The organism is Paraburkholderia sp. GAS448 (assembly GCF_050435685.1).
Taxonomy (GTDB): domain Bacteria; phylum Pseudomonadota; class Gammaproteobacteria; order Burkholderiales; family Burkholderiaceae; genus Paraburkholderia.
Map to the genome: position 1 here is coordinate 1 of NZ_JBNDKT010000009.1, position 57,671 is coordinate 57,671.

General features: G+C 62.4%; 51 protein-coding genes and 1 tRNA gene (1 of these 52 running past the window's edge). 36 read left to right on the top strand and 16 right to left on the bottom strand.

Translation table 11 applies throughout. The annotated features are described in order from the left end of the window. Positions 1–194: hypothetical protein (locus P3T23_RS18045; protein ID WP_429317518.1), on the top strand; the 194-nt coding region annotated here is incomplete at its 5' end. Between the two features lie 38 nt (positions 195–232). Here the strand turns inward: P3T23_RS18045 and P3T23_RS18050 are convergent. Further along, complete coding sequence (locus P3T23_RS18050) at positions 233–1,426, bottom strand: M20 aminoacylase family protein (protein WP_429317519.1); 1,194 nt, start codon at positions 1,424–1,426, stop codon at positions 233–235. A gap of 170 nt (positions 1,427–1,596) precedes the next feature. On the opposite strand from P3T23_RS18050, the gene P3T23_RS18055 reads away from it, so the two are divergent. Then, a complete protein-coding gene (locus P3T23_RS18055) occupies positions 1,597–3,675 on the top strand; it encodes a molybdopterin-containing oxidoreductase family protein (RefSeq protein WP_429317520.1) in 2,079 nt (692 codons plus the stop codon). 160 nt (positions 3,676–3,835) lie between these two features. Continuing rightward, positions 3,836–5,509, top strand: coding sequence for a long-chain fatty acid--CoA ligase (locus tag P3T23_RS18060; protein WP_429317521.1), 1,674 nt, complete (start codon positions 3,836–3,838; stop codon positions 5,507–5,509). A gap of 291 nt (positions 5,510–5,800) precedes the next feature. Here the strand turns inward: P3T23_RS18060 and P3T23_RS18065 are convergent, their stop codons facing one another. Further along, positions 5,801–6,985, bottom strand: coding sequence for a porin (locus P3T23_RS18065; protein ID WP_429317522.1), 1,185 nt, complete (start codon positions 6,983–6,985; stop codon positions 5,801–5,803). Positions 6,986–7,285: 300 nt separating this feature from the next. Here P3T23_RS18065 and coq7 point away from each other — a divergent pair, with 300 nt between their 5' ends. The 18 genes from coq7 (at position 7,286) to lpxC (ending at position 27,545) form a co-directional block, all read left to right on the top strand. Next, positions 7,286–7,915, top strand: coding sequence for a 2-polyprenyl-3-methyl-6-methoxy-1,4-benzoquinone monooxygenase (gene coq7, locus P3T23_RS18070; RefSeq protein ID WP_429317523.1), 630 nt, complete (start codon positions 7,286–7,288; stop codon positions 7,913–7,915). A 391-nt stretch (positions 7,916–8,306) separates the two neighbouring features. Further along, positions 8,307–8,735: a division/cell wall cluster transcriptional repressor MraZ gene (mraZ, locus tag P3T23_RS18075; protein WP_429317524.1), complete on the top strand. Its 429-nt coding sequence runs from the start codon at positions 8,307–8,309 to the stop codon at positions 8,733–8,735. A gap of 15 nt (positions 8,736–8,750) precedes the next feature. Further along, positions 8,751–9,704, top strand: a complete 954-nt coding sequence (gene rsmH / locus P3T23_RS18080) for a 16S rRNA (cytosine(1402)-N(4))-methyltransferase RsmH (protein WP_133661066.1) — start codon at positions 8,751–8,753, stop codon at positions 9,702–9,704. Continuing rightward, entirely contained in the window at positions 9,701–10,057 is a 357-nt protein-coding gene (ftsL, locus tag P3T23_RS18085) for a cell division protein FtsL (protein WP_429317525.1), read from the top strand. Before rsmH ends, ftsL begins: the two co-directional genes overlap by 4 nt. Next, complete coding sequence (locus tag P3T23_RS18090; RefSeq protein WP_429317526.1) at positions 10,054–11,916, top strand: peptidoglycan D,D-transpeptidase FtsI family protein; 1,863 nt, start codon at positions 10,054–10,056, stop codon at positions 11,914–11,916. The genes ftsL and P3T23_RS18090 overlap by 4 nt, the downstream gene beginning before the upstream one ends. Continuing rightward, positions 11,913–13,451 carry a UDP-N-acetylmuramoyl-L-alanyl-D-glutamate--2,6-diaminopimelate ligase gene (locus P3T23_RS18095; protein WP_429317527.1) on the top strand — a complete coding sequence of 513 codons (1,539 nt, stop codon included), beginning with the start codon at positions 11,913–11,915 and terminating at the stop codon, positions 13,449–13,451. Before P3T23_RS18090 ends, P3T23_RS18095 begins: the two co-directional genes overlap by 4 nt. Then, positions 13,448–14,860, top strand: a complete 1,413-nt coding sequence (locus P3T23_RS18100) for a UDP-N-acetylmuramoyl-tripeptide--D-alanyl-D-alanine ligase (RefSeq protein ID WP_429317528.1) — start codon at positions 13,448–13,450, stop codon at positions 14,858–14,860. The genes P3T23_RS18095 and P3T23_RS18100 overlap by 4 nt, the downstream gene beginning before the upstream one ends. A 17-nt stretch (positions 14,861–14,877) precedes the next feature. Beyond that, a complete protein-coding gene (gene mraY, locus P3T23_RS18105) occupies positions 14,878–16,047 on the top strand; it encodes a phospho-N-acetylmuramoyl-pentapeptide-transferase (protein ID WP_429317529.1) in 1,170 nt (389 codons plus the stop codon). Between the two features lie 31 nt (positions 16,048–16,078). After that, positions 16,079–17,593, top strand: a complete 1,515-nt coding sequence (gene murD / locus P3T23_RS18110) for a UDP-N-acetylmuramoyl-L-alanine--D-glutamate ligase (protein WP_429317530.1) — start codon at positions 16,079–16,081, stop codon at positions 17,591–17,593. Further along, on the top strand, positions 17,590–18,858 hold the full coding sequence (ftsW, locus tag P3T23_RS18115; protein ID WP_429317531.1) for a putative lipid II flippase FtsW: 1,269 nt from the start codon (positions 17,590–17,592) through the stop codon (positions 18,856–18,858). Before murD ends, ftsW begins: the two co-directional genes overlap by 4 nt. Then, the gene (murG, locus tag P3T23_RS18120) at positions 18,855–19,958 is read left to right on the top strand and encodes an undecaprenyldiphospho-muramoylpentapeptide beta-N-acetylglucosaminyltransferase (RefSeq protein ID WP_429317532.1); all 1,104 of its coding nucleotides are present in this window, start codon (positions 18,855–18,857) and stop codon (positions 19,956–19,958) included. Before ftsW ends, murG begins: the two co-directional genes overlap by 4 nt. Then, positions 19,955–21,343, top strand: coding sequence for a UDP-N-acetylmuramate--L-alanine ligase (gene murC / locus P3T23_RS18125; RefSeq protein WP_429317533.1), 1,389 nt, complete (start codon positions 19,955–19,957; stop codon positions 21,341–21,343). Before murG ends, murC begins: the two co-directional genes overlap by 4 nt. A 1-nt stretch (position 21,344) precedes the next feature. Beyond that, entirely contained in the window at positions 21,345–22,301 is a 957-nt protein-coding gene (locus P3T23_RS18130) for a D-alanine--D-alanine ligase (protein ID WP_429317534.1), read from the top strand. A gap of 9 nt (positions 22,302–22,310) precedes the next feature. Next, a complete protein-coding gene (locus tag P3T23_RS18135; RefSeq protein ID WP_429317535.1) occupies positions 22,311–23,063 on the top strand; it encodes a cell division protein FtsQ/DivIB in 753 nt (250 codons plus the stop codon). Positions 23,064–23,090: 27 nt separating this feature from the next. Next, positions 23,091–24,323: a cell division protein FtsA gene (gene ftsA, locus P3T23_RS18140; RefSeq protein WP_133661054.1), complete on the top strand. Its 1,233-nt coding sequence runs from the start codon at positions 23,091–23,093 to the stop codon at positions 24,321–24,323. 110 nt (positions 24,324–24,433) lie between these two features. Beyond that, positions 24,434–25,633, top strand: a complete 1,200-nt coding sequence (gene ftsZ, locus P3T23_RS18145; RefSeq protein ID WP_429317536.1) for a cell division protein FtsZ — start codon at positions 24,434–24,436, stop codon at positions 25,631–25,633. 225 nt (positions 25,634–25,858) lie between these two features. Beyond that, a complete protein-coding gene (locus P3T23_RS18150) occupies positions 25,859–26,368 on the top strand; it encodes a peroxiredoxin (RefSeq protein ID WP_429317537.1) in 510 nt (169 codons plus the stop codon). A gap of 259 nt (positions 26,369–26,627) precedes the next feature. Beyond that, positions 26,628–27,545, top strand: coding sequence for a UDP-3-O-acyl-N-acetylglucosamine deacetylase (gene lpxC / locus P3T23_RS18155; RefSeq protein ID WP_429317538.1), 918 nt, complete (start codon positions 26,628–26,630; stop codon positions 27,543–27,545). A 63-nt stretch (positions 27,546–27,608) separates the two neighbouring features. On the opposite strand, the gene P3T23_RS18160 is transcribed toward lpxC, so the two are convergent. Further along, positions 27,609–28,106 (bottom strand): DciA family protein, encoded by a 498-nt coding sequence (locus P3T23_RS18160; RefSeq protein WP_429317539.1) that lies wholly within the window; start codon positions 28,104–28,106, stop codon positions 27,609–27,611. Between the two features lie 267 nt (positions 28,107–28,373). On the opposite strand from P3T23_RS18160, the gene secA reads away from it, so the two are divergent. The 4 genes from secA (at position 28,374) to P3T23_RS18180 (ending at position 33,916) form a co-directional block, all read left to right on the top strand. After that, a complete protein-coding gene (gene secA / locus P3T23_RS18165; RefSeq protein WP_429317540.1) occupies positions 28,374–31,187 on the top strand; it encodes a preprotein translocase subunit SecA in 2,814 nt (937 codons plus the stop codon). 159 nt (positions 31,188–31,346) lie between these two features. Beyond that, the gene (gene argJ / locus P3T23_RS18170; protein WP_429317541.1) at positions 31,347–32,588 is read left to right on the top strand and encodes a bifunctional glutamate N-acetyltransferase/amino-acid acetyltransferase ArgJ; all 1,242 of its coding nucleotides are present in this window, start codon (positions 31,347–31,349) and stop codon (positions 32,586–32,588) included. A gap of 24 nt (positions 32,589–32,612) precedes the next feature. Further along, on the top strand, positions 32,613–33,500 hold the full coding sequence (locus tag P3T23_RS18175; RefSeq protein WP_429317542.1) for an ATP-binding protein: 888 nt from the start codon (positions 32,613–32,615) through the stop codon (positions 33,498–33,500). Next, positions 33,497–33,916: an NUDIX domain-containing protein gene (locus P3T23_RS18180; protein ID WP_429317543.1), complete on the top strand. Its 420-nt coding sequence runs from the start codon at positions 33,497–33,499 to the stop codon at positions 33,914–33,916. The genes P3T23_RS18175 and P3T23_RS18180 overlap by 4 nt, the downstream gene beginning before the upstream one ends. A 39-nt stretch (positions 33,917–33,955) precedes the next feature. On the opposite strand, the gene yacG is transcribed toward P3T23_RS18180, so the two are convergent. The 9 genes from yacG to P3T23_RS18225 all read right to left on the bottom strand — a co-directional run bounded on the left by yacG (position 33,956) and on the right by P3T23_RS18225 (position 42,066). After that, a complete protein-coding gene (yacG, locus tag P3T23_RS18185) occupies positions 33,956–34,153 on the bottom strand; it encodes a DNA gyrase inhibitor YacG (protein WP_133661046.1) in 198 nt (65 codons plus the stop codon). 99 nt (positions 34,154–34,252) lie between these two features. Continuing rightward, complete coding sequence (gene zapD, locus P3T23_RS18190) at positions 34,253–35,008, bottom strand: cell division protein ZapD (RefSeq protein WP_429317544.1); 756 nt, start codon at positions 35,006–35,008, stop codon at positions 34,253–34,255. A 270-nt stretch (positions 35,009–35,278) separates the two neighbouring features. Continuing rightward, complete coding sequence (coaE, locus tag P3T23_RS18195) at positions 35,279–35,884, bottom strand: dephospho-CoA kinase (protein WP_429317545.1); 606 nt, start codon at positions 35,882–35,884, stop codon at positions 35,279–35,281. A gap of 3 nt (positions 35,885–35,887) precedes the next feature. After that, a complete protein-coding gene (locus tag P3T23_RS18200; protein WP_429317546.1) occupies positions 35,888–36,814 on the bottom strand; it encodes a prepilin peptidase in 927 nt (308 codons plus the stop codon). 28 nt (positions 36,815–36,842) lie between these two features. Next, positions 36,843–38,075 carry a type II secretion system F family protein gene (locus P3T23_RS18205; RefSeq protein WP_429317547.1) on the bottom strand — a complete coding sequence of 411 codons (1,233 nt, stop codon included), beginning with the start codon at positions 38,073–38,075 and terminating at the stop codon, positions 36,843–36,845. Continuing rightward, entirely contained in the window at positions 38,072–39,421 is a 1,350-nt protein-coding gene (locus P3T23_RS18210) for a GspE/PulE family protein (protein ID WP_429317548.1), read from the bottom strand. The genes P3T23_RS18205 and P3T23_RS18210 overlap by 4 nt, the downstream gene beginning before the upstream one ends. 83 nt (positions 39,422–39,504) lie before the next feature. After that, positions 39,505–40,809, bottom strand: a complete 1,305-nt coding sequence (locus tag P3T23_RS18215; protein ID WP_429317549.1) for an HlyC/CorC family transporter — start codon at positions 40,807–40,809, stop codon at positions 39,505–39,507. 148 nt (positions 40,810–40,957) lie between these two features. Further along, positions 40,958–41,034 (bottom strand) — tRNA-Pro (locus P3T23_RS18220). 39 nt (positions 41,035–41,073) lie between these two features. Next, the gene (locus P3T23_RS18225; protein WP_429317550.1) at positions 41,074–42,066 is read right to left on the bottom strand and encodes a polyprenyl synthetase family protein; all 993 of its coding nucleotides are present in this window, start codon (positions 42,064–42,066) and stop codon (positions 41,074–41,076) included. A 214-nt stretch (positions 42,067–42,280) separates the two neighbouring features. On the opposite strand from P3T23_RS18225, the gene rplU reads away from it, so the two are divergent. The 4 genes from rplU (at position 42,281) to proB (ending at position 45,356) form a co-directional block, all read left to right on the top strand. Beyond that, entirely contained in the window at positions 42,281–42,592 is a 312-nt protein-coding gene (rplU, locus tag P3T23_RS18230; RefSeq protein ID WP_007180329.1) for a 50S ribosomal protein L21, read from the top strand. Positions 42,593–42,616: 24 nt separating this feature from the next. Next, positions 42,617–42,880: a 50S ribosomal protein L27 gene (rpmA, locus tag P3T23_RS18235; protein ID WP_090538089.1), complete on the top strand. Its 264-nt coding sequence runs from the start codon at positions 42,617–42,619 to the stop codon at positions 42,878–42,880. 157 nt (positions 42,881–43,037) lie between these two features. Then, entirely contained in the window at positions 43,038–44,144 is a 1,107-nt protein-coding gene (gene cgtA / locus P3T23_RS18240) for an Obg family GTPase CgtA (RefSeq protein ID WP_429317551.1), read from the top strand. Positions 44,145–44,237: 93 nt separating this feature from the next. Further along, positions 44,238–45,356, top strand: a complete 1,119-nt coding sequence (gene proB, locus P3T23_RS18245; RefSeq protein ID WP_429317552.1) for a glutamate 5-kinase — start codon at positions 44,238–44,240, stop codon at positions 45,354–45,356. A gap of 179 nt (positions 45,357–45,535) precedes the next feature. Here proB and P3T23_RS18250 read toward each other — a convergent pair whose 3' ends face one another. Next, positions 45,536–46,093 carry a CNP1-like family protein gene (locus tag P3T23_RS18250; protein ID WP_429317553.1) on the bottom strand — a complete coding sequence of 186 codons (558 nt, stop codon included), beginning with the start codon at positions 46,091–46,093 and terminating at the stop codon, positions 45,536–45,538. A 79-nt stretch (positions 46,094–46,172) separates the two neighbouring features. Next, on the bottom strand, positions 46,173–46,838 hold the full coding sequence (locus P3T23_RS18255; protein ID WP_429317747.1) for an RNA pyrophosphohydrolase: 666 nt from the start codon (positions 46,836–46,838) through the stop codon (positions 46,173–46,175). A 248-nt stretch (positions 46,839–47,086) separates the two neighbouring features. Between P3T23_RS18255 and P3T23_RS18260 the strand changes: the two genes are divergently transcribed. Both P3T23_RS18260 and P3T23_RS18265 read left to right on the top strand, forming a co-directional pair. Next, the gene (locus P3T23_RS18260) at positions 47,087–48,823 is read left to right on the top strand and encodes a proline--tRNA ligase (protein WP_429317554.1); all 1,737 of its coding nucleotides are present in this window, start codon (positions 47,087–47,089) and stop codon (positions 48,821–48,823) included. Between the two features lie 12 nt (positions 48,824–48,835). After that, positions 48,836–49,435 (top strand): MarC family protein, encoded by a 600-nt coding sequence (locus P3T23_RS18265; protein ID WP_429317555.1) that lies wholly within the window; start codon positions 48,836–48,838, stop codon positions 49,433–49,435. An 85-nt stretch (positions 49,436–49,520) separates the two neighbouring features. Here P3T23_RS18265 and P3T23_RS18270 read toward each other — a convergent pair whose 3' ends face one another. Both P3T23_RS18270 and ffh read right to left on the bottom strand, forming a co-directional pair. Beyond that, a complete protein-coding gene (locus P3T23_RS18270; RefSeq protein ID WP_429317556.1) occupies positions 49,521–50,072 on the bottom strand; it encodes a hypoxanthine-guanine phosphoribosyltransferase in 552 nt (183 codons plus the stop codon). A 155-nt stretch (positions 50,073–50,227) separates the two neighbouring features. Further along, positions 50,228–51,595: a signal recognition particle protein gene (gene ffh / locus P3T23_RS18275; protein WP_429317557.1), complete on the bottom strand. Its 1,368-nt coding sequence runs from the start codon at positions 51,593–51,595 to the stop codon at positions 50,228–50,230. Between the two features lie 79 nt (positions 51,596–51,674). On the opposite strand from ffh, the gene P3T23_RS18280 reads away from it, so the two are divergent. The 5 genes from P3T23_RS18280 to P3T23_RS18300 form a co-directional block, all read left to right on the top strand. Then, the gene (locus P3T23_RS18280) at positions 51,675–52,592 is read left to right on the top strand and encodes a cytochrome C assembly family protein (RefSeq protein ID WP_429317558.1); all 918 of its coding nucleotides are present in this window, start codon (positions 51,675–51,677) and stop codon (positions 52,590–52,592) included. A gap of 8 nt (positions 52,593–52,600) precedes the next feature. Next, entirely contained in the window at positions 52,601–52,924 is a 324-nt protein-coding gene (locus P3T23_RS18285) for a PP0621 family protein (protein ID WP_429317559.1), read from the top strand. Next, complete coding sequence (ampD, locus tag P3T23_RS18290) at positions 52,921–53,517, top strand: 1,6-anhydro-N-acetylmuramyl-L-alanine amidase AmpD (protein WP_429317560.1); 597 nt, start codon at positions 52,921–52,923, stop codon at positions 53,515–53,517. Before P3T23_RS18285 ends, ampD begins: the two co-directional genes overlap by 4 nt. Before the next feature lie 480 nt (positions 53,518–53,997). After that, complete coding sequence (locus P3T23_RS18295; protein ID WP_429317561.1) at positions 53,998–57,012, top strand: ribonucleoside-diphosphate reductase subunit alpha; 3,015 nt, start codon at positions 53,998–54,000, stop codon at positions 57,010–57,012. Between the two features lie 599 nt (positions 57,013–57,611). Continuing rightward, on the top strand, positions 57,612–57,671 hold the 5' portion of the coding sequence (locus tag P3T23_RS18300; RefSeq protein ID WP_429317562.1) for a ribonucleotide-diphosphate reductase subunit beta. 1,188 nt of this gene lie beyond the right edge of the window; 60 of the gene's 1,248 nt are visible here — the first part of the coding sequence; the start codon lies at positions 57,612–57,614; its stop codon lies beyond the right edge, outside the window.

The window sequence follows — 57,671 nt, forward strand, 5'->3', positions numbered from 1 at the left end:
CCCGTGTGAAAGTAGGTAATCGTCAGGCTCCCCTGCAGCATCGGAAACCCCACCCCCAAAAGGTGGGGTTTCTGCGTTTACGCCGCTTCCCAGGCAGCGATGCTTGCAGCGTCGCGGCCGCTGTATCCGGCTCCGTCTGCTTCAGCGCGTATGCGATCTGTTCGTCCGCGAATCCGCTCTTCTTCACGGCATGACCTCACCGCAGCAGTGACCTCTTCACGCACCGTCAAGCTCACTTCTTGAGCAGATACGTCTGCGTCAGCCTCACCCAGTACGTCGACCCTACCGACAGCAAATCATCGTTGAAATCGTAGCTCGCGTTGTGCAGCATGCAGGGACCGGCACCGTGGCCAGCATCCCGATGTCCGCCCTCTCCATTGCCTAGAAACGCGTAGCACCCCGGCTTGGCGAGCAGCATGAAGGAGAAGTCCTCTGCGCCCATCGTGGGTTCGACAGCGTCATCGACGTTTTCTGCTCCGACGACATCCCTCATTACCTCCGCCGCAAATTGCGTTTCCTCGCTGCTGTTGATTGTCGGCGGATAGTTACGATGAAAGCTGATGTTCACCGAGCAGTCGTAAGCCTCAGCCGTACTCTTCGCGATCTTGCGCAAGCGTGTTTCGATCAGGTCCAGCGTCTCAGCCGTGAATGTACGAACCGTGCCCGCAATCCATGCCTCGTCGGGAACGACATTCACCGCGTCTCCAGCGTGAATCTGTGTAATTGAGAGTACTGCCGTATCGAGCGGCTTCTTGTTGCGGGTGATAATGCCCTGCAGGCCATTCGCCACCTGAACTGCCGTAAAGACGGGGTCGCGGCCGTTATGTGGCAACGCCGCATGTGACCCCACTCCTTTGATCTCAATGCGAAATTCGTTGCTCGACGCCATAATCGGGCCTTCAGTCACACCAAAGTGACCGGCAGGCATTCCTGGCCAATTGTGAATGCCAAATACCGCGTCGACGGGAAACTTCGTGAATAGGCCGTCGTCGATCATCGCCTGTGCGCCGGCACCACCCTCTTCGGCGGGCTGAAATATAAACACCACTGTGCCGTCGAAGTCGTCGTGTCTGGCTAGATGTCGCGCAGCACCCAGCAGCATCGCCGTGTGGCCGTCGTGACCGCACGCATGCATTTTGCCTTCGTTGCGCGAACGGTGTTCGAACGTGTTGAGCTCGTGAATCGGGAGCGCATCCATGTCCGCACGCAGACCAATCGACCGGGGACTGCTGCCGCGTTTCAGAATCCCGACAACGCCCGTCTTGCCCAACCCTCGATGCACCTCGATGCCCCATGCGGCAAGGTTTTTGGCGACCAGATCCGAGGTGTGTGTTTCTTCGTAACGAAGCTCGGGGTGAGCGTGGATCGTTCGTCGCAGTGCCTGAATCTCGCCGTGGGCGGCTTCAATTTCCGGAATCAGTTTCATGGTGCGTTAGGCTTCATTGTGCGTGATATCGCTCGAGACTTGATCGTTCGAGCCCGGGAAAATCAATTCTACGCCGAACGGTATTTTTGGCGACACGGAACGACTGCCGCCGCGCTCACGTAATAAAATTACGGCACACACGCTCCTCGCCCCCTCTGACGGATCACCCAATGAATGCTCCTGCCGACTTTGCCCGTGCTGTTTGCCCGCACGACTGCCCGGATACCTGCGCAATGCGCGTAACCGTCGAAAATGGGCGGGCGATCAAGGTGACGGGCGACCCCGATCATCCACCGACACAAGGGGTCCTGTGCACGAAGGTGAGTCGCTATGCGGAACGCGTTCATCATCCGAGGCGCCTCACGACGCCGATGAAGCGCGTCGGCCGAAAAGGGGAAGGGCGTTTTGAGCCGATAAGCTGGGACGAAGCATTCGGGTTGGCCGCAGCGCGTCTGACTGAAATCGCCCGACGTGAACCCGAGGCGATCATGCCCTACAGCTATGCCGGCACGATGGGACTCGTGCAAGGCGACAGCATCGCACAGCGCTTCTTCCACAAACTGGGCGCATCGCAACTTGACCGGACGATCTGCGCCGCCGCAGGCGCGGCGGGTCTCAAGTACACGTATGGCGCGAGCGTCGGCATGCTTACTGAGTTCTTCGAAGAAAGCGAACTCATCCTGATCTGGGGCTCGAACCCGATTGCGTCAAACCTGCACTTCTGGACAAGAGCGCAGGAGGCCAAACGGCGGGGTGCGCGTCTGATTGCAATCGACCCATACCGCTCGCTAACTGCGGAAAAGTGCCATCAGCACATTGCGCTCAAGCCAGGCACCGATGGCGCGCTGGCCCTTGGCATGATGCATGTACTGATCACTGAGGACCTGATCGACCACGCTTACGTCACGGACCACACGCTCGGCTTCAGTGAACTGAAAGCGCGTGCAATGACCTATCCGCCATCACGCGTCGCGCAGATTTGCGGAATCGAGGAACAGGTGATCGTCGACCTTGCCCGGCTATACGGCCGCACGAACAGGGCTGCGATCAGGCTGAACTATGGCATGCAGCGTGTTCGCGGCGGGGGTAACGCGGTACGGGCGATCGCCTGTTTGCCGTCGCTGACCGGCGCCTGGCGCGATCGGGCGGGCGGTTTGCTGTTGTCGTCGTCTGGTTGGGCCCCGGTCGACTCGCACGCGCTCGAGCGCCCTGATCTGATGCCGGGCTGGCCGGCGAAACAGCCGCGCGTGATCAATATGAACGGCATCGGCGATGCGCTGCTGCATGCCGGCGACACAACGTTCGGGCCGAAGGTCGAGGCGATCATCGTCTACAACTCGAACCCGGTTGCCGTCGCGCCGGACTCGGAGCGCGTCGCAGCCGGATTTGCGCGGGAGGATCTGTTCACGATCGTGCTCGAACATTTCCAGACAGATACCGCCGATTATGCCGATCTGCTCCTCCCCGCGACAACGCAGCTCGAGCATCTGGATGTACACAAGTCGTACGGCCACACCCATGTAATGGTGAATCTGCCGGCGATTCCGCCTGTCGGCGACGCGCGCCCGAACACCGAAATCTTTCGCGGCATCGCTCGCAGTATGGGGCTACAGGAGCAGGCGCTTTATGACAGCGACGAAGCGGTTGCATCAGGCGCGTTCCACTGGAGCGACCCGGTGCTCAAGGGATTCGACTGGGAAACGCTGAAAAAAACTGGCTGGACCAGGCTGAATCTCCCCGATGCGCCGTTCGCTGATGGCGCGTTTCGTACACCGTCGGGCAAATGCGAGTTCTATAGCGCGAGACTGGCCAGCGAAGGGTGCGATCCGTTGCCTGACTATCTGCCCCCCTATGAATCCGCTGACGGGGCGCCTGAACTGGCCGCCCGGTATCCGCTGGCGATGATCTCGCCCCCATCCCGCAACTTCCTGAATAGCACGTTCGTCAATGTCGAAAGCCTACGCTCGACGGAAGGGGAGCCTCACCTCGACATTCATCCCGCCGACGCCCTCCATCGTGGCGTCAATGACGGCGATCTGGTGCTTATCTTCAACGATCGTGGTTCGATGCAGGCACGCGCCCGCGTCACTGAGCGGGCCCGTGAGGGCCTCGTTGTCGGCCTGTCGATCTGGTGGAAAAAGCTTGCACCGGATGGTCGGAACGCCAATCAGGTCACCAGCCAGGCATTGACGGACCTCGGTGGCTCGGCGACTTTTTACGATTGTCTGGTGGAAGTCGAGCGCGCCTGATTGCGGCTCAAGCGACAGCGGCGCTCAAGGCTGCAGATAGCGGCCAATGCGGTTCGAGGGTGGCGTCTAACCCGGTGATTTTCCGCGAATATCGCCGTGACGCGCATGCTACGATGCGTTTTTAGCACGACCATTCGAAAATATAAGGAGGAGACGCCGCATGGAAAAAATCTGGCTGAAATCGTATCCACCCGGCGTTCCAGCAGAAATTGATCCGACGCGGTACACGTCGGTTACCGCCCTGCTTGAAGAAAGTTTTCGCGAACACCGGGCCAAGCCGGCTTTTGCCTGCATGGGCAAGCAGATCACCTATGGCGAGCTCGACGCGCTGTCGCGCAAGCTCGGAGCCTGGTTTCAGTCGAAAGGGATTCCGCGCGGTGCTCGCATCGCGATCATGATGCCGAACGTGCTTCAGTACCCGGTCGCGATTGCCGCGATTCTGCGCGCAGGCTACGTCGTTGTGAACGTGAACCCCCTGTACACGCCGCGCGAACTGGAACACCAGCTTAAGGACAGCGGTGCCGAAGCCATCATCATTCTTGAGAATTTCGCAGTCACGCTGCAGACGATCGTAGGCAAAACGTCCGTCAAGCATGTCGTTGTCGCGACAATGGGCGATCTGATGGGCGCGAAAGGGCTCATCGTAAACTTCGTCGTGCGCAAGGTAAAAAAGATGGTGCCGGCATGGAGCCTGCCGGGTCACATCAGATTCAATGACGCCGTAGCCGAAGGCGCACGTCAGACGTTCAAGCCCGTCCAGCAAGGCCCCGACGACGTCGCCTTTCTGCAGTACACGGGAGGCACGACGGGCGTCTCGAAAGGCGCGACGCTCCTGCATCGCAACCTCGTCTCCAATGTGTTGCAGTCACAGGTGTGGCTGGATCCGGCGCGGGCAAACCGGTCGGATATCGACCAGTTTGTCACGGTCGTAGCGCTGCCGCTCTATCACGTGTTCGCGTTGACCGTCTGCGGACTGCTCACCATCCGTACCGGTGGTCTGGGCGTGCTGATCCCGAATCCACGCGACATCAGCGGCATGATCAGGGCGCTGCGTGGTTACGCGATTACAACGATTCCCGCAGTGAACACTCTTTACAACGCGCTGCTGAACAGCCCGGAGTTTTCGCAACTCGATTTCTCGAAGCTGCTTGTCGCGAACGGCGGCGGCATGGCCGTGCAGGAAGCGGTGGCGAAGCGTTGGTACGAAAGAACTCACACACCGATCATCGAAGGTTACGGTCTGTCGGAAACGTCGCCGTGCGTGACATGCAATCCGGCAACCGTGACCGAATACAGCGGGACGATCGGCCTGCCCCTGCCTTCGACGGAAGTGTCCATTCGCGATGACGAGGGCAATGAAGTGCCCCTCGGCCAGCCGGGCGAGATCTGTATTCGCGGACCACAGGTGATGGCCGGCTACTGGAACCGTCCGGACGAAACTGCGAAGGTGATGACCCCGGACGGCTTCTTCAAATCGGGCGACGTCGGCGTCATGAATGACAAAGGGTACGTGAAGATCGTCGATCGCAAGAAGGACATGATTCTTGTGTCTGGGTTCAACGTCTACCCGAACGAGATCGAGGACGTTGTGGCGAAGCATCCGGGCGTATTCGAGGTCGCGGCCGTTGGGGTGCCGGACGAGCGTTCGGGTGAAGCAGTGAAGCTTTTCATTGTCAAAAAGGACCCCGCGCTCACTGACGACGACCTGTTCTCATTCTGCAAAACGCAACTGACGGGATACAAGCGTCCGAAGCTGATCGAGTTTCGCACGGAGTTGCCGAAGAGCAATGTCGGCAAGATCCTGCGGCGGGAGTTGCGCGACGGACGGGCGTAAGGCCCGGTTTTTCGACGCTCGCGATACAACTTTCAAGCTGGCTGGCGGTTAGCGGGTTTCTGGCAGCCCACGCCGACGCGTGAGAACGCCAAAGCGTAGCGTGACCGGTAGATTCGAGAAGGCGGCCTGACGGATTGAACCCGTTGGGCCGTTTCTTTTGCGACGGAGGTTTCGTCACACGACTGGTCGGCATCGCCGCCGCCCAACCAACCTGTAAGAGAGCCAATCCTCAAGAACATAAAAAAAGGCGCCCGAAGGCGCCTTTGAGGTAAACCGCTTTATTACGACTTATTAGAACTTGTGACGGATACCGACGCGAGCCGTGAACTGACGGTTGTTCGACGATGCGGTCAGGTTGTTGATTGAAGCGACTGCGGAATTGCCGGTCGAGTCCGTTCCCGAAGCTTGCTGGAACACGCCTACCATGTAGACATCGGTGCGCTTCGACAGGAAGTAGTCGACACCCAATGCGCCCTGGTAGTAATCGGCGTGCTCGGTCGGCGCGCCGTTTGTGCGGTTCACGGCGGTGCCGCGCGTGTAGTCGAACGCTGCACCGACCAGCAGCGCCGGGGTCAACTGGTACTTGAAGTTGACTTCGCCATTGTTGAACGTAGCAGTCGAGCCGCGGTTGAAGATTGTTGCGAATGTCGTGCCGAGTCCGTAGAACTGGACGTTCGAGTACGTCAGGCCAATCGTCGCTGCGCCGAACGTGTAAGCACCGCCCAAACCGGCTACCTGGTATGTGTTCGCCGACGCGTAGCCGGCGTAAACCGGGGCAGTCGCAAACGACACAGCCGACGCGGCCGGAACGGTCGTGCTAGCGGTGTTGAACATACCGCCCGGAGCTGCCGGCGTGCGCGCATTCAGGTAACCCGCGCCGAGCACGACAGGACCGTTCGAGTAGCCAACACCCAACGACCAGATCTGGTTGGCAGAGAAATTGCCAGCTTGGCCGCCGAAGCTGTACGTGCCGCCGAACGTTAGGCCGTTGTAGTTCGCGCTCGTGTACTTGACCGTGTTATTGGTGCGGAACGCATTGTTGAAGTTGTCGAGGTCGTCTGGGTGCGCCGCGATGTAGCCGCCCCACTGGTCGCCTGCTTCGAGCGGACCGACGTAGTCGACGACGGAGTCGTATTGGCGACCCAGCGTCACGGTGCCGAACTGGCTCGACAGACCAACGTAAGCTTGACGACCGAACAACAGGCCACCTTGACCCAGCTTGCCGTTGTTCACATCAAAGCCGTTTTCCAGCACGAAGATCGCCTTCAGACCGCCGCCCAGATCTTCCGTGCCGCGCAGACCGAAACGGCTACCCTGCAGAACGCCGCTCGACAGGTTGTACAGATGCTTGCCGCCCGAGTTCGTATTGAGGTTGAAGCCTTCATCAATAATACCGTACAGGGTCACGCTGCTCTGCGCATGGGCGACGCCAGCAAACGCGCCCAGTGCCGCGAGAGCGAGAAGCGACTTTTTCATCGAATGATCTCCAAGGAATTGCGAATTTTTTTAACAAGGCGAATAGTTGTCTTGCGTCGCTGCCTTGCTTAACTTCGCGAGAAGTTGCACGTAATGTAACAAAACGCCTAATGTGCTCAAAGTAAAAGCAGACCGTGGTGTAACGCGCTGTTTCGTTTACGCAACATGGTCTAGAATCGCAGTTTGGCCAGCGATTCCGGGTCAGATGAGGAGCCGGTATGCGCCAGTTTTGGTCACTGAATACAGAGGCTTGCGGGGGCTGGCGCGCGTGGATGAGACGTCGAATTGAGGGAGGCCTGGATGACGCTCGATGAATTGATTACCGAGTTGGATCGGGGTTTACGCTCAATGACAGGTGTCTCGCGGATGTCCAGGCCGATGCCGGTGCCGCCACCCTCTGTCGGAGCAGTCGAAATGTCGCCGGAAGAGCGTTCGCACGCCGCAGGTCTGATGCGCGTGAATCATGTTGGAGAGGTGTGCGCGCAGGCGCTTTATCAGGCCCAGAAACTCGCCACGCGCTCGCCCACCCTGAAAGAAGCATTCGAGCACGCAGCCCGTGAGGAAGAAGATCACCTCGCGTGGACCGCGCGTCGCCTCGAAGCGCTCGATTCCCGGCCGAGCCTGCTTAATCCGCTCTGGTATACCGGCGCGCTGGCTATTGGACTTGTCGCGGGTCGTTTCGGCGATCGCGTGAGTCTTGGCTTCATGGCCGAAACAGAGCGACAGGTGGAACACCATCTGGATGGCCATCTGGACAAGCTGCCGGAAGCGGACGTCGAATCACGGGCGATCGTCGAGCAGATGCGCGTCGACGAAGCGGTGCATGGCAAGGCCGCCATCGATGCCGGCGGCATCGAACTGCCGTTTCCCGCCCGGGCGCTCATGCGCGCCGCGTCGAAGATCATGACCCGTACTGCCTACTACGTTTAGTCACTTGTTCAGGTGGGACAGCACCCAAGGCTGCATCGCACCCATCCCACCGACAATCGTCCGCCGATCTGCCTTCTTCTCCTTCTCAGTTCGCTTACGCGCCACGCGTTTCCCCCGCACTTTTCACGTATCACCTTCACAAGTTGCACTAGTCCTTTCATTTATAACGATTTTCCATTTTAAGCGTGACGTGAACTAGTGGCGCTAAGTCCTTGTTCTAGCAAACAAAATTCGCCGAAAAAGCACGTATCTCCCTTGACCCGTGTTTAGCGTTCCTCTAAAGTGGGAGACAGTGTGAGAAAGTGTATTTTTGTGTGATTCACCGGGCCTTTTCGGGTAAATTTTTAAGAACAGGCGGACGACCTTCAGCGTCCGGCAGGGGAGAGCGGAAGTGTTCCAAGGGGCGTCGGCGCTGACGCTCGATGCGAAAGGACGGATGTCGATTCCGTCGCGCTATCGGGATGCGCTGCAAGGACAGGCAGAAGGCCGGGTGACGATTACCAAGCACCCGGACGGCTGCCTGTTGCTCTTTCCGCGCCCGGAATGGGAGGTCTTTCGCACGAAGATCGCCGCGCTGCCCATGGACGCTCACTGGTGGCGGCGGATTTTCCTCGGTAATGCATCGGACGTCGACCTGGATGGTGCGGGTCGCATCCTCGTTTCGCCGGAACTGCGGATGGCTGCAATGCTGGAAAAGGAAGTGATGCTGCTCGGTATGGGTAGCCACTTCGAGTTGTGGGATGCGCAAACCTACGCCGCCAAGGAACAGGCGGCCATGGCGCAGGGCATGCCCGATGCGCTGAAGAATTTCACGTTCTGATCGCGGTTTACATATATGGCACCTGCGATGGGAAACGAGTTGCAGCATCGCACGGTGCTGCTGGAAGAAGCGGTCGATGCGCTGGTTACGCGCACGGACGGCGTCTATGTGGACGGCACGTTCGGGCGCGGCGGTCATAGTCGGGCGGTGTTGGGCAAACTGGGCGAGGCAGGTCGTTTGATTGCATTCGACAAGGACCCGCTTGCCATCGCGACGGCCCGGCAGATTGCCGATCCGCGCTTCGAAATCGTGCATGAGAGTTTTGCTTCGCTGCGCGACGCGGTTGCGGAGCGCGGGGTAGGGCGTGTGTCGGGAGTGTTGCTGGATCTGGGTGTGTCGTCGCCGCAAGTCGACGATCCGGAGCGGGGTTTCAGTTTCCGCGCCGATGGCCCGCTCGACATGCGGATGGACCCGACGCGCGGCGAGTCTGCCGCTGACTGGCTGGCGCGGGCCACGGTGCAGGAACTGACGGAGGTGATACGAGATTATGGGGAAGAACGGTTTGCTTTTCAGATTGCAAAGGCGCTTGTTGCTCGCCGGGCAGAGTCCGACCGTCTTGGGCCTCTCGTCAGCACGGGCGAGCTTGCCCAAATCGTGGCTAACGTCGTCAAAACCCGTGAGAAGGGCAAGGATCCGGCAACCCGCACCTTTCAGGCTATACGGATTCACGTCAATCAAGAGCTTGCGGAGCTGCAAGTCGTTTTAGAAGCAGCATTGTCGTTGCTGGAGCAAGGGGGGCGGCTGGTGGTCATCAGCTTTCATTCGCTCGAAGACCGGATCGTCAAGCGATTCATGCAGGCGCACGCCAGTGCGCCTGCGGTCGATCGCCGCCTGCCGATCCGTGCCGTCGATCTGCCCAGCCCCCCGCTCAGGATCATTGGCCGCGTGTTCGCGAGTGACGCCGAAGTCGCCGCGAACCCGCGCGCCCGTTCGGCCGTGATGCGTGTCGCGGAGCGTATCGCGCCATGAGCCGCCTCAATATCTTCCTGCTGATCGTCGTGATGGGATGTGCGCTTTCCGTCGTCAACGCGACCAACCAGCAGCGTCAGTTTTTCATCCAGTTGCAGCGCGCCCAGTCGCAGGAGCGTCAGTTGCAGCAGGACTACGCACAGCTTCAATATCAGCAGAGCTCGCTGTCGAAAACTTCGCGCATCGAGCAGATCGCCACGACTTCGCTGAAGATGCAGTCCGCCACGACCGGGCGCACTCAATATCTGACGCTCGACCCGGGAGCCGCCAGAGCCGAAGATGCGCCGGTGCCGACGTCGGCGCCTGATTCCGCGCCGGCTGCTGCCGCCACGCGCCGCGGAGGTGTGCGATGAAAAAGTCGACGACCCGCAAGAGCGTCGCGTTTTCTGCCAATCCGATTCTGTCCGTGCGCCTGCCGATGTGGCGCTCGCGGCTCGTCGTGTTCCTGCTGTTCATGGCGTTCGTCGCGCTCGCCGGGCGCGCGTTCTGGATCCAGGGCCCGGGCAACGCGTTCTATCAGAAGCAGGGCGAGAGCCGCTATCAGCGCACACTCGAACTGCCGGCCACGCGCGGCAAGATTCTCGATCGTAACGGGCTGGTGCTCGCGACCAGCCTGCCGGTGCGCGCCATCTGGGCGATTCCTGAATCGGTACCGGACGATCTCGGCGCGGACAAGCTCGCCGCGCTCGGCAAACTGCTCGACATGACGCAGAAGGAACTGCGCGCGAAGCTGTCCGAAGACAAGACGTTCGTCTACGTGAAGCGCCAGGTGCCCGTCGACGTCGCCGCGAAGGTTGCCGAGCTCGACATTCCCGGTATCTATCAGCGTGCAGAATACAAACGCTTCTATCCGGAAGGCGAGATCACCGCTCACCTGATCGGCTTCACCAACGTCGAAGACGAAGGCCAGGAAGGCGTCGAACTGGGCGACCAGAAGATGCTCGCCGGCACCTCCGGCATCCGCCGCGTGATCAAGGACCGGATGGGGCGCGTCATCGAGGACGTCGACGAGCAGGTCGTGCCGCACAACGGCGCCGATGTCGACCTGTCGATCGACAGCAAGATCCAGTACATCGCGTACACGAACCTGAAGGCCGCGGTCGAGAAATTCAAGGCGAAGGCCGGCACGGCGATGGTCATCGACGTCCGCACGGGCGAAGTGCTCGCCCTCGTCAATTATCCGACCTATAACCCGAACGACCGCTCGCACCTGACCGGCGAACAGCTGCGCAACCGCATGCTGACCGACGTGTTCGAGCCGGGCTCGATCATGAAGCCGTTCACGATCTCGCTGGCGCTCGATCTGCACCGCGTCTCGCCGACTACACTGGTAGACACGGGTCCGGGCCGCTTCGTCCTCGACGGCGCGCAGATCACGGATGACAGCGCGTTCGGCGTGCTGACGGTCGGCGGCGTGATCCAGAAGTCGAGCAACATCGGTGCGACCAAGATCGCGATGACGCTCAAGCCGGAAGAGATGTGGAATATGTATACGAGCATCGGTCTCGGTCAGGCGCCGAAGGTCGGCTTCCCCGGCGCGGCGGCGGGACGTCTGCGTCCGTGGCGCAGCTGGCGGCGGATCGAACAGGCGACGATGTCATACGGCTACGGCCTGTCGGCTTCGCTGTTCCAGCTCGCGCGCGCGTACACCGCGATCGCCCACGACGGCCAGATCCTGCCGGTGTCGATCTTCCGCACGCCGGGCGACCAGCCGGTGACCGGCCCGCAGATCTTCTCGCCGACCACCGCGCGTGAGGTCCGCGCAATGCTCGAAACCGTGACTGCGCCAGGCGGCACGTCGCCGGATGCAGCGGTGCCGGGTTACCGGGTCGGCGGCAAGAGCGGCACGGCGTACAAACACGGCGCCCACGGCTACGACAAATCCAAGTACCGCGCATCGTTCGTCGGCATGGCGCCGATGCCGAATCCGCGCATCGTCGTCGCCGTTTCGGTCGACGAACCAACGGCAGGCAGCCACTTCGGCGGTCAGGTGTCGGGTCCGGTGTTCTCGTCGATCGTCGGAGACACGCTGCGCACGCTGAATGTGCCGCCGGATATGCCGGTCAAGCAGATGGTCGTGTCCGACGATACGGCGCCACCGCCCACGCCCGCTGCGCCTGCCCCCGCGGCCAGGAAACTCGCCACCGGTGGCGCGGCGAAGAAGCTGACGATCGCCGATAGCGCAAAGAACCGTCCTGGAGTGGTCAGATGAGCGCACTGCGTTCGGGGCATCCCGCGCACCGGCAGATCGCCGACGCGCTCAACTGGCTGCACGCCCGCGTGCAGCCAGCGGCGCATCTGCATGCCGACACGCGTCCACTGGCTGCGGGCGACGTCTTTCTCGCGTACGCCGTCGAGGGCGCCGACAACCGGCCGTTCATCGACAACGCGATTGAGCGCGGCGCGGCAGCCGTGCTCGTTCAGCCCGAAAACTTCACCGGCGCCATCGATCCGGCAACGACGCTCGCCGTGCCGGCCCTGAATGAACTGGCCGGTTCGATCGCGAGCGGCTGGTATGGAGATCCGAGTGACGCGATGCTGGTGGTCGGCGTCACGGGCACAAACGGCAAGACGTCGTGTAGCCAGTGGATCGCCGCGGCGTTGACGGCGGTCGGCAAGCGCTGCGCGATCATCGGCACGCTCGGCAGCGGGATGCCGGGCCAGCTTGTGCACACGGGTTTCACGACGCCCGACGCGCCGCAACTGCAGCGCAGCCTCGCGCAGTTGCGCGACGCCGGCGCGCGGGCGATCGCGATGGAAGTGTCGTCGCATGCCCTGCATCAGGGGCGCGTGAACGGCACCTCGTTCGATATCGCCGTCTTCACGAACCTCACCCAGGATCACCTCGATTACCACGGTACGTTCGCTGCGTACGAGGCGGCGAAGGTGCGTCTGTTCGACTGGCCGGGTCTGCGCTGCGCGGTGATCAATCGCGACGATGAAGCCGGACGCCGCCTGATCGCGAATGTGAAAGGCAAGGTTCGCACAATCGCCTATGGCCTCGAAGCTCGCGAAGACGCGCCCGCAGACTCGGTGCTGCTGGCCTCGAACGTCCGCGCGACGGCAACCGGCACCGCATTTCATCTGACTTCGGACTGGGGTAATGCCGACGTCGAAGTCGCGACGCTCGGCGCGTTCAACGTCAGCAACCTGCTCGGCGTGCTGGGCGCGCTGCTCGCGGCCGACGTGCCGTTCGAAGCCGCACTTGCCGAATTGCAGAAGCTCGAACCGGTGAACGGCCGCATGCAGCGTCTTGGCGGACGACTGCAGAACGACGAGCCGCTCGTCGTGATCGATTACGCGCACACGCCGGACGCGCTCGAAAAAACGCTCGAAGCGTTGCGCCCGATGGCGCAGGCGCGCGGCGGCGAACTCGTCTGCATGTTCGGCTGCGGCGGCGATCGCGACGCGACCAAACGCCCGCTGATGGGCGCGATTGCACAAAAGCTCGCGGACGGCGTGATCGTCACGAGCGATAACCCGCGCAGTGAAGAGCCGGCCGCGATCATCGACCAGATCGTGGCAGGCATGCAGGACACGTCGAAGGTGCGCCGTATCGAGGATCGCGCCAGCGCAATCCTGCAGGCGATCCGTCACGCGGCACGCGAAGACGTGATCGTGCTGGCCGGCAAAGGGCACGAAGCGACACAGGAAATCATGGGCAAGAAGCGCGCTTTCTCCGATCAGGATCACGCACGCCTCGCGCTCGCCGCGCGTGCGACGCAGGCTCGCGGAGGTGACGAATGACGATGTTCTCCCTGCGCGAAGCCGCAGCGCTGATTCCGGGCGCGACCGTCCTTGGCGACGAGTCGGCCACATTTGATCGCGTGTCGACCGACAGCCGTACCGCAGGTCCGGGCGACCTGTTCGTGGCGCTGAAGGGCGACCGCTTCGACGCGCACGACTTCCTGCCGGAAGTCGCAACGCGTCACGTAAGCGCTGCGCTCGTCAGCCGGAGCCCGGGCGACTGGCGCGTGCCGGCATTGCGCGTCGCCGACACGCGCGTTGCGTTGGGCGCGCTTGCGCGCGGCTGGCGCCGCCACTTCTCGATGCCGCTTGTCGCGGTGACGGGCAGCAACGGCAAGACGACGGTCAAGGAAATGATCTCGTCGATTTTCGCGGCCGCCGTGGGCCTGGAAGCACGCCTCGCGACCGCGGGCAATTTCAACAACGACATCGGTTTGCCTCTGACGCTTTTCCGGCTGACGGAAGCACACAAGCTTGCGGTCGTCGAACTCGGGATGAATCATCCGGGCGAGACCGATCTGCTTGCGAAAATCACTGAACCGACTGTCGCCGTCGTGAACAATGCGCAGCGCGAGCATCAGGAGTTCATGGCGACCGTCGAAGCGGTCGCGCTCGAACACGCCAGCGTGATTCACGCGCTGAAGCCCGACGGCGTCGCAGTGTTTCCCGCCGATGACGCATACGCCAGCATCTGGCGCGTCGCGGCAACCGGCAACCCGATCATCGACTTCGCGCTCAACAACGCGGAGCGCACGACCGACGCCGCGGTGACCGGTACGTTCGCCGGCAACCGTTTGACGGTCGATACGCCACAAGGCCGCGTCGAGGTCACGCTGCAGGTGCTCGGCGATCACAACGCCCGCAATGCACTTGCAGCAACGGCGGCCGCGCTCGCAGCGGACGTGTCGCTCGATGCGATCCGTCGCGGTCTCGAGGCCTTCGGTGCGGTGAAGGGCCGCCTGCAGGTCAAGCGTGCGGCGCTCGGCGCACTGGCCGGCGCAACCGTCATCGACGACACCTACAACGCGAACCCTGACTCGATGCGCGCCGCGATCGACGTTCTTGCTTCGCAACCGTCGCCGCGCGTACTCGTCATGGGCGATATGGGCGAAGTGGGTGATAACGGTCCGGAATTTCATCGCGAAGTCGGCGCGTACGCGAAAGAACGCGGCATCGATGCGCTGTTCGCCATGGGCGAAGCATCGCGCGATGCATGCAGCGCTTTCGGCGGGGAGGCCCGTCACTTCGACGGCGTTCCCGCGCTGGTTGCGCATTTACTGCAGGCTGGCTTCGGATCGGCTGCAACGATTCTCGTGAAAGGCTCGCGCTTCATGCAGATGGAGCGCGTGGTGGACGCCGTAACGAGTCCACAACCCAACGCAGCGGGCGAAGCGCCCGCTGCACACTGAAATAGAAGGACCGAGGCATGCTACTGGCGCTGGCGCAATGGCTGCAGAATGACGCAAGCTTCTTGCGCGTGTTCAGTTATCTGACGTTTCGTGCGGTGATGGCGACCATCACCGCACTGTTGATCGGGCTCGTCTGTGGCCCGGCGGTGATTCGCAAGCTGACCGCGATGAAGGTCGGCCAGGCCGTGCGCAAGGACGGTCCGCAGACGCATCTGGTGAAATCCGGCACGCCGACGATGGGGGGCGTGCTGATCCTGCTCGGCATCGCCGTATCGACGCTGCTGTGGGGCGATCTCACGAACCGCTTCATCTGGATCGTGATGCTCGTCACGTTCGGCTTCGGCGTGATCGGCTGGGTCGACGACTATCGGAAGGTCGTCTACAAGGATCCGCGCGGCATGTCGTCGCGCGAAAAGTATTTCTGGCAGTCGGTGATCGGCCTCTTCGCCGCGGTGTATCTCGCCTTCAGCGTATCGGAAGCGAGCAATGTGCGGGTGTTCGACCTGTTCATGGCATGGGTGAAGAGCGGCCTGTCGATGGGGCTGCCCGCGCGCGCCGACCTGCTGCTGCCGTTCGTCAAGTCGATCTCCTATCCGCTCGGCGTGTGGGGCTTCATCGTGCTGACGTATCTCGTGATCGTCGGCGCGAGCAACGCGGTGAACCTCACCGACGGTCTCGATGGCCTCGTGATCATGCCGGTCGTGCTGGTCGGCGCGTCGCTCGGCGTGTTCGCGTATGTGATGGGCAGCTCGGTCTACTCGAAATACCTGCTGTTTCCGCACATTGCCGGCGCGGGTGAACTGCTGATCTTCTGTTCCGCGATGGGCGGCGCCGGGCTTGCGTTTCTCTGGTACAACACGCACCCCGCGCAGATGTTCATGGGCGACGTCGGCGCACTGGCGCTGGGCGGCGCGCTCGGCACGGTCGCGGTGATCGTGCGTCAGGAGATCGTGCTTTTCATCATGGGCGGCATCTTCGTCGCGGAGACGCTTTCGGTGATGCTGCAGGTCACGTGGTTCAAGTACACCAAGCGCCGTTTCGGCGAAGGGCGGCGCCTCTTCAAGATGGCGCCGTTGCATCACCACTTCGAATTGTCGGGATGGAAGGAGACGCAGGTGGTCGTGCGTTTCTGGATCATCACGCTGATGTTGTGTCTGTTCGGTTTGTCCACGCTCAAGTTGCGTTAAGCAGTCGAAGGAACGAAAGGGAAAGGAAGCGATGTTTGGCGAGAAGTTTCGGGATCGGCAAAAGCCGATGGTGCTCGTGCTGGGACTCGGTGAATCGGGTCTCGCGATGGCGCGCTGGTGCGCGCGGCACGGGTGTCGGCTGCGCGTTGCCGATACGCGCGAAGTGCCGCCGAACCTGTCCGGGCTCGAAGCGCACGGCATCGATGCCGACTTTGTCGGCGGCCCGTTTTCGTCCGTGCTGCTGGAAGGGGTGGAACTGGTTGCGATCAGCCCAGGGCTCTCGCCGCTCGCGGCCGACCTCCTGCCGCTGATTACCGAGGCACGTGAGCGCGATATCCCCGTGTGGGGCGAACTCGAATTTTTCGCGCAGGCGCTGAAGACGCTCGGTGAAAGCGGCTACGCGCCGAAGGTGATTGCGATCACCGGCACGAACGGCAAGACCACGACGACGAGTCTCACGGGATTGCTGTGCGAACGCGCCGGCAGGAAGGTCGCGGTGGCGGGGAACATCAGCCCGGCCGCGCTCGACAAGCTGACCGAAGCAATCGACAACACGGCGCTTCCCGACGTCTGGGTGCTCGAACTGTCGAGCTTCCAGCTGGAGACGGCGCACACGTTCGCGCCGGATGCCGCAGTGGTGCTCAACATCACGCAGGACCATCTCGACTGGCACGGCGGCCTCGATGCTTACGCGGCGGCGAAGGGCAAGATTTTCGGGCCGCAGACCGTGCGCGTGCTGAACCGCGACGACGCGCGCGTGATGGCGCTCGCGCCGACGGCCGCAGGTTCTGCGTCAATGGTCACGTTCGGCCTGAACGAACCGACCCGCGATGGCGACTACGGTCTGCTGCGCGATAACGGCATGGTCTGGCTCGTCGAAGCACATGACCGCGACGCTGCCGACGAACCGCAACCGGTACGCCGTCGCAAGCACGAAGTTACCGCTGCGCCGAACATCGGCCTCAAGCGCCTGATGCCCGCCGACGCGCTGCGCATCCGTGGCCTGCACAATGCGGCAAACTCGCTCGCAGCCTTTGCGCTGGCCCGCGCGATCGGCCTGCCCGGCGCGCCGCTGCTGCACGGCCTGCGCGAGTATCGCGGCGAGCCGCACCGTGTGGAACTGATTGCATCGATCGAAGGCGTCGACTATGTGGACGACAGCAAGGGTACGAACGTCGGCGCAACGGTCGCTGCACTCGACGGCCTCGCGCAGCGTGCGGTGCTGATCGCCGGCGGTGACGGCAAGGGCCAGGATTTCGAGCCGCTCGCAGCACCGGTGGCCCGCTGGTGTCGCGCAGTCATGCTGATTGGCCGCGACGCACCGCAGATCCGCGCCGCGCTGGCCGACACCGGCATCACGCTGACCGATCACGCCACGCTCGAAGACGCCACACGCGCGGCGGGCGCGCTCGCCCAGCCGGGCGACGCGGTGCTGCTGTCGCCGGCCTGCGCGAGCTTCGACATGTTCAAGGGTTACGCACATCGCGCAGCGGTGTTCCGCAGCACCGTCGAGGACATCGCGGCTGAACGGGGGACGATGATATGAGCTGGTCCGAACGCTTCGGCTCACGACTCGCAAAACAGCGCGGTTCCGCTGGCGGAGAAGCGATGGCCGGCCGCTCGACGGCGAGCGGTCTCGCGAGCGCCGTCAATGGTGTGCGTCCGCTGCGCTCCAGGATGCTCGATTACGACCACTCGCTGCTATGGGTGGCGATCGCGCTGCTCGGCCTCGGCGTGGTGATGGTGTATTCGGCGTCGATCGCGATGCCGGATTCGCCGAAGTATGCGTCGTACCGCGACTACGCCTTCCTCGTGCGCCATCTGGCGTCGCTCGCCGTGGCGATGGTGGCGGCGGTCGTCACGTTCCGGATTCCGATCTCGGTGTGGGACAAATACGCGCCGAAGTTCTTCCTGATTGCGCTCGTCGCGCTCGTGATCGTGCTGATTCCGCATATCGGCAAGGGCGTGAACGGTGCGCGTCGCTGGATTCCGCTCGGCATTACGAACATGCAGCCGTCGGAAATCATGAAGCTCGCGGTGACGATCTACGCGGCGAACTACACGGTGCGCAAACAGGAATACATGCACAGCTTCGCGAAGGGCTTCCTGCCGATGGCGTTCGCGGTCGGCGTGGTCGGCGCGCTGCTGCTCCTCGAACCGGACATGGGCGCGTTCATGGTGATCGCCGCGATCGCGATGGGCGTGCTGTTTCTCGGCGGCGTGAACGGCAAGCTGTTCGGCGGCCTGGTGGCGACGGCCGTGGGCACGTTCACCTTGCTGGTGTGGGCGTCGCCGTGGCGTCGTGAGCGGATCTTCGCTTACCTCGATCCGTGGGACGACCGTTACGCGCAGGGCAAGGCGTATCAACTGACGCACTCGCTGATCGCTTTCGGGCGCGGCGAGTGGTTTGGCGTGGGCCTCGGCGGCAGCGTCGAAAAGCTCAACTATCTGCCGGAAGCGCATACCGACTTCATCCTCGCGGTGATCGGCGAAGAACTCGGCTTTGTCGGCGTGCTGGTCGTGATCCTGCTGTTCTACTGGATCGTGCGCCGCTCGTTCGAGATCGGCCGTCAGGCGCTGGCGCTCGACCGCACGTTCGCGGGGCTGGTCGCGAAGGGCGTCGGCATCTGGTTCGGCGCGCAGACCTTCATCAACATGGGCGTGAACCTCGGCCTGCTGCCGACCAAGGGTTTGACGCTACCGCTCGTCAGCTACGGCGGGTCGGGCATCTTGCTGAACTGCGTCGCGCTGGCGGTGCTGATGCGCGTCGACTATGAAAACCGTGTGCTGATGCGCGGAGGCAAGGTATGACCGCAGCCTCGCGCACGTTGATGGTGATGGCCGGTGGCACCGGGGGACACGTGTTCCCGGGGCTCGCGGTCGCGCACCGGATGCAGGCGTTGGGCTGGCGTGTCGTGTGGCTCGGCAATCCCGCTGGAATGGAAGCGACGCTCGTCGCGAAGCACGGCATTCCGATGGAGTACGTGCGGTTTGGCGGCCTGCGCGGCAAGGGGCTGAAGACGAAGCTGATGCTGCCGGTCAACCTGCTGCGCGCGTGTGCGCAGAGCCTCTCGGTGCTGCGCCGCGTGAAACCCGACGTCGTGCTCGGCATGGGCGGCTACATCACGTTCCCCGCAGGATTGATGACGGCGCTGAGCGGCCGTCCGCTCGTGCTCCATGAACAGAATTCAATCGCCGGTCTCGCCAACAAGGTGCTCGCGAAAGTCGCGAAGCGGGTGCTCGTCGCGTTCCCGGATGCCTTGCCGCATGCCGAATGGACCGGCAATCCGATTCGTGAGGAACTTGCGCTGACATTGGCACCCAAAGCACGCTACGCGCAACGAAGTGGGCCGTTGAATGTGCTGGTTGTCGGCGGCAGTCTGGGGGCCACCGCGTTGAACGAAGTCGTGCCGCGCGCGCTGGCACTCATGTCACCGGCGCAGCGGCCGGTCATCGTGCATCAGGCGGGTGCCAAGCATATCGACGCATTGCGGGCGAACTACGCGGAAGCCGGCCTCAAGACGGACGACAACCTGCAACTCGTGCCGTTCATCGACGACATGGCGGCGGCGTACGCGAAAGCCGATCTCGTGATCTGCCGTTCCGGCGCGATGACGGTCGCTGAAATTGCGGCGGTGGGCGTGGCAGCGTTTTTCGTGCCGTTCCCGTATGCAGTAGACGATCACCAGACAACCAATGCAGCGTTTCTCGCCGACCACGGCGCGGCGCTGCTCGTGCAGCAACGCGATCTAACGGCGGAAGGTCTCGCCGCCTGGTTGCGCAGCCAGACGCGGGAGAGCCTCGCGGAGATGGCGGAGCGTTCGCGCTCGCTCGCGAAACCTGATGCCACCGAACAGGTCGCGCAGATATGCGCGACCGTGGCGGGCGCGAGCCCAGAAGGAAAGCAATGAAACACATCGTCAAACACATTCACTTTGTCGGTATCGGCGGCGCCGGGATGAGCGGCATCGCCGAGGTACTCGTGAACCTGGGTTATCAGGTAAGCGGCTCCGACCTGTCGCGCAACGGGGTGACCGATCGTCTCGCCGCGCTCGGCGCGCGCATTGCGATCGGCCATGACGCCGAAAACATCGAAGGCGCGAATGCGGTCGTCGTTTCGACGGCCGTGCGTAGCGACAACCCGGAAGTGCTGGCCGCGCGTCACCGGCGCATTCCGATCGTGCCGCGCGCGGTCATGCTTGCGGAGCTGATGCGGCTCAAGCAGGGCATCGCGATTGCCGGCACGCACGGCAAGACGACGACCACGTCGCTCGTCGCGAGCGTGCTTGCCGCGGGCGGTCTCGATCCGACCTTCGTGATTGGCGGCCGGCTGATCAGCGCGGGCGCGAATGCGCGGCTTGGCACGGGCGACTTCATCGTCGCCGAAGCCGACGAATCCGACGCATCGTTCCTGAACCTGTTCCCGGTGATCGAAGTCATCACGAACATCGACGCCGACCACATGGACACCTACGGCCACGATTTCGCGCGGCTCAAGCAGGCGTTCATCGAGTTCACGCACCGTCTGCCGTTCTACGGCATCGCCGTGCTGTGCGTCGACGATCCGAACGTGAAGGAGATCCTGCCGTTCGTGTCGAAGCCGATCATCCGCTACGGCTTTGCGGCCGATGCGCAGGTGCGCGCAGTGAACGTCGTCGCCAAAGATGGCCGCATGCATTTCACGGCGATGCGCGAAGACGCGGCGCCTGTCGACATCGTTTTGAACCTGCCGGGCACGCACAATGTCCAGAATGCTTTGGCCGCAATTGCAATTGCGACTGAACTTGAGGTGAAAGATGCCGATATCCAGCGAGCACTCGCGGATTTCAACGGTGTCGGCCGGCGCTTCCAGCGCTACGGCGAAGTGCCGACAGCGGACGGCGGCACTTACACGCTGGTCGACGACTATGGTCATCACCCGGTCGAAATGGCCGCGACGGTCGCGGCGGCGCGTGGTGCGTTTCCCGACCGGCGTCTCGTGCTGGCATTCCAGCCGCACCGCTTCACGCGCACGCGTGACTGCTTCGAAGATTTCGTGAAGGTGCTGTCTACGGTCGACGCGCTCGTCTTGACCGAAGTCTATGCAGCCGGCGAAACGCCGATTGTCGCCGCCGACGGCCGGGCGCTCGCGCGCGCGATCCGTGTGGCAGGCAAGGTCGAGCCGGTCTTTGTCGAAACGGTGGATGAAATGCCGGACGCGCTCGCGGCTGTCGTGCGTAGTGGCGATGTGGTGATCACGATGGGTGCGGGTTCGATCGGCGGCGTGCCGGGTCGTATCGCTCAGGAGAAGGTGTGAGATGAGCAGTAATGTGGATGCGAAACAACTCGCAGAACAGTTTGGCAAGGTGGCAGTGCTGCTCGGCGGTCATTCCGCCGAACGCGAAGTGTCGCTCAATTCCGGTCGCCTCGTGCTGCAAGGCCTGCGCGATGCCGGCGTCGACGCGCATCCGTTCGATCCGGCAGAGCGTCCGCTTGCCGCATTGAAGGAAGAAGGGTTCGTGCGTGCGTTCAACGCGTTGCACGGCGGCTACGGCGAGAACGGCCAGATTCAGGGCGCACTCGATTTCTACGGCATCCGTTACACGGGCAGCGGCGTGCTGGGCTCGGCGCTCGGGCTCGACAAGTTCCGCACGAAGCTCGTGTGGCAGCAGCTGGGTGTGCCGACCCCGCCGTTCGAGACCGTGCTGCGCGGCGACGACTACGCTGCACGCGCCACCGACATCATCACGAAGCTCGGCCTGCCGCTCTTCGTGAAGCCGGCAAGCGAAGGGTCGAGCGTCGCGGTAATCAAGGTGAAAAGCGCCGACGCATTGCCGGCGGCACTCGAAGAAGCCGCGAAGTTCGATCGCATCGTTGTCGTGGAAAAGAGCATCGAAGGTGGCGGCGAATACACCGCGTGTATCGCCGGCGATCTCGATCTGCCGGTGATCAGGATCGTGCCGGCGGGCGAGTTCTACGACTATCACGCGAAGTACATCGCCGACGACACGCAATACCTGATTCCGTGCGGCCTTGCGCCGGCCGAAGAAGCGCGCATGAAGACGCTTGCGCGCCGTGCCTTCGACGTGCTCGGCTGCACCGACTGGGGTCGTGCCGATTTCATGCTCGATGCGGACGGCAACCCGTATTTTCTCGAGGTGAACACCGCGCCTGGTATGACCGATCACTCGCTGCCGCCGAAAGCGGCGCGCGCGGTCGGCATCAGCTACCAGGAACTGGTGGTGAAAGTGCTGTCGCTGACCCTGAAGGACTGACCGTCAGATATGTGGAACAACGTTCGCCAGCTCAATTTCGCCGCCAACGCGCTGCATGCGTTGCTGGTGCTCGTGCTGCTGGCGGCAGGCGCTTACTGGTTGATCCAGCGCCCGAGTTTCGCGCTGCGCGAGATCCGCATCGACGGCGACACCGAGCACATCAATTCGCCGACGGTGCGAGCCGGTGTGGTCGGCCGGTTGAAGGGCAACTACTTCACCGTCGATCTGGATGCCGCTCGCCAGGCGTTCGAGCAGATGCCATGGGTGCGTCACGCGAGCGTGCGGCGCGTCTGGCCGAACGTACTGGCTGTCACGCTGGAAGAGTACAAACCGCTCGGGACGTGGGGCAGCGATCAGCTGGTCAGCGTGGACGGCGAGCTGTTCACCGCGAACCAGGGCGAGCTCGAGCAGGAGCTGCCGGCCTTCGACGGTCCGGACGGCACGGCGAAGGAAGTCGTCGCGCGCTATCAGGACTTCAGGAAGTGGTTTGCACCGCTTGGCGCGACGCCGGAAGAAGTGACGCTGTCGCCGCGTTACGCATGGACGGTGAAGCTGTCGAACGGAACGGAGGTGGAATTCGGCCGCGAGCGCAACCAGGACACGCTTCTTGATCGTTCGCGCCGGTTGACCGCTGCGTGGGCGGCGGTGACGCAACGTTGGGGGAAGGATATCGAGTATGCGGACTTGCGCTATCCGAACGGTTTCGCGATTCGTGCAGCAGGCATGCGCTTCATCAGCGAACCCGACAAGGGCAAGAAGTAAGAGAACATCACACGCAATGAGCACGCTATGAGTAAAGACTATAAAGATCTGCTGGTCTCCCTCGACATCGGGACGTCGAAGGTCGTGGCCATCGTCGCGGAGCTGAAGGGCGAAGGTCACTACGAAGTGATCGGCCTCGGCCAGAGCGAATCGAAGGGGCTCAAGAAAGGCGTCGTGGTGAACATCGAGGCCACGGTGCAGTCCATTCAGCGGGCGCTCGAAGAAGCTGAACTGATGGCGGACTGCAAGATCACAAACGTATTTACCGGGATCGCTGGCAGCCATATCCGCAGCTTCAATTCGAGCGGCATGGTGGCGATCAAGGAAAAGGAAGTGACGCAGACGGACGTCGCGCGCGTGATCGAGACGGCGAAGGCGATCAACATCCCGACCGATCAGCAGGTGCTGCACATCCTGACGCAGGAATTCATCATCGACGGCCAGGAAGACGTGCGCGAGCCGATCGGCATGAGCGGCATCCGGCTCGAAGTGAAGGTGCACATCGTGACGGGCGCAGTGAGCGCCGCGCAGAACATCGTCAAGTGCGTGCGCCGCTGCGGTCTTGAAGTGAACGATCTGATTTTGCAACCGCTGGCGTCGTCGCTGGCGGTCCTGACGGAAGACGAGAAAGAGCTGGGCGTGGTGCTGGTGGACGTCGGCGGCGGCACGACGGATATCGCGATTTTCAGCGAAGGCGCGATCCGTCATACGGCCGTGATTCCGATCGCCGGAGACCAGATCACGAGCGACATCGCGATGGCGCTGCGTACGCCGACGCCGGATGCGGAAGACATCAAGGTGGGCTACGGCATCGCGAAGCAGGCGCTTGCCGACCCGGACGAAATGATCGAAGTGCCGGGTCTCGGCGAGCGCGGCCCGCGCACGCTGTCGCGTCAGGCGCTGGCGGCGGTGGTCGAGCCGCGTGTCGAAGAACTGTTCTCGCTCGTGCAGCAGGTCGTGCGCGAGTCGGGTTACGAAGAACTGCTGAGTTCCGGCGTGGTGCTGACCGGCGGCGCGGCGATGATGCCGGGCATGGTCGAACTCGGCGAGGACATTTTCCTGAAGCCGGTGCGTATCGGCGTGCCGGAATACGCGGGCGGTCTTGCGGACGTGGTGCGCAATCCGCGCTTCTCGACGGCGATGGGCCTGCTCGTCGAAGGCCGCGCGCAACGCATGCGCGGCCGCAAGGTCGCGGTGCAGTCGGGATCGATGGGACAGGTGCTGTCGCGGATGAAGGACTGGTTCCTCGGCAACTTTTAAGTTTTCGGAAATACGCGCTGGTGCCGGCGGCTGGCGCGCGACAGGGGGTTGCCCGATCTCCTGCCGAATAACGGCCGAACGGCAATACTTTTTTTCTTGACGGAGGCAACATGGAATTCCAGATGCTGGAAACCGAAACCAACGGCACGGTTATCAAGGTCGTCGGTGTAGGTGGCGCTGGCGGCAATGCCGTACAGCACATGATCAACCGCGGCGTGCAAGGCGTCGACTTCATCGTGATGAACACGGACGCACAAGCCCTGTCGCGCTCGCGCGCCACGCATGTGATCCAGCTTGGCAATACCGGTCTTGGCGCTGGCGCCAAGCCGGAGATGGGCCGCTCGGCGGCAGAAGAAGCACGCGAGCGCATCGCTGACGCGTTGCGCGGCGCGCATATGGTGTTCATCACCGCGGGCATGGGTGGCGGCACCGGTACGGGCGCAGCACCGGTCGTCGCGCAGATCGCCAAGGAAATGGGGATTCTGACCGTTGGCGTCGTCAGCAAGCCGTTCGAATTCGAAGGCGGCAAGCGGATGCGCGTGGCAGAAGCGGGTTCGCAGCAACTGGAGGATCACGTCGACTCGCTGATCGTCGTTCTGAACGACAAGCTGTTCGAGGTGATGGGCGATGACGCCGAGATGGATAAATGCTTCCAGTGCGCAGACGATGTTCTGAACAACGCAGTCGCTGGTATCGCGGAAATCATCAATGTGGACGGTCTGGTGAACGTCGACTTTGAAGACGTGAAGACGGTGATGGGCGAACAGGGCAAGGCGATGATGGGCACGGCGACGGTTGCCGGCGTCGATCGCGCGCGTCTCGCGGCGGAACAGGCCGTGGCGAGCCCGCTGCTGGAAGGGGTGGATCTGTCGGGTGCGCGTGGCGTGCTCGTGAACATCACGTCGAGCCGTTCGCTGCGTCTGTCGGAAACGCGCGAAGTGATGAACACGATCAAGAGCTATGCTGCGGAAGATGCGACCGTGATTTTCGGTGCAGTGTACGACGATGCGATGGGCGACGCGCTGCGCGTGACGGTCGTGGCAACGGGTCTGGGCCGTGCGGCGAAGAAGCAGCAATCGGCACCGATGACGCTCTTGCGCACCGGCACCGACAACCAGCCGGTCGGCGCGCATCAGCACGCGTATGCTCCGCAACAGCATCACACGAGCGTGGCGGATTACGGTTCGCTGGATACGCCGGCCGTGTGGCGCACGTCGCGCGATACGGCGGCTTCGCACGTGCAGGCGCTGCAGGAAAAGGGCGTCGACACGTACGATATTCCGGCATTCCTGCGCAAGCAGGCGGACTAACCGCGGGCAGGCCTTCGCTGCGGCACGTTCGCGCGTGCCTGCGGGCGGATGCACAGGCGTGGCGGGTGGAACAGCTAACGAAGCTGCGTTTCAGCAGAAACGCCGCCAGGACAGGTGCCCTCTTCGTATTCGCGAAGCGGATCGGGCGACTGTCGCCGCAAGAAGGTTCCACTGCGACACGATGACGTGCGGGTTTGCACCGCATCGATGCAAAGGATCAGGGCCATGATTAAGGTGGGTGAAAAGCTGCCCGATGCGATCGTCTTTGAGTTGATCGAAGACGGGCGCGAGGGCTGCACGATCGGGCCGAACAGCTTCGACGTGCGCGAACAGACAGCGGGTAAGCGCGTGGTGATCTTCGGATTGCCGGGTGCATTCACGCCGACCTGTTCAGCCAGACATGTACCGGGTTACGTTGAGCAGGCAGACGCGTTGCGTGCGGCCGGCATTGACGAGATCTGGTGTGTGTCCGTCAACGACGCCTTCGTGATGGGTGCGTGGGCGCGCGATCAGCACACCTCGGGCAAGGTGCGCATGATGGCGGACGGCAGTGCAGCTTTTACCAGGGCGCTTGGTCTCGCGCAGGACCTGTCGGCGCGCGGCATGGGAATCCGTTCCCAGCGCTATGCAATGGTGGTCGACGACGGCGTGGTCAAGACGCTGAACGTCGAGGCACCCGGCAAGTTCGAAGTCAGCGATGCCGCGAGCATTCTTGCCACGTTGAGCCAGTCGTAAGCGGCGTTTTTCGCTGCGGGTTGCACCGCATGTTGCACGCGGACAACGGCGAAATGACGCTTTTGTGACGGGCCGTTACGCGGGCCGATGACCGGAAACGCCTCCGTTCCGGACATCGGCCCGTCACGCTTCCCGCCAGGTAATGATGAGAAACAGATTGATACGTTCGGTGAAAACCCGATGTCGAGTGGATGGAGTATAATTCGCGCTATGGAATAAAAAGTCCCGATTGGGATTTTCAATCGAATAGAAGACCATCATGTTGAAGCAGCGCACAATCAAATCGATCGTCAAGACGGTCGGCATCGGCTTGCATTCCGGCCGCAAGGTTGAGCTCACGCTCCGCCCGGCCGCACCTGATACGGGCATCGTCTTCACGCGCGTGGATCTGCCCACGCCGGTGGAGATCCCTGCGCAAGCGATGGCGATCGGTGATACGCGTCTCGCTTCCGTGCTGCAGAAGGACGGTGCGCGGGTATCGACGATTGAGCACCTGATGTCCGCCTGTGCCGGTCTCGGCATCGACAACCTTTATGTCGATGTCACCGCGGAGGAAATCCCGATCATGGACGGCAGCGCAGCGTCGTTCGTGTTCCTGATCCAGTCGGCAGGCATCGAGCAGCAAAACGCGCCGAAGAAATTCATCAAGGTGAAAAAGCCGGTTGAGATCCGCGACGGCGACAAGTTCGCGCGTCTCGACCCGTATTTCGGCTTCAAGCTGAAGTTCACGATCGATTTCCGTCATCCGGCCGTCGACAAGACCGGACAGGCGCTCGAAGTCGATTTCGCGAATACGTCGTATGTGCGGGAAATCGCACGCGCACGCACGTTCGGCTTCGCGCATGAAGTGGAAATGATGCGCGAACTCGGGCTGGCGCGTGGCGGCAGCATGGACAATGCCATCGTGCTCGACGAATACCGCATTCTGAACAACGACGGCCTGCGTTATGACGACGAATTCGTGAAGCACAAGATGCTCGACGCGATCGGCGACCTGTATGTGGTCGGTCATCCGTTGCTGGCGTCGTACACGGCGTACAAGTCGGGCCACGGGCTGAACAATGCGCTGCTGCGCGAATTGCTGGCGCACGAGGATTCGTACGAACTCGTCACTTTCGACGACACGCAGACGGCGCCGCGCGGCTTCGGCTACGAGACGCAGACCGCATTTGCGTGATTGTGCGAGGCGGCGTATCCCACGCCTTGGCAGAGAATGGAAATAAGCGGCCCACATGGGCCGCTATTTTTTTGTCCCGCTGCCGATGCGGTGGCGGGCGGCCATTCTGGCCAGCGCGGCCTGCAACGGCGAAGGTTCGAGCGCCTGACTGAGTTCGTGCAGCGCTTCGGCGCCGCGTGCGGTCATGCGGGCCTGCTTGGGCGGCGGTGGTTCTTTTATGGCTTGGGGGCGGACACGAATGCGCAACGAATCGACGGCCCACCCGCGCTGCTGGAGGTCGGACAACAGTCGTGGTTCGAGATGCCGCAAGCGTGCCGCCAGCGCGTTGTGCGCCGCGAACAGCGCAAGCACGCCGTCCTTGATGAAACCCGGTTCGACGCTCGTCGCCAGATAATCGGGGAGCAATTGGGCAAGGTCGCGTTCCAGCGCGGCGATCTGCTCGACCCCGGCGCGCAGCGCCGCAAACGCTTCGGTGCGATTGAGCACCTCCGCGACCGCCTGCGGACGGCGCCCGTTGTTCTGCTTTGAAAGCGGCCTTGAAAACGACGAAAAGCGGCTCATATTTTCCGGTGACGGTGTCGTCGCATCGCGTGCGCGACGATGTCGGGATTGTACCCTGTGACGTGCGCGCGAGGCCGGCGCCGACGTAAGCCGGATCGCGCGTCGCGCGGCCCTTTGCGATCTCGCCACTGACACAGGCGCAGCCGGGGGTGCGTGCTAAAATCCCAGATTCGAATTCACTTTTGGACCTAAGCCGCCGAGGCCCCTCCGTTCCCGGATGCACATACCGTGTGACCAGGCCGAAGCCGCGACGCAGACACCGATCCGATGACCACCGGTTTTCTACAAAAGATTTTTGGCAGCCGCAACCAGCGGCTCGTCAAGCAATATCAAAAGACCGTCACGTCGATCAATGCGCTCGAGCCGCAGATCGAGCAGTTGACGGATGATCAACTGCGCGCGAAGACCGGTGAGTTCCGTCAGCGCGTGGCGAGCGGCGAATCTCTCGACAAGCTGCTTCCGGAAGCCTTCGCGGTCTGCCGAGAGGCGAGCAAGCGCGTGCTGCATATGCGTCACTTCGACGTGCAGCTAGTGGGCGGCATGGTCCTCCACTACGGCAAGATCGCGGAAATGCGCACCGGCGAGGGCAAGACGCTCGTCGCAACGCTAGCGGCCTACCTGAACGCGCTCTCCGGGCGCGGCGTCCACGTCGTGACGGTGAACGACTACCTCGCACAGCGTGATGCCGAGTGGATGGGGCGGCTGTACAACTTCCTCGGTCTGACGGTCGGCATCAACCTGTCGCAGATGGACCACGCCGCGAAGCAGGAAGCGTACGCCGCGGACATCACCTACGGCACGAACAACGAATTCGGCTTCGACTACCTGCGCGACAACATGGTCTACGAGACCGACGCGCGCGTGCAGCGGGCCCTGAACTTCGCGGTCGTCGACGAAGTCGACTCGATCCTGATCGACGAAGCACGTACTCCGCTGATCATTTCCGGCCAGGCGGAGGATCACACCGAACTGTACGTGCGCATGAACGCATTGCCGCCGCTGCTCGAGCGTCAGATCGGCGAAGAGAAGGCCGATGGCACGGGCGTCGAAAAACCAGGCGACTACACGCTCGACGAAAAGGCGCGCCAGGTGTTCCTCACCGAATCGGGCCACGAGAAGGCCGAGCGTCTGCTCTCCGAGTGGGGTCTGATTGGCGAAGGTGAAAGCCTCTACGCACCGCAGAACATCACGCTGATGCACCACGTGTACGCCGCGTTGCGCGCACACACGCTCTTCTTCAAGGATCAGCACTACGTCGTGCAGAACAATGAAGTGGTGATCGTCGACGAATTTACCGGTCGTCTGATGTCGGGTCGTCGCTGGTCGGACGGTTTGCACCAGGCGGTCGAGGCGAAGGAACACGTCAAGATCCAGAGCGAAAACCAGACGCTCGCTTCGATCACGTTCCAGAACTACTTCCGCATGTACGCAAAGCTGTCCGGCATGACCGGCACGGCCGATACCGAAGCGTTCGAATTCAACGAGATCTACGGGCTCGAAACGGTCGTCATTCCGACGAACCGGCCGCCTAAGCGGACCGACAAACAGGATCAGATCTACAAGACGGCGAAGGAACGTTACGACGCGGTCATTCGCGATATTCGCGATTGTCATGAGCGCGGCCAGCCGGTGCTGGTCGGCACGACGTCGATCGAAAATTCCGAACTGCTCTCCGGTCTCCTGCAGAAGGCGGGTCTGCCGCACGAAGTGCTGAACGCCAAGCAGCACGCGCGGGAAGCAGCCATTGTTGCGGAAGCGGGTCGTCCGAAGCGTGTGACGATCGCGACCAACATGGCCGGCCGCGGAACCGACATCGTGCTCGGCGGCAACGTCGAGAAGCAGGCGACATTCATCGAAGCCGACGAATCGATTCACACGGACGAAAAGGCCCGCCGTATCCAGCAACTGCATGATGAATGGCAGATGCTGCACGATCAGGTGAAAGCCGCCGGCGGTCTGCACATCATCGGCACCGAGCGCCACGAATCCCGCCGGATCGACAACCAGCTGCGCGGCCGTGCGGGCCGCCAGGGCGATCCGGGTTCGTCGCGCTTTTATCTGTCGCTTGACGATCCGCTTCTGCGCATTTTTGCTGGCGACCGCGTGCGCTCGATCATGGATCGTCTGAAGATGCCGGAAGGCGAGGCGATCGAAGCGGGGATCGTCACGCGTTCGATTGAATCGGCGCAGCGCAAGGTCGAAGCGCGCAACTTCGATATTCGCAAGCAATTGCTCGAATACGACGATGTGTCGAACGATCAGCGCAAGGTCATCTACCAGCAGCGCAATGAGTTGCTCGAAGCGCACGACATCACGGAAACCATCGGCGCCATGCGTCATGGCGTGATCACCGACATCGTCCATCAGTTCGTGCCGGCGGGCAGCATCGAAGAGCAGTGGGATGTGCCTGAACTGGAAGAAGTGCTGCGCAACGAATGGCAGCTCGACCTCGCGATTCAGGAAATGATCAATGAATCGCAATCGATCAATGTCGAAGAAATCGTTGAAGCCGTGCTCGCGGCCGCGGACGAGGCCTATGAAGCGAAGGTCGAACTGGTCGGCCGTGAGTCGTTCAGCGCGTTTGAGCGCTCGATCATGCTGCAGACGCTCGATCGTAACTGGCGCGAACACCTTGCGGCGCTCGATCACCTGCGTCAGGGCATCCATCTGCGCGGTTACGCTCAGAAGAACCCGAAGCAGGAATACAAGCGCGAGGCGTTCGAACTCTTCGCCGCAATGCTCGACGCGGTGAAGCTCGAAGTCACGCGGGTGGTGATGAACGTGCAGATCCAGTCGCCGGAACAGCTGGAGCAGGCGGCCGAGCAATATGAAGAGCAGGGCAGCCATCTGGAGAACGTCGAATTCCGTCACGCCGAGTTCGCGGAAGCCGCTGAAGCAGCGGCCGCGGTTCCGGTCGCGGCCGATGCCGCTGCTGCGATGATCGGCGATGCGATGAGCCACGGCTCGCATGCGGTGTCGCCGTCGCTCGGCGACGGCGGCGTGCCGAAGGTCGGTCGCAACGACCCCTGTCCATGCGGTAGCGGCAAGAAGTACAAGCAGTGCCACGGCAAGATTGCGTAAGATCGAAGGCGGCGCGCGAATAGCGCGCCGCGTCGTTTCTGCGCGGCCTGATTCCAGGTTCTTGCCGATTCCCGGCGGTCCGGCACCTGTCCGGTCCGCTCATGTTTATCCCCGATGCCGGTTGCAAGCCGGCATTTTCAGCTCCGACAGGTCGCGAACATGGCTGTCAATTTCCCCTCGATCGATCCCGCTCAACTGCATCCCATCGCTGGCGTCACGCTAGGCTGGGCGGAGGCGAATATCCGCAAGCCGAACCGCAAGGACGTGCTCGTCATTTCCGTCGATGACGGTGCGACAGTCGCGGGCGTGTTCACGCAGAACCGCTTCTGCGCGGCGCCCGTGACGGTGTGCCGCGAGCATCTGGACCGCGTGCGCGCGGGCGGCAAGGGCATTCGCGCGCTGGTGGTGAACACCGGCAACGCGAATGCTGGCACCGGTGAGCCGGGCCTCGCGCACGCGCGCGAAACCTGCGTCGAACTCGCACGCCTGGTGGACGTTGCGCCGGAACAGATCCTGCCGTTTTCGACGGGCGTGATTCTCGAGCCGCTGCCGGTCGACCGTCTCAAGGCCGGCCTGCCCGCTGCGCTTGCGAACCGCCAGTCCGCGCACTGGTTCGACGCTGCTCAGGCGATCATGACGACCGACACGCTGCCAAAGGCGACGTCGCGCCAGGTGACGATCGACGGCCACACGGTCACACTGACCGGCATCAGCAAGGGCGCGGGCATGATCAGGCCGAATATGGCGACCATGCTCGGCTTTCTCGCATTCGACGCTGCCGTCGCGCAACCCGTGCTCGACGCGCTCGTGAAGCATGTAGCGGACCGCTCGTTTAACTGCATCACGATCGACGGCGATACATCGACCAACGACTCGTTTGTCCTGATCGCATCGGGCAAGTCGAGCCTGCCGGCCGTGACGTCGACCGATTCACCAGCCTACGCGGCGTTGCGCGATGCCGTCACAGAAGTCGCGCAGACGCTCGCTCAACTGATCGTGCGCGACGGCGAAGGCGCGACGAAGTTCATGACGGTGCAGGTCCAGGGTGGGAAGGACGGGGCCGAATGCCGCCAGATCGCCTACGCAATCGGACACTCGCCGCTGGTGAAGACCGCGTTCTACGCCTCGGATCCGAACCTGGGCCGAATCCTCGCCGCAATCGGTTATGCCGGCGTGAACGATCTCGATGTCGACAAGATCGACCTGTATCTCGACGACGTGCTGGTCGCGAAGGCCGGTGGTCGCAACCCTGACTACCGTGAGGAAGACGGCCAGCGCGTGATGAAGAAGAGCGAGATCGCGATTCGGGTCGTGCTGGGCCGAGGCGACGCACAGGCCACGATCTGGACCTGTGATCTTTCTCACGACTACGTCAGCATCAACGCCGACTACCGCTCCTGATTCCGATCCCGATACGCATAAACGATGGACAAACTCGAACAGTTCCTGACTCGCGCCGAAGCGGTACTCGGCCGTCTGGAAGCCATGCTTCCGCCAGCAGCACTCAGTATCGACTGGTCCGCGGCCGTCGCTTTCCGCTGGCGCAAGCGACAAGGCCGCGGCTATTTGCAGCCGGTGCCTGCCATCTCGACCATCACGCTCGACGACCTCAAGAACATCGAGCGGCAGAAATCGCTGATCGAACAGAACACACGCCAGTTCGTGCTGAAGCAGCCGGCCAACAACGTGCTGCTGACGGGCGCGCGCGGCACGGGCAAGTCGTCGCTGATCAAGGCCTGCCTGAACGCCTACGCGAAAGACGGGTTGCGCCTGATCGAAGTCGACAAGGACGACCTGCACGATCTCGGCGATATCGTTGATCTGATCGCACAGCGCCCGGAGCGTTTCGTCGTGTTCTGCGACGATCTTTCGTTCGAGGAAGGTGAATCGGGCTATAAGGCGCTGAAGGTGGCGCTCGATGGCTCGGTGGCCGCGCAGTCGGACAACGTGCTGATCTACGCGACGTCGAACCGACGCCATCTGATGCCCGAATACATGAGCGACAACGAGACGTACAAGCACACGTCCGATGGCGAAATTCATCCCGGCGAAGTGGTCGAAGAAAAGATTTCACTGTCCGAGCGATTCGGGCTGTGGGTGAGCTTCTATCCGTTCAAACAGGACGACTATCTGTCGATCGTTGGTCACTGGCTGCGGCATTTCGGCTGCGGCGACGCCGAAGTTGAAGCGGCACGGGGCGATGCGCTGGTGTGGGCATTGGAGCGCGGGTCGCGCTCGGGCCGCGTGGCGTGGCAGTTCGCGCGCGACTGGTCCGGCCGGAAGTCGCAAGCTTCGCCGGTGCCAGCGGCATGACCGGCGCGGCGGAGAGGTCCGGCACACGACCGGTGACGGAAGTGGCCGTCGGTGTGCTGGTGCAGCCGGACGGACGCTATCTGCTCGCGCAGCGGCCGGCCGGCAAGCCGTATGAAGGCTACTGGGAATTCCCCGGTGGCAAGCTGGAGCACGGTGAATCGGTCGAAGCCGCACTCAGCCGCGAACTGCATGAAGAACTGGGGATCGACGTCAAGACGAGCCAACGCTGGCATACGCTCGAACACGATTACCCGCATGCGTACGTGCGGCTCTATTTCTGCAAGGTGACGGACTGGAGCGGCGAGCCGCACGGACGGGAAGGCCAGGCCTTCGTCTGGCAGACGTTGCCCGCAGACGTATCGCCTCTTTTGCCGGCGACCATTCCGGTGCTGGAGTGGCTCGCGGCGGAGAAGTAGAGGATTGCCTCGCCGCCCGTCGAGACCGGTCGCCAGGTATCAATGCGGGTTATAGCCGCTCGAAGGCGTTTCGTCAGAAGGCGGTTCTTCATCCGTGCCGCCGATCTTGTACTTCTCGGCAGCCCAGGCGCCGAGGTCGATCTGCTTGCAGCGCTCGGAACAGAATGGGCGGAAGCGGTTTTCAGGTGTCCAGCGGACGTCCTTTCCGCAGGTTGGGCATTTGACGACAGTGGGCATACGGTCAGGCGATCAATCGAAAACAGGGGCAAGTCCAAATATGGGGGCGGTTTTAGCCGGTTCAAAGGGCCGGTTCTGCACGACCTGCTTCGCTTAACTTCACAGGCTGCACAGCGTCAGCTGAAAGGGCACATCAACGTCGACTGCGCGCGGCCGCAGATCCCCATCCTGAACGGTGAATCGCACCCACAGCATGTACTTGTTGGCGCTCGCTTCAGGGATCACCCGCAATTCGGGTACCACACGCACCTGCATGAGCTGATACGACCGGCCGGATAGCATTTGCTGGTAGCTTCCCTGCATCGCCATCACTTTCGACGCCTGACCGGATTCACGCGCGAGCCGCAGCACGATCGTTGCGGCGTCCCGCAGCGGCAGCAATGGCGTAACCCATTTGGCAATGTCCTGCCGGCGTTGATCGGGATGCGTCTGCTGCCATGCGTAATAAGACGGCAGATCGAACTTGCAGGTTCCGCCGGGAATGATGGCGCGGCTGCGAATGCTAGTGAGCCATTCATTGTCCGCAAGATGCTGGCCAGTCTTGCCCTGCATCTGCGTGAGTCCTGCCAGCGTCTGCTCGATCTCACCAAGGACAGCCTCGAGCGCATTTTGCTCGATGCCCGGATTGCCGCGGAACGGCGCAAGCGTCTGACGTTGCCGCTCAAGCTCTTTCATCAGATCCGACTTCAGATCCGCGCGGCCCGCGACTTCGGAGATTTCGAACAGGGTTGTCAGCGCGACGTGGTGCTCCCTGGCGTCCTCCTGGGTCAGAAAGAACGTGAAGCGCTCGAACAGGTCCTCGAGGCGCAACAGCGTACGGATTCGCTCGTTGAAGGGATACTCGTAAAGGATCAAGCGCGCTCGCCTCTGGCGTGGTCGGTGACGGGATTGCAGGACATTCTAATGCCGTGCGACTACCCTAGCAATCACACACTTTTTTCGCGGGTTCGCGCGCATTTTCTGCGCGGCATTTGCGCTTGCGGTCGATGGGTGCGGCGCAAGGCGCGCTGCCTGTGTTCTGCGCGCCTTGCGCCGCATGAGCGTTGCCCTTGCATGCCGGTGTCTTCGCTGCAGCGTGCGCACTACGGCTGCAGTCATCTGTCCTGGTCCGGTTACGTCAACGTGTCACGAACCGCCGGCAAGCGCAACATACCGGCGATGCAGTTCTTCGACTTCTTCAGCAAGTGATTCGACGGACGCACCTTCATTGACGATCACGTCGTCAGCAGCGGCGATGCGCTCGTCCCGGGTTGCCTGCCGCGAGATGATCGCGAGGACCTGTTCGCGCGTGAATGCGTTGCGGCGCATCACACGCGCAATCTGCGTTTCGACTGCACAGTCGACGACCAGCACCCTGTTCACGCGTGTCTTCCAGCGGCCCGATTCGACGAGCAGCGGTACCACGACCATCAGATACGGTCCGCGCGCCTCGTTGCGTTCGCGTTCGGTCTCGGCGCGGATCAGCGGATGCGTGATCGCTTCGAGCCGTTCCCGGGCGGTGTCGTCGCTGAAGATCAGCGCGCGCATCTTCGCGCGATCGAGCGAGCCGTCCGGCGCCACAAACGATGTGCCGAACTCGCTCGCGATCCTCTGCATCGCTGCACCGCCGGGTGCGGTAATGCGATGCGCGATCAGATCGGTGTCGATGACCGGAACGCCGCGCGCGGCGAAAAGATCCGCGACTGTCGATTTGCCGCTGCCGATTCCACCCGTCAGTCCCACAGCAAACATGTCTCAGCCTCCGAGAATCTGATAAAGCGGTGTGCCGAGAAAGAGCGTAGCAGCGCCGCCGGCGGCAAGGAACGGACCGAACGGCAGCGGCTCTTCGAAGCGCATGCGGCCGCGCCAGGTTGCGAGGAGTCCAACCACCGCGCCGGCGACGGCCGAAATCAATACGATCTGCGGCAGCGCGGCCCAGCCGAGCCACGCGCCCAAAGCGGCGAGAAGCTTGAAGTCGCCGTAGCCCATCCCTTCGATACCCCGCACGAGCTTGAACAGCCAATGCACGCACCATAGCGCAAGATATCCCGCGATCGCGCCGAGCACTGAGTCATGCAGCGTTGCGAACGTGCCATCGAAGTTGATGATCAGCCCGGCCCATAGCAGCGGCAACGTCATGGAATCCGGCAACAGGTGCGTATCGATATCGATGGCACTCATGGCGAGCAGTGCGGCGCACAGACCGAACGCGGCCAGCGCTGCGCCCGTCGCGCCGAACGTGACGAGTGCACCGGCCGCACACGCGGCGCTGACGAGTTCGATTGCCGGATAGCGGAGGCTGACCCGGGTGTGGCATTGCGAGCAACGGCCACGCAGCACCAGATAGCTCAACAACGGAATGTTTTCCCATGCCTTCAGCGTATGGCCGCAGCGCGGGCAGGCGCTGCGTGGCAGCCACAGGTTGTAGCGGCCGGGCAGACCGTCGTCAGCGGGCGGCTGTCCCGTCGTTTCGCTGACCTCGGCACGCCAGGCACGTTCGAGCATGATAGGCAGCCGATGTACAACGACGTTCAGGAAGCTGCCGACGACGAGCCCGAACATAACGGCGAACGCCATCTGTAACCCTGTGGGAAGTGTGCCGAACACCGCGCTCAGGTTGGCTGTGATCTGGCTCAACGGGTTGTTGAAAGGCGAGTCGGGCACGGATAGGGTGGCGCGCATGGCTGAATGATTGGATTTGGCAGCGATGCTACACCACGTTGCCGAGTTGAATGATGGGAAGATACATCGCGATCACCAGGCCGCCGACCAGCCCGCCCAGTACCACGATGACGAGCGGTTCGCACAGGCTCGCGAGCGTGCCGATCTTTTCGTCGACCTGACGGTCGCCAAGCGAAGCCACGTCGTTCAGCATCGCTGCCAGGGCGCCTGACTCCTCGGCAACGGCGACGGGCTGAACGATCTCTGCTGGAAAACAGCGCGTTGCGCGCATCGCGGCTGCGAGCCGTTCCCCGCGCCGCAGGCGTGCGCCAATGTCGACGGTGGCGCTGTCGAAGAAAGCATTGCCTGTGGCGTGTGTCAGTGAGTCGAATGCGTCCGTGAGCGGCGTGCCTGCGGACAGCAATGTGCCGAGGGCACGGCTCCAGCGGGCTGCGCAGAGCGTCGTCAGCAGAGCGCCTGCGATGGGCAGCCGGAGCGAAAAGCGCGCGAACGATTTACGCGCGGTGTCGGATCGCCGTAGCACGTATGCCGTCACGAGCACTGTCATCACGATGCACGCGAGCGTGGGCACGCTCCATCTCGCGACGCCCGCAGATAGCGCGATCACGAGCTGGGTAGGCACAGGGAGCTTTGCACCGAAGCCATCGAAGATCTGCTGGAACGTCGGCACAACCCAGACCAGCAGCGCAGCTGTAATGGCGAGTGCGAGCAGCAGGATCGCTGCCGGATAGGTGAGGGCGGCGCGCACCTTCGCACGCTGCGCGGCGGCGCGTTCGCGGTCGTCGGCGACGCGCGCCAACACCGTAGCCAGCGCACCCGATGCTTCACCTACTCTTATCAACTGACAATAAAGTGAATTGAACTGCGTGGGGTGCCGCGCGAGCGCGTCGGAAAAATGCAGCCCCGAGGTAATGTCGCGAGCGAGGGCACCGACGATTCGCGACATGCCGCGCCCATCGCGTCGTCCCGATGATTGCGCGAGGAGTTCAAGCGCAGGCGCGAGCGGCAAACCGGCGCGAAGAAGACTGGCGAGCTGGCGCGTGAACGAGGTGACTTCGATGGCGCGCGCTTTCGGGCGAGGCGCTTCACCACGTGCGTCGAGTTCGTACACGTACAGGCTGTCACGCCTTAGCATTGCGCGGGCGGTGCCTGCATCGGGCGCAATCACGCTGCCCGCACGTCGCAGACCGTTGGCATCAACGGCACGCCAGGAAAAGCGCAGATCGGGCGATGCCTCGAGGGATGAGCCGGAGGTTCTCATGCGATCTCGGTGGCGGCGAGCGCTTCTGCGAGACTGGTTGTGCCGTCGCGCACCCGCGCGAGGGCGGCTTCACGCAGCGTAGTGACATGCTCGGCATGTGCCTGCTTCGCGACGGCATGAGCGCCCGCGCGCGCGACGATCAGTTCGCGGGTCGCGTCGGACACCGCCATCACCTGATGGACGCCGATGCGACCGCGATAGCCGATACGGTGGCACGCGGGGCAGCCGCGCGCCGCATAGGGATGCCAGCCGGCGACCTGATCCTCAGGAAAGCCGGCTGCGCGCAGGGCGGTCGCTGACTCGTTCTCCGGTGTCCGGCACGCTTCGCAGAGCCGTCGGACGAGACGTTGTGCCGTCACCATACGCAATGCTGCCGCGAGGTTGTACGGCTCCACGCCGATGTCGATCAGGCGTGCGATGGCGGCGGGCGCATCGTTCGTATGCAGCGTCGAGAGTACGAGGTGGCCGGTCTGTGCGGCCTTCACCGCGACATCGGCCGTTTCTTCGTCGCGGATTTCGCCGACCATGATCACATCCGGATCCTGGCGGAGGAACGCCCGCAGGGCGACTGCGAATGTAAGTCCGGCTTTCTCGCGGACGCTGACCTGATTAATGCCTGCCAGCTGGATTTCGGCCGGGTCTTCGACTGAACAGATGTTGCGCGTTTCTGCGTTGAGCATCTGCAGGAAGCAATACAGCGACAGCGTTTTTCCGCTACCGGTCGGTCCGGTTACCAGCACGAGGCCGTGTGGTGCGCGGATCGCTGCGGCGACTGCTTCGCCCTGCAAAGGATCAAGTCCGAGGGCGTCGAGCGACAAAGTCGACGGCAGCGCTTCCAGACGCCGCAGGACGAGCTTTTCACCGTGCAGCGTCGGCAGTGAGTTGACGCGATAGTCCTCGATCCGGCCTGGTGCCACCGTGAGCCGCAGCCGGCCGTCCAACGGGATACGACGCTCGGCGATATCCATGCGGGCGAGCACTTTCACGCGCGTGATAAACGCATCGCGCAGATGGGAGGGCGGCCGTGCGAACTCATGCAATACGCCGTCGATCCGCAGGCGTATCCGCCAACCTTGTTCAGCGGGTTCGATGTGCAGATCCGACGCGTCGCGCCGTGCTGCTTCCAGGAGCGTATCGGTCAGGAGCTGAACGGCGGGAGTGCTGTCGGCCCCCGCAGCGAGGGACACTTCAGACACTGAAGCGCCGAAAGCGCCGTTTGCATGCGGCGCTGCTGCAGATGGCGCGTCCGGGTCCCCGCCGGCGGAGTTGGCCGGCGATCCAGCGGCAGTTGCCGGGCGAGGCCACGCAGCGTTGGAAGGCTTGAAATGAGGAGCGGAGGAGTGCATCGAAAATCGGCCAGAAGCCGCCTGTAGAACACGATGGTTCCATCATCGTGTCTCGCGTGCCGATGCACCACTCGGCCATCCGGCTAGTCTCGAAGTGTCTTTTTTACTTTTGCGCCGGCACGTGGGCCCGGACGGAATATTTTGACGGTGCGAATAGCCTGATCGTCACTACGCATGACTTCGAGCTTCACGTCGCCGATGCGCACGCAGACGTCGCCTTCGGGAATCTCTTCGAGGATCTCGAGAATGAGGCCGTTGAGCGTCTTCGGGCCGTCGGTGGGCAGTGTGAGGTGCAGCCAGCGGTTCAACTCGCGCAACGGCATGCTGCCGGCCACGATACATTCGCCGTTCTCATCCCAGCCACCGCGTGAACTTGCGCTACGTGGGATCGACGTGGTGAACTCACCGATCAGTTCCTCGATGATGTCTTCCGGTGTCACCAGACCTTGCAGTTCGCCGTATTCATTCACGACGAGCGCGGTGCGCTGACGGCTTTCCTGAAAATACTGGAGTTGCTGGAACACCGGCGTACCAGTCGGTACGAAATAAGGCTCGGCCAGCAGCTCACGCAACGTTTCGCGCTCCAGCTCCTGGTTATGAAGCGCCGCTAGCGTCTTGCGCACGTGCAGAACGCCGAGCACCCGGTCGATGTCGCCCTGATAGACGATCAGCTTGTTGTGATAGCAGGTTTCGAGCTGATGCAGGATCTGCTCGAAGGGCGCGTCGAAGTCGAGTGCCTCGATACGGCGGCGCGGAATCATCACGTCTTCGACCGATATGTTTTCGAGGTCGAACAGGTTCAGCAGGATGCTGCGGTGCTTGGTCGGCATGAAACTGCCGGATTCAAGCACGATTGTGCGCAGTTCCTCGGTGGACAGGCGCTGGTCGCGGCCCCCTTTTGTGTTGATGTGCAGCAGCCGCAGGATGCCATTTGCGAACAGATTGACGAACCAGACGACAGGCCGCGCGATGCGCATCATCGGCGCGATCAGCAGGCTGGCAGGCAGCGCGATTTTTTCCGGGAACGTTGCGCCGACGATTTTGGGCGTAATTTCCGCAAATACGATGATCAGAAATGCGACGATGCCGGTCGCGATTGACAGCACCAGATTATCGTGGCCGAAGGTGCGCAGTGCGATCGACGTGGTCATCACCGGAATGATCGTGTTCAACAGATTGTTGCCGATCAGGATGACGCTCAGCAGTTGGTCAGTGTGTGCCAGAAGCGCCTGTGTCGTCTTCGCGCCGAGCGTGCCCTGATTGGCGAGGTGCTTCAGGCGATGGCGATTCAGCGCCATCATTGCCGTCTCCGAGATGGAAAAAAAACCAGAGCAGACAAGCAACAGGAGGATGGCGCCTATTTGCGCCCATAAGGGAATTTGTTCCACGCGTCGCGAAGTATTGGAGATGGGATGGGGAGAATATAGCAGAGGGTGCCAGATGCGCCGGCCTGGCCGAATGGCGTAGGCCGACAGCCCGTGCATGCCGTACGGGCGAAAAAAAACCGCGCAGTTTCTGCGCGGTTTTTCAAAATTCTGGTCGGGGTGAGAGGATTCGAACCTCCGGCCTCTACGTCCCGAACGTAGCGCTCTACCAGGCTAAGCTACACCCCGAATTGTACTGCTTGGACTACAACAGCGTTCCAGTCTTGTTTAGGACTGCCTCGCCGTCGAGTAAGAACATAATTCTAGCAGGCTTTCTTTGTAAATGGAATCGGGAAACGAAGAAATTGCGGTGGCGGCGGCCTGTGCTTCCTTCTTTGCACATTCGAGCGTGTGATCCAGCGCGCCCGAGCGCGTGATAGCCTCAAAAATGGTTTCGAAGCGGTCGGTGCCGCCCTGTTCGATCGCCTCGCGCGCAAGTGCGGACTGTTCCGGTGTGCCGCGCTCGATCAGATAGATGAGGGGTAGCGTGGGCTTGCCTTCGCGGAGGTCGTCGCCGGCGTTTTTGCCCATTGATTCTGCCGTGCCCGTGTAGTCGAGCCAGTCGTCCATGATCTGGAACGCTGTGCCGATGCGGCGGCCGAATTCCGCGGCGGCCGATTCGATCGTAGCGTCGGCGCCGGCAAGTACGGCGCCGAGCTGGGCGGCGGCCTCGAACAGCTTTGCCGTCTTGTAGCGGATCACCTGCATGTAGCGGGCTTCGTCGACGTCGGCGTCGTGCATATTCAGAAGTTGCAACACTTCGCCTTCGGAGATGATGTTCGTCGCCTCGGACAGAATCTCCATCACGCGCATCTTGCCAACCGCGACCATCATCTGGAACGAGCGCGAGTACAGGAAATCGCCCACCAGCACGCTCGCCGCGTTACCAAACAGGGCATTGGCGGTCTGGCGGCCGCGGCGCAGATCGGACTCGTCGACGACGTCGTCGTGCAGCAGCGTGGCCGTATGGATGAACTCGACGACCGCAGCCAGTTCGTGTTTCGCGCCTGTCGTCTCGCCAAGTGCGCCCGCCACGAGCAGCAGCAGCGCGGGGCGCAGGCGCTTGCCTCCGGCGCTGATGATGTACTCGGAGATCTGGTTGATCAGCATCACCTCAGACGCCAGACGGTGCCGGATAACGCGATTCACCTGTTGCATGTCTTCGGCGATCGGGGCGAGGAGGCTGGCGGCGTTGGGGGAGGGGGTGGCAGTCGACGACATGATGGCGAATAGGAGTAGTGCCGCGAATTATAAGGCGAATCGCGTCCATTCCGCGCCGCAGACCGGGAGATCGGCGCATGTTTGGCCATTCAGCCAGGGATGGCGGCCTTCCGGGCGGATGTCAACCGTTTTTGACCGAACAGCTAACTCTATGTATAATCACAGGTTTCCGCGCGTGGTGCGTCGGGAAAATGAATACAGAGTGAGGTTCTCAATGTACGCGGTCATAAAAACCGGCGGCAAGCAGTATAAGGTTGCTGTCGGCGAAAAACTTAAAGTAGAACAGATACCGGCAGACATTGACGCTGAAATCACGCTCGACCAGGTTCTCGCAGTGGGCGAAGGCGAATCGATTAAGTTCGGTACGCCGCTGGTCAGTGGGGCTTCCGTCAAGGCTACCGTCGTGTCTCAAGGTCGTCACGCAAAAGTGACCATCTTCAAGATGCGTCGCCGGAAGCACTACCAGAAGCATGGCGGCCACCGCCAGAACTACACCGAACTGCGCATCGACGCGATCAACGCGTAAGCGCACCGGTCAAGGAGCAATCACATGGCACACAAAAAGGCAGGCGGATCGTCCCGGAACGGCCGCGACTCCGAGTCGAAACGTCTCGGCGTGAAAGTGTACGGCGGTCAGGCCATCAACGCTGGCGGCATCATCGTGCGCCAACGCGGCACGCGTATGCACCCGGGTGAAAACGTTGGTATCGGCAAGGATCACACCCTGTTCGCGCTGACGGACGGCCACGTCAAGTTCACGACGAAAGGCGCTGACAAGAAGCATCTGGTCAACGTAGTCCCGGCAGCAGCCTGAGTTTAATCAGGCACGGGCTTCAGGACCGGAACAAAGGCCCCGCGAAGTTGGCGGGGCCTTTTTTATTGCCGCCTGCAACGGTGGCTGGCCACTCGGAAGATTGGTCAACGCGCAAAGGGCGCGGCAAAATAGCATCAAACACGGGACGGAGTAACTCATGAAGTTCATTGACGAAGCGAGGATTGAAGTCATCGCCGGCGACGGAGGGGATGGCAGCGCGTCGATGCGCCGCGAGAAGTTCGTCCCATTCGGAGGTCCGGATGGCGGCGACGGCGGGCGTGGCGGCAGCGTGTATGCGGTGGCAGATCGCAACATCAACACGCTGATCGACTATCGTTATGCGAAAAAGCATCTGGCGCGCAACGGAGAAAACGGGCGCGGTGCGGATTGCTATGGCAAAGGCGGCGACGACATTACGCTGCGCATGCCGGTCGGCACGATCATTACCGATATGGACACAGGCGAACTGATCGCCGACCTCACCGAGCACAATCAAACGGTCCAGATCGCGAAGGGTGGCGCGGGCGGTCTCGGCAACCTGCATTTCAAGTCGAGTACGAATCGCGCGCCGCGACAGAAAACCGATGGCAAACCCGGTGAGCGGCGCATGGTGCGTCTCGAGTTGAAAGTGCTCGCGGATGTCGGTCTACTCGGCATGCCGAACGCCGGCAAATCGACCTTTATTTCGTCGGTATCGAACGCGAAGCCGAAGATCGCCGATTACCCGTTCACCACGCTCGCGCCGAACCTCGGTGTCGTGCGCGTCGGGCCGAGCCGCAGCTTCGTGATCGCCGACATTCCAGGTCTGATTGAAGGCGCGGCTGAAGGTGCCGGGCTTGGCCACCAGTTCCTGCGCCATCTGCAGCGCACGGGCGTGCTGCTGCATATCGTCGATCTTGCACCGTTTGATGACGCGGTGGACCCGGTCGCGGAAGCGCGGGCCATCGTCAACGAGCTGCGCAAATACGACGAGACGCTCTTCGAGAAGCCGCGCTGGCTCGTGCTGAACAAGCTCGACATGGTGCCCGAAGAAGAGCGCGAAGCGCGCGTCGCGGATTTCCTCAAGCGCTACGAATGGGACGGTCCGGTGTTTGAGATATCGGCACTGACCGGGCAGGGCTGCGAGAGTCTTTGCTACGCGATCTATGACTACGTCGCGGCCCACTCTGACGCACGGCGTGCAGCCGAGGCCGAAGATCTCGCCGCGGACGTGCGCTTTCGCGAGAAGCAGGAAGGCGAGGCCGGCGGAGAAGCTGCGCAGTAACAGGAATAGCAGCCTCTAGCCGTTCAAGCTCCCGCGACGCGGTTTCGTGGGGCGTCAGCAGGCATCACGCATTATCTTGGGAGACCGCGCACAATGCGTTCCGTCATCGCCGATTCCCGGCGCCTTGTAGTGAAAGTCGGCTCGAGTCTCGTCACCAACGACGGGCGCGGGCTCGATCACGCGGCGATCGGCCGCTGGGCCGCGCAGATCGCCGCGTTACGCTCGCAGGGCAAGGAAGTCGTGCTCGTCAGTTCGGGCGCGATTGCGGAAGGAATGCAACGCCTTGGCTGGACGAAGCGGCCGCGTGAGATCGATGAACTGCAGGCGGCTGCCGCGGTCGGGCAGATGGGGCTCGCACAGGTGTACGAGAGCCGGTTTGCCGAGCATTCGATCCGTACCGCGCAGATCCTGCTTACGCACGCCGACCTGGCCGATCGCGAACGCTACCTGAACGCACGTTCGACGCTGCTTACGCTGCTGCGTCTCGGTGTGGTGCCCATCATTAACGAGAACGACACGGTCGTCACCGACGAAATCAAGTTCGGCGACAACGACACGCTGGGTGCGCTGGTCGCGAACCTGATCGAAGGCGATGCGCTGATCATTCTCACCGATCAACAAGGTCTGTATACCGCGGATCCGCGCAAGGATCCGTCGGCCTCGCTCGTTGAGCAGGCTGACGCGGGCGCGCCGGAACTCGAGGCGATGGCAGGCGGCGCTGGTTCAAGTATCGGCCGCGGTGGCATGTTGACCAAGATTCTTGCTGCGAAGCGAGCGGCGCATAGCGGCGCAAACACAGTCATCGCCAGCGGCCGCGAAGCTGATGTGCTCGCGCGGCTCGCATCCGGTGAGGCAATTGGAACCCAGCTGATCGCGCGCACGGCGCGGATGGCTGCGCGCAAGCAGTGGATGGCAGACCATTTGCAGGTGCGCGGTCATGTCGTGATCGACGACGGTGCTGTCGAGAAGCTGACAGCAGGAGGCAAGAGCCTGTTGCCGATCGGCGTTGTCGGCGTGCAGGGCGCGTTCGCTCGCGGTGAGGTCATTGCCTGCCTGAGCGTTGCGGGACGGGAGGTGGCACGCGGCCTGACAAACTACAGCAGCGCGGAAACGAAGCTGATTCAGCGGCGGCCCAGCGGTGATATCGAGGCGGTGCTCGGCTACATGCTGGAGCCGGAATTGATCCATCGGGACAACCTGGTGCTCGTCTGAGCGTACCCCTCGTCTTGCCGAGATTCGTGCCGAGCGATAGCCAAGATGGCAGAAGTTCGGGCGCGGTCAGCAACGCAGGCAACGTAAGCCATGGCGTCGCACACGCAAAAAAGCCGTTTCAACTGATCGAAGCGGCTTTTTCGTATCTTCAGCCGGGGTGTGCCCGGTGCAACTGAATCTCAGCGTACCAGCACGCTTTGAGTGCGGTGATAGCGAACGTTATCAACGATCTGGTTCGCTTTCCCCAACGGGATCTTGTTCGCGCAGAAATAGTCCTGATACAGCGACGCATGATAGGCGTTCAAGTTGCCGTTTTCAATGCGAGTAAAGTCGTTGGCAACCGTTCGGTCCCAGCCGTTGTGATCCTCGTTGAGTCCAGCATACAGTCGCCACTCGTAGGTATCGCAGCGAATGCCTTCGTAGTTCACGTTGCGTGCGCCGCTCGGGCTTGTCACCACGACCGTATACCGCACAACGCCATCCGAACCGACGCTCACCGATTTGGCATCGAGCGAGAACTCCAGCGGCGTGTTTTGTGACACATCGAACGGCAGAAGGTCGCTATCCCGCGGCAGAGGTGGCAAGGTGTCGACCTTGTTTTCAACCCACGTGGACGGTTTGTCGAGCAGGTAGGCGAACGCGCTGTCGTCCTTGTTGCTGGGGGTGTTCGAATGTGCGCAGCCAGCCAGCAGAGCGCCCGTGGCGACACACGCCGCGGCGAGACCAAATGCTTTCAATATGATTTCCTCGAAACACCGGCGCGGCAATCCAGTTGCCGCGCCGGCAGATGCGGCAACTGGATTGCCGCACAGGGGTTCAATCGCGCATGTACGTCGACGTGCGGACGATGGAGCTTTCGGTTTCCCCACAATCCGTTTCGATCGTCGTGCGAATCGACGTCTCGACCGTCACCAGCGACACTGACGAGTCTTCCGACGCCGCCACGGACGTTACCATGCGGGGGTAGCGCGGCGCATGATGCCCGCCTGGCTTTTCCCCACGTGGCGCCGCGCGGCGCAGAAAACGCGATAATTCCGTCAACGCCAACTGATACACATCCCGCTTGAACTCGATGACACAGTCGAGCGGCACCCAGTACTCGTTCCAGCGCCACGCATCGAACTCCGGGTGATCGGTGGCGCGCAGGCAAATATCGCAGTCGCGCCCAACCATCCGGAGCAGGAACCAGATCTGTTTCTGGCCGCGGTAGTGACCGCGTACTTCACGCTTGATGAACTTGTCCGGCACCTCGTAACGCAACCAGTCGCGCGTGCGACCGATGACCTTGACGTGCTCCGGAAGCAGGCCGGTTTCTTCGTGTAACTCCCGATACATCGCTTGCACGGGGGTTTCACCATATTTGATGCCCCCTTGCGGAAACTGCCAGGAATGTTCACGGAGCCGCTTGCCCCAAAACACCTCGTTGTGCGCGTTCAAGAGGATGATGCCGACGTTCGGGCGAAAGCCTTCACGATCCAGCATACAACCACCTTCGAATCCTTTAAAATTGCTTTGATTATAAACAGATAACGGTCCTGACGCACCGAATCGCACCAGATTGGAACGATTCGCCGCAACAGGGCGTCGTCGAGGTAGTCTCCGGATCAGACCCTGCGGATTGGCACAGCCGTCCGCGCATGGTGCCGCCGCGTCGGCGCCATGGTCCGCGAATTCCCCGTTTGATCTCTTTGGACGGCTCAGATTGTGCCGCCGCTTTTGGAAAATTCTGAATGAAAGCCTCCCGTTTCTTTATCGGCACCCTGAAGGAAGCTCCCGCTGACGCCGAAATCGTCAGCCACAAGTTGATGGTGCGCGCCGGCATGATCCGTCGCGTCGCCGGCGGCATTTACAACTACCTGCCAGTCGGGCTGCGCTCGATCCGCAAGGTGGAAGCCATCGTGCGCGAGGAGATGAACCGGGCAGGTGCCATCGAACTGCTGATGCCGGCCGTTCAGCCGGCCGAACTGTGGCAGGAGTCGGGCCGCTGGGAGAAGTACGGTCCGGAACTTCTCCGCTTGAAGGATCGCAAGCAGAACGATTTCGTGATCGGGCCGACGCACGAAGAAGTCGTGACCGATATTGCGCGCAACCAGATCAAGAGCTACCGGCAGATGCCGGTGAACTTCTATCAGATCCAGACGAAGTTCCGCGACGAAATCCGTCCGCGTTTCGGCGTGATGCGCGGCCGCGAGTTCATCATGAAAGATGCCTATTCGTTCGATAAGGACATGGACGGTCTGCGCGAGTCGTACCGGAAGATGTACGACGCCTACGTCCGCATCTTCACGCGCCTCGGCCTCGATTTCCGCGCAGTCGCGGCGGACAACGGCTCGATCGGCGGCAGCGGCTCACATGAATTCCACGTGATCGCGGACACCGGCGAAGACGCAATCGCGTACTGTCCCACCTCCGACTTCGCGGCGAACGTCGAAGCTGCGGAAGCGCTGCCGCTCATCGCACAACGCGCGGCGCCCACCGAGCCGATGAAAAAGACCCCGACGCCCGGCAAAGCCAAGTGCGAAGCTGTCGCTGAGTACCTCGACATTCCGCTCGAACGCACGATCAAGTCGATCGTCCTCGCGACGGAAAACGAAGGCGCCGAGCCCACCATCTGGCTGCTGATGCTGCGCGGCGATCACGACATGAACGAGATCAAGGCGAGCAAGATCCCGGGTCTCGGTGAATTCCGTTTCGCGACGGAAGAAGAGATCGTCGAGTGGTTCGGCACCCCGCCCGGTTACCTCGGCCCGGTCGGCACAAACAAGCCGGTCACGGTGGTCGCGGACCGCACGGTTGCGAACATGAGCGACTTCGTCGTCGGCTCGAACGAGATCGACTTCCACACCACGGGCGTGAACTGGGGCCGCGATCTGCCTGAGCCGATTGTCGCGGACATCCGCAATGTGGTGAAGGGCGATCCGTCGCCGGATGGCAAGGGCGTGCTCGACATCTGCCGCGGCATCGAAGTCGGCCACGTGTTCCAGCTCGGCAGCAAGTACTCGGAAGCGATGAACGCGACCTTCCTCGACGAATCCGGCAAGCCGCAGCCGATGATCATGGGCTGCTACGGCATCGGCATCACGCGTATCCTTGGCGCCGCGATCGAACAGAATTACGACGACAAGGGCATCATCTGGCCGGAATCGATCGCGCCGTTCGAAGTCGTGCTGTGCCCGATGGGCTACGACCGCAGTGAAGCCGTGCGCGAGCAGGCCGACAGGCTGTACGCGGAACTGGTCGCAGCCGGCGTCGACGTGATTCTCGACGATCGCGGCGAGCGCCCCGGCGTGATGTTCGCCGACTGGGAGCTCATTGGCGTGCCGCACCGGATCGTGATCGGTGATCGTGGCCTGAAGGACGGCAAGGTCGAGTACCAGGGCCGCCGCGATACGGAGGCGACGCTGCTGCCGGTCGACAGTGCAGCCGTCACGGTGACGGAGAAGATTCGCGCAGCGCTTGTCCGCTAAGCGGAGCGGACGGTGGAGTACAACTTCCTGTCCGCGACGGTTCTGCTGATTCTGATCACGGATCCGCTCGGCAATATCCCGTTGTTCATCGGCTGCCTGCGGGGCGTAGCTCCGAATCGGCGGGTCGTCGTGATCCTGCGGGAAATCGCGATCGCGTTTGTGATCCTGCTGGTGTTCATGGTCGTCGGCGACCGCTTTCTGCGAATGATGAGTCTCACGGACCTGTCGTTGCGGATCGGTGGCGGGATCGTGCTCTTCCTGATCGCGCTCCGGATGATTTTCCCGCATCCGGACGGCCCGTTCGGTGGCGATGTTCGAGGCGGCGAGCCGCTGATCGTGCCGCTTGCGATTCCTGCGCTCGCTGGCCCGTCAGCGTTGGCTACGGTGATGCTGCTGACATCGCAGGCACCGGGCAAGACCTTCGAGTGGATCGGGGCGCTGACCGTCACAATGGTCGTCTGCGCGATCGTGCTGGTGCTGGCGGAGCGGATTCAGGCCCTGCTTGGCGAGCGTACCGTGATGGCCTTCGAGCGGCTGATGGGGCTCGTGCTGGCGGCCATTTCAGTCGAGATGATACTGGCGGGTATCAAGGCCTTCGTTCATCAGCTCTGATTCGAACCGGTTGCAGTCAGTCGGTATGTAAAAAAGCGGCCCGCGGGCCGCTTTTTCATTGGCGCTACCTTGTGCCGAAGGCGTATTACGCGCCCTCGGTCAATGCGCGGATAGTCGGCAGATTGCGCCAGTAACCCTTGGCATCCATCCCGCAGCCGAACACATAGCGATCTGGCACCTCGAAGCCACAGAAGTCCGGGTGCAACGGCTTGGCTTTCGGGATGATCTTTTCGCACAGGACCGCACAGAGGAAGCGCTTCGCGCCCATCGCGAGGATGCGGTTGCGGATCGCGGCCATCGTCTCGCCTTCATCGAGGATGTCATCGAGCACGAGCACGACCCGGTCCTTCACCGATTCCGCCGGGGCGACGCGCCATTGCATCTCGCTGCCGCCTTGAGTCGTGTTGCGATAGCGGGTCAGGTGGATGTAGTCGAATTCGAGCGGGAAATCGAGGTGCGGCAGCAGCATGCCGGTGAACACCGCTGCGCCGCCCATCACCGACAGCACGAGCGGGAAATCCTCGCTCATTTCGGCGCCGATGGCGCCGGCCATCCGCGTGATCGACGCGCTGACGTCGCTGGCCGAAACGATTTCTTCGGAGTGGCTGAAAACGTGGAGAGCTTCTTCGCGGTTCATGACGTCTGGCAGGCGGTAACTGTATACATAGTGTGGGAGAGAACGGCGGCACACGGTATAGCATAAACCCGCATAACCCGCGCGTCGCAAAACGCGCGTACCGCTTCGGCGCGGCGGCGAGCATGTGCCGCCGCCGCTCCGCGTGGCGTGCGCAATCAGCGGATACCGGGGAGCATGCCCTTCATGCCGCGCATCATCTTCTGCATGTTGCCGCCCTTCAACTTTTTCATCATCGTGCGCATCTGGTCGTACTGATTCAGCATGCGGTTGACTTCCTGTACCTGCACGCCCGCGCCTGCTGCAATGCGACGTTTGCGGGTGGCCTTGATCAGTTCGGGCTTGGCGCGCTCCTGCGGCGTCATCGAGTTGATGATGCCTTCCATGCGGCGCATCTGCTTTTCAGCCTGGTTCATATCGGCGCCGGCTGCGGCCTGCTGGAACTGGGCAGGCAGTTTGTCCATGAGCGTCGACAGGCCGCCCATGTTCTTCATCTGCGAAAGCTGCGCGCGGAAATCGTTGAGGTCGAAGTCGCCGCCTTTCTTGACCTTGTCGGCGAGCTTCTGCGCGGCCTGCACATCGACGCCGCGCTGGGCTTCCTCGACGAGCGCCAGAATGTCGCCCATGCCGAGAATCCGGTTTGCCATGCGGTCCGGATAGAAGATTTCGAGGCCGTCGAGTTTTTCCGCGACGCCGACGAACTTGATCGGCTTGCCCGTCACGTGGCGCACCGATAGCGCCGCGCCACCGCGCGAGTCGCCATCGAGCTTCGTCAGTACGACGCCGGTGAGCGGCAGGGCGTCATTGAACGCCTTCGCCGTGTTGACGGCATCCTGACCGAGCATCGCATCGACGACGAAGAGCGTTTCCGCTGGCTTCAACGTGCTGTGCAGCGCGGCGATTTCCTGCATCATCACTTCGTCGATGCCAAGACGCCCGGCCGTATCGACGAGCAGGACGTCGTGATAGTGGCGCTTCGCCCAGTCGACGGCGGCGCGCGCGATGTCGACCGGTTTCTGATCGGGTTCCGACGGGAAGAAGTCCGCGCCGACCTGTTCGGTCACCGTCTTCAGCTGCGCGATCGCAGCGGGGCGGTAGACGTCGCAGGACACGGTGAGCACTTTCTTCCTGTACTTCTCGCGCAGAAGTTTGGCGAGCTTGCCGACGGTGGTCGTCTTGCCGGCGCCCTGCAGACCCGCCATCAGGATGACGGCCGGCGGAGTCACGGCGAGATTCAGCTCCGCCGCCTTGCCTTCGTAGTCGCCGCCGATGACCGCGGTCAGCTCGCGCTGCACCACGCCGACGAGCGCCTGGCCCGGCGAGAGGCTGCTCAGCACTTCCTCGCCGAGCGCCTTCTCCTTCACCTTGGCGATGAATTCGCGCACGACGGGCAGCGCCACGTCGGCCTCGAGCAGCGCGAGGCGCACTTCGCGCAGCATTTCCTGGGTGTTCGCCTCGGTGAGCCGGGCTTCGCCGCGCAGCGTCTTGACGACGCGCGCCATCCGTTGAGTCAGATTGTCGAGCATGGGGAGCGATGTACAGTGCGGCCCGTGCAGCGCGAAGCAGGAGACGTCGCTAGGCAGGGGCCTGGTGTAAACTTCGAATATGGATATTGTACTGTATGCCCTCACCGCTCTCCTGTACGGCGGCCTCGCGGTCGCCGGGTGGCGCGCGCACCGGCACACCGCCTTGCGCCCGGTGCTCGAGAGCGTGCCGGCGGTGCCGGCTGCGGCGGGCCTGTCGGCGGCCTCTGGCATGAGCCAGGCGGGCCGCGCGCTGCTGCTGGTCGCGCTGCTGGCGCACGGGGTGCTGTTGCACACCACCATCTTTCCGCAGAACGCGATGGTGTTCGGGTTCGCGTTCGCGCTGTCGGCGATGTTCTGGCTCGGTGCCGGCATCTACTGGATCGAAAGCTTTTTTTTCCCGCTCGATGGCTTGCGTCTGCTGGTGCTGCCGCTCGCGTGCGTGGCGTCGCTGATGCCGCTCGCGTTCAACGGCGTGCGCGTGCTGCCGTATTCGGCGGCGCCGATGTTCAAGCTGCATTTTCTGATCGCCAACGTCGCGTACGGTCTCTTCGCGATTGCGGCGTTGCACGCTGTATTGATGCTGCTCGTCGAGCGCCGGCTGCACGCGATGCGCGGCGGCGCGCTGCAACGCCAGAATGCGGCGGCGGGGAACGGCTGGCTGTCGAGCTGGCTCGATACACTGCCGCCGCTCCTGACGCTGGAAAAACTGCTGTTCCGTCTGATTGGCGCGGGCTTCGTGCTGCTGACGCTGACACTCCTTTCCGGCATCCTCTTTAGCGAGCAGCTCGTGGATCGTGCGCTCAGCCTCGATCACAAGACCGTGTTTGCGATTCTCTCGTGGCTGATGTTCGGTGCGCTGCTGACAGCCCGCAAGGTGTCCGGTTGGCGGGGTCGCGCGGCGTTGCGCTGGGTGCTCGCGTCGTTTGTTGCGTTGCTGCTTGCGTACGTCGGCAGCCGTTTCGTTTTCGAGGTGCTGTTGCACCGCCCTGTGGTCTGACCGTCACCATGCGACAAATCTTTCTGCTGATTCTGCTGTTCATCGTCGGGAACTGGCTCGTGAAGGCGCTGCGCCGCGCTGATGCGCGTACGTCGTCGCGTACGGGCGCCTCGTCGTCCGGTGCCGCGAGCGGGCAGCGCCCGGGCAACGGCGCCGCTGGCGCACAGGGCAAGTCCGCTGCGCCGCAACTTGCCGAACCCATGATCCGTTGCGCCGAGTGCGGCGTGCACGCGCCGGAAAGCGACTCGATCGTCGTCGCCGGTCAGCCGTTCTGCAGCGCGGATCACGCACAGCGCCACGCGGCGCGGCAGTCGGGCCGCGACGCCCGATGAGCGGCGATTTCACCGTCGATGCTGACGGTTGGGTCGCAGCCGCACGCAAACTGCCGACGTCGAATTTCGAAGCGCGCCCTGAGGGCGTGCCGCCGACGCTCATCGTCGTTCACAACATCAGCCTGCCTCCCGACGAGTTCGGCGGCAGCGCGATCGCTGAACTCTTCCAGAACCGTCTCGACTGTGACGCGCATCCGTACTTCGACACGCATCTGCGCGGCGTCAAGGTGTCGGCGCACTTCGTGATCCATCGCGACGGCGCGCTTGAACAGTATGTATCGTGCGATGAGCGTGCCTGGCATGCGGGCCTGTCGAGCTTCTTCGGTCGCGAGCGCTGCAATGACTTCTCGATCGGCATCGAACTGGAAGGCAGCGACAAGACCGCGTTCGAACCGGCGCAATACCGGACCTTGAGCGCGCTTGTGACGGCCCTCGTCGGACACTATCCCATCGAAGCCCTCGCCGGGCACTCCGATATCGCGCCGGGTCGCAAGACCGATCCGGGTCCGCATTTCGAGTGGCCCCGTCTGCAGCGCGACACCAGGCTCGCGGATCGGTATTTCCCCTATCTCAAGTTTTCCGCGGCGTCATAAGGGGCATTCGGGAGGGCTTTGCGCAACGGGCCGAAAACGTTGCGCAGCCTTGTTTTCCGGGCAGTCCCGTCCGGCTTGGCCATGCGAAAAGTCAAGCGGCGGAGCGCAAATAAAATAATTTGAGATAGTCCCGAGTTCCACTATACTTTGTGTCAGGAATTCGATTTCGCACTAAATGTTGTGTAGATCAGGCGGCGCCCCGCTCCATGAGCATGGCGCCGCGTGCATTCCAGACGTTGAAAAAATACAGGTCCGGCATGGCTCGATGAGAGCGGGCACTGCCGGCAAATTCGGGGAAAGGGCACAGCCAGTGATCGCGACTCGCATGATGAAGACCGTCGTCCAGTCCGCCGTGTCGCATCCGGTCATCAGGCCTTGCTGGCCCATTCTCCGCACCCCAACGTTCGCGCCGGACACGGCGCGGCGATCGTACTAATCCGCGGGTTTCTCCGCACCATTCCAAGACCAGGAGCTTTGCACATGCAAACGACCGACAACGTGACGACCCGGTACGAGGGCGCACCCAGTCACTCCCTCGGCGGACAGGCACAGGGCGGCCAGCCGCTCACACCCCAGGCGACCTTCGCCGACTACAAGGTGATCCGTCGTAACGGCAGCGTGGTGTCGTTCGAGCCGTCGAAAATCGCGATCGCGGTGACAAAGGCATTTCTGGCCGTCAACGGCGGGCAAGGCGCGGCGTCGGCACGCGTGCGCGAACTGGTGGAGCAGCTCACGCAGAACGTCGTGCGCGCACTGCTGCGCAGCCGCCCGAACGGCGGCACGTTCCATATCGAAGACATCCAGGATCAGGTCGAACTCGCGCTGATGCGCGGCGGCGAACACAACGTCGCACGTGCGTACGTGCTGTATCGCGAGAAGCGCACGCAGGAGCGTAGCCATGAGCCGGAAGCGGCAGCGGGCGCGCCGGGTCTGAACGTGGTCGACGGAGGCGTGTCGCGTCCGCTCGATATGAACGCATTGCGCTCGATCATCGAATCGGCATGCGCGAATCTGGGCGACGCCGTGAGCGCCGAGCCGATCGTCGCGGAAACGGTGAAGAACCTGTACGACGGCGTGCCGATGAGCCAGGTCTATGACTCGGCCATCCTCGCTGCGCGCACGATGATCGAAAAGGATCCGGCCTACAGCCAGGTCACGGCCCGCATCCTGCTGCACACGATCCGCCGCGAGATCCTCGAAGAGGAAGTCACGCAGGGCGAAATGGGCGAGCGTTACGGCGAATACTTCCCGACCTTCATCAAGCGCGGCGTGCAGGCTGAACTGCTCGACGACAAGCTGATGCAGTTCGACCTGAAGCGTCTGGGCGCAGCGCTCGACGCCGACCGCGACCTGCAGTTCGGCTACCTCGGTCTGCAAACGCTGTATGACCGCTACTTCCTGCATAGCGATGGCGTGCGGATCGAAATGCCGCAGGCATTCTTTATGCGTGTCTCGATGGGTCTCGCGCTGAACGAGATCGACCGCGAAGCGCGTGCGATCGAGTTCTACAACGTGCTGTCGAGCTTCGACTTCATGAGCTCGACGCCGACGCTGTTCAACTCGGGCACGCGCCGCTCGCAACTGTCGTCGTGCTACCTGACGACGGTCGACGACGACCTCGACGGCATCTATGAGGCACTGAAGGAGAACGCGCTGCTGTCGAAGTTCGCCGGCGGCCTCGGCAACGACTGGACGCGCGTGCGTGCGCTCGGCTCGCATATCAAGGGCACCAACGGCAAGTCGCAGGGCGTCGTGCCGTTCCTGAAGGTGGTCAACGACACGGCCGTCGCGGTGAACCAGGGCGGCAAGCGCAAAGGCGCGGTCTGCGCATACCTGGAATCGTGGCACCTGGACATCGAAGAATTCCTCGAGCTGCGCAAGAATACCGGTGACGACCGTCGCCGCACGCACGACATGAACACGGCGAACTGGATTCCCGATCTGTTCATGAAGCGCGTGCACGAAGGCGGCGACTGGACGCTGTTCTCGCCGTCCACCTGCCCGGATCTGCACGACAAGTTCGGCGCCGAGTTCGAAGCGGCTTACACAGCTTACGAAGACAAGGTCGCGCGCGGCGAGATCAAGCTGTTCAAGAAGATCCCGGCGGCGCAACTGTGGCGCAAGATGCTCGGCATGCTGTTCGAAACCGGCCATCCGTGGATCACGTTCAAGGATCCGTGCAACATCCGTTCGCCGCAGCAGCACGTGGGCGTGGTGCACTCGTCGAACCTGTGCACGGAAATCACGCTGAACACCAGCGACAGCGAAATCGCCGTCTGCAACCTCGGCTCGGTCAACCTCGTCGCTCACCTGGCGAAGCAGGCCGACGGCACGCTGGCGCTCGACCACGACAAGCTGAAGCGCACCATCAGCGTCGCGATGCGCATGCTCGACAACGTGATCGACATCAATTACTACGCGGTCGCCAAGGCACGTAACTCGAACCTGAAGCACCGTCCGGTCGGCATGGGCATCATGGGCTTCCAGGACTGCCTGCACCTGCTGCGCACGCCGTACGCGTCGGAAGAGGCAGTCAGGTTCGCCGACACGTCGATGGAAGCGGTCTGCTACTACGCCTACTACGCGTCGACCGAGCTGGCTGCCGAGCGCGGCCGCTATTCGAGCTACCGCGGCTCGCTGTGGGATCGCGGCATCCTCCCGCAGGACACGCTGAAGCTGCTCGCCGAAGCGCGCGGCGGCTATGTCGAGGTGGATTCGAGCGAGTCGATGGACTGGACGGAGCTGCGTGGGCGCATCGCCACCTACGGCATGCGCAACTCGAACTGCGTGGCGATCGCGCCGACGGCGACGATCTCGAACATCATCGGCGTCTCGGCCTGTATCGAGCCGACGTTCCAGAACCTGTACGTGAAGTCGAACCTGTCGGGCGAATTCACGGTGGTGAACGACTACCTGGTGCGCGACCTGAAGGAACGCGGCTTGTGGGACGAAGTGATGGTCGCCGACCTGAAGTACTTCGACGGCACGCTGTCGCGCATCGACCGCATTCCGGCTGACCTCCGCGCGATCTACGCGACCGCGTTCGAAGTCGATCCGAAGTGGCTGGTCGAAGCGGCATCACGTCGCCAGAAGTGGATCGACCAGGCGCAGTCGCTCAACATCTACATGGGCGGCGCATCGGGCAAGAAGCTCGACGAGGTCTACAAGCTCGCGTGGCTGCGCGGTCTGAAGACGACCTATTACCTCCGCACGATGGCGGCGACGCACGTCGAGAAGTCGACGGTTGCGCACGGCGCGCTGAACGCGGTGTCCTCGGGCGGTGGCGAAAGCTCGGGCGGTGCAGCAGGCGGCGCGGCTGGTTTCGGCGCGAGCGGCGGTGCAGCATCGTCGGGTGGTTTGCAGGCAGCGGCGGCTCATGCAGCCTCCGTGGCGCCCGCCGCAGTCGCGGTGGAAGCAGCGCCGGAAGCAGACGGTCCGGTGTGCATGATGCGTCCGGGCGATCCGGGCTTCGAAGAGTGCGAAGCGTGCCAGTAAGGCAGACGGCCGGCGCAAGCCGGTCGTGAGGGAAGCGGTGAGCGGTGATCCTGGAAAGAGGCGCCGCTCATCGAAGTGAAGCAGCGAAGTGAAGCAGAGGCAAGACTTCTGCCTCGCAGCAGCAAGACATCGAACCGGCAACACCTCGCGCACCGCGGCATCATCGACGCCCGTCGACGACTGCGAGAAAACCCTGAACTTTGCGCTCGTCGGGTAGCCCGAAAGAGAAGGCAGCGCAGTAGAGAAAGCCAGGCGACACAGATTTGAAGTGCCTCGACACGCACAGGCAACGCACAGACCGAGCATGAGCGACGCAGGCGCATCGCATGCACGACCCGGTGCTTCGACATCGCAGCAACGACACTTCAACGTTGCTTCGCGTCACGCGAAGTCAGTTCGAAGCGAGGCACTTTTGATGAAGCGAAGACCAACGATCACACATGCTTTGATCGCTTCACACGAAGCGATGCAGACAGTCTGTTGAGCAAAGTGTTGTATGTAGGTCGCAGCGTGAATCGAAAACAGGATTTTTCGTGAGCGAACCCTTTTATCGCTAACGAAAAGATGGTACAAACCGTTCTAAATTGATGGTGACATTTATGCTCAACTGGGATGACGAGATCACTGCCGTAACTCCCTCGAGCGCTTCGCAACAAGAT

What these genes read in the sequence shown, in the direction of transcription:
- murC (WP_429317533.1), top strand. Translation starts at nt 19,955, where the DNA reads ATGAAACACATCGTCAAACACATTCACTTTGTCGGTATCGGCGGCGCC.
- P3T23_RS18100 (WP_429317528.1), top strand. Translation starts at nt 13,448, where the DNA reads ATGACGATGTTCTCCCTGCGCGAAGCCGCAGCGCTGATTCCGGGCGCG.
- P3T23_RS18060 (WP_429317521.1), top strand. Translation starts at nt 3,836, where the DNA reads ATGGAAAAAATCTGGCTGAAATCGTATCCACCCGGCGTTCCAGCAGAA.
- lpxC (WP_429317538.1), top strand. Translation starts at nt 26,628, where the DNA reads ATGTTGAAGCAGCGCACAATCAAATCGATCGTCAAGACGGTCGGCATC.
- P3T23_RS18285 (WP_429317559.1), top strand. Translation starts at nt 52,601, where the DNA reads ATGCGACAAATCTTTCTGCTGATTCTGCTGTTCATCGTCGGGAACTGG.
- P3T23_RS18135 (WP_429317535.1), top strand. Translation starts at nt 22,311, where the DNA reads ATGTGGAACAACGTTCGCCAGCTCAATTTCGCCGCCAACGCGCTGCAT.
- mraY (WP_429317529.1), top strand. Translation starts at nt 14,878, where the DNA reads ATGCTACTGGCGCTGGCGCAATGGCTGCAGAATGACGCAAGCTTCTTG.
- rpmA (WP_090538089.1), top strand. Translation starts at nt 42,617, where the DNA reads ATGGCACACAAAAAGGCAGGCGGATCGTCCCGGAACGGCCGCGACTCC.
- yacG (WP_133661046.1), bottom strand. Translation starts at nt 34,153, where the DNA reads ATGCCCACTGTCGTCAAATGCCCAACCTGCGGAAAGGACGTCCGCTGG.
- P3T23_RS18180 (WP_429317543.1), top strand. Translation starts at nt 33,497, where the DNA reads ATGACCGGCGCGGCGGAGAGGTCCGGCACACGACCGGTGACGGAAGTG.
- P3T23_RS18055 (WP_429317520.1), top strand. Translation starts at nt 1,597, where the DNA reads ATGAATGCTCCTGCCGACTTTGCCCGTGCTGTTTGCCCGCACGACTGC.
- rsmH (WP_133661066.1), top strand. Translation starts at nt 8,751, where the DNA reads ATGGCACCTGCGATGGGAAACGAGTTGCAGCATCGCACGGTGCTGCTG.
- P3T23_RS18255 (WP_429317747.1), bottom strand. Translation starts at nt 46,838, where the DNA reads ATGCTGGATCGTGAAGGCTTTCGCCCGAACGTCGGCATCATCCTCTTG.
- secA (WP_429317540.1), top strand. Translation starts at nt 28,374, where the DNA reads ATGACCACCGGTTTTCTACAAAAGATTTTTGGCAGCCGCAACCAGCGG.
- murG (WP_429317532.1), top strand. Translation starts at nt 18,855, where the DNA reads ATGACCGCAGCCTCGCGCACGTTGATGGTGATGGCCGGTGGCACCGGG.
- ftsL (WP_429317525.1), top strand. Translation starts at nt 9,701, where the DNA reads ATGAGCCGCCTCAATATCTTCCTGCTGATCGTCGTGATGGGATGTGCG.
- P3T23_RS18270 (WP_429317556.1), bottom strand. Translation starts at nt 50,072, where the DNA reads ATGAACCGCGAAGAAGCTCTCCACGTTTTCAGCCACTCCGAAGAAATC.
- P3T23_RS18295 (WP_429317561.1), top strand. Translation starts at nt 53,998, where the DNA reads ATGCAAACGACCGACAACGTGACGACCCGGTACGAGGGCGCACCCAGT.
- ffh (WP_429317557.1), bottom strand. Translation starts at nt 51,595, where the DNA reads ATGCTCGACAATCTGACTCAACGGATGGCGCGCGTCGTCAAGACGCTG.
- rplU (WP_007180329.1), top strand. Translation starts at nt 42,281, where the DNA reads ATGTACGCGGTCATAAAAACCGGCGGCAAGCAGTATAAGGTTGCTGTC.
- P3T23_RS18095 (WP_429317527.1), top strand. Translation starts at nt 11,913, where the DNA reads ATGAGCGCACTGCGTTCGGGGCATCCCGCGCACCGGCAGATCGCCGAC.
- P3T23_RS18200 (WP_429317546.1), bottom strand. Translation starts at nt 36,814, where the DNA reads ATGCGCGCCACCCTATCCGTGCCCGACTCGCCTTTCAACAACCCGTTG.
- coaE (WP_429317545.1), bottom strand. Translation starts at nt 35,884, where the DNA reads ATGTTTGCTGTGGGACTGACGGGTGGAATCGGCAGCGGCAAATCGACA.
- ftsW (WP_429317531.1), top strand. Translation starts at nt 17,590, where the DNA reads ATGAGCTGGTCCGAACGCTTCGGCTCACGACTCGCAAAACAGCGCGGT.
- P3T23_RS18205 (WP_429317547.1), bottom strand. Translation starts at nt 38,075, where the DNA reads ATGAGAACCTCCGGCTCATCCCTCGAGGCATCGCCCGATCTGCGCTTT.
- ftsZ (WP_429317536.1), top strand. Translation starts at nt 24,434, where the DNA reads ATGGAATTCCAGATGCTGGAAACCGAAACCAACGGCACGGTTATCAAG.
- murD (WP_429317530.1), top strand. Translation starts at nt 16,079, where the DNA reads ATGTTTGGCGAGAAGTTTCGGGATCGGCAAAAGCCGATGGTGCTCGTG.
- P3T23_RS18130 (WP_429317534.1), top strand. Translation starts at nt 21,345, where the DNA reads ATGAGCAGTAATGTGGATGCGAAACAACTCGCAGAACAGTTTGGCAAG.
- P3T23_RS18160 (WP_429317539.1), bottom strand. Translation starts at nt 28,106, where the DNA reads ATGAGCCGCTTTTCGTCGTTTTCAAGGCCGCTTTCAAAGCAGAACAAC.
- P3T23_RS18050 (WP_429317519.1), bottom strand. Translation starts at nt 1,426, where the DNA reads ATGAAACTGATTCCGGAAATTGAAGCCGCCCACGGCGAGATTCAGGCA.
- ampD (WP_429317560.1), top strand. Translation starts at nt 52,921, where the DNA reads ATGAGCGGCGATTTCACCGTCGATGCTGACGGTTGGGTCGCAGCCGCA.
- P3T23_RS18065 (WP_429317522.1), bottom strand. Translation starts at nt 6,985, where the DNA reads ATGAAAAAGTCGCTTCTCGCTCTCGCGGCACTGGGCGCGTTTGCTGGC.
- P3T23_RS18280 (WP_429317558.1), top strand. Translation starts at nt 51,675, where the DNA reads ATGGATATTGTACTGTATGCCCTCACCGCTCTCCTGTACGGCGGCCTC.
- P3T23_RS18090 (WP_429317526.1), top strand. Translation starts at nt 10,054, where the DNA reads ATGAAAAAGTCGACGACCCGCAAGAGCGTCGCGTTTTCTGCCAATCCG.
- P3T23_RS18210 (WP_429317548.1), bottom strand. Translation starts at nt 39,421, where the DNA reads ATGCACTCCTCCGCTCCTCATTTCAAGCCTTCCAACGCTGCGTGGCCT.
- proB (WP_429317552.1), top strand. Translation starts at nt 44,238, where the DNA reads ATGCGTTCCGTCATCGCCGATTCCCGGCGCCTTGTAGTGAAAGTCGGC.
- ftsA (WP_133661054.1), top strand. Translation starts at nt 23,091, where the DNA reads ATGAGTAAAGACTATAAAGATCTGCTGGTCTCCCTCGACATCGGGACG.
- cgtA (WP_429317551.1), top strand. Translation starts at nt 43,038, where the DNA reads ATGAAGTTCATTGACGAAGCGAGGATTGAAGTCATCGCCGGCGACGGA.
- coq7 (WP_429317523.1), top strand. Translation starts at nt 7,286, where the DNA reads ATGACGCTCGATGAATTGATTACCGAGTTGGATCGGGGTTTACGCTCA.
- argJ (WP_429317541.1), top strand. Translation starts at nt 31,347, where the DNA reads ATGGCTGTCAATTTCCCCTCGATCGATCCCGCTCAACTGCATCCCATC.
- P3T23_RS18175 (WP_429317542.1), top strand. Translation starts at nt 32,613, where the DNA reads ATGGACAAACTCGAACAGTTCCTGACTCGCGCCGAAGCGGTACTCGGC.
- P3T23_RS18225 (WP_429317550.1), bottom strand. Translation starts at nt 42,066, where the DNA reads ATGTCGTCGACTGCCACCCCCTCCCCCAACGCCGCCAGCCTCCTCGCC.
- P3T23_RS18260 (WP_429317554.1), top strand. Translation starts at nt 47,087, where the DNA reads ATGAAAGCCTCCCGTTTCTTTATCGGCACCCTGAAGGAAGCTCCCGCT.
- P3T23_RS18150 (WP_429317537.1), top strand. Translation starts at nt 25,859, where the DNA reads ATGATTAAGGTGGGTGAAAAGCTGCCCGATGCGATCGTCTTTGAGTTG.